Origin of the sequence: Vibrio sp. ECSMB14106, from assembly GCF_000972265.1 — a bacterium.
GTDB lineage: Bacteria > Pseudomonadota > Gammaproteobacteria > Enterobacterales > Vibrionaceae > Vibrio > Vibrio kanaloae.
This window is the reverse complement of the sequence record NZ_LAUM01000031.1, coordinates 1-57,671: the sequence shown is the minus strand read 5'-3', so window position 1 is coordinate 57,671 and position 57,671 is coordinate 1. Positions and strand designations below refer to the sequence as shown.

At 43.8% G+C, this 57,671-nt stretch carries 49 protein-coding genes, 2 tRNA genes and 2 pseudogenes (1 of these 53 running past the window's edge); 31 read left to right on the top strand and 22 right to left on the bottom strand.

What is annotated here, in order from left to right; genetic code table 11:
• The 10 genes from WR49_RS17800 to WR49_RS17755 all read left to right on the top strand — a co-directional run.
• Nucleotides 1-857, top strand: partial view of an iron-siderophore ABC transporter substrate-binding protein gene (locus tag WR49_RS17800; RefSeq protein ID WP_017058128.1) — the 3' portion only. Its footprint begins 82 nt before the window's first position; only the last 857 of its 939 coding nucleotides appear in the window; its start codon lies off the left edge, out of view; its stop codon occupies nucleotides 855-857.
• On the top strand, nucleotides 857-2,851 hold the full coding sequence (gene fhuB / locus WR49_RS17795) for a Fe(3+)-hydroxamate ABC transporter permease FhuB (RefSeq protein ID WP_046224904.1): 1,995 nt from the start codon (nucleotides 857-859) through the stop codon (nucleotides 2,849-2,851). Before WR49_RS17800 ends, fhuB begins: the two co-directional genes overlap by 1 nt.
• 223 nt (nucleotides 2,852-3,074) lie before the next feature.
• Nucleotides 3,075-3,887 (top strand): crotonase/enoyl-CoA hydratase family protein, encoded by an 813-nt coding sequence (locus WR49_RS17790; RefSeq protein ID WP_017058130.1) that lies wholly within the window; start codon nucleotides 3,075-3,077, stop codon nucleotides 3,885-3,887.
• A 258-nt stretch (nucleotides 3,888-4,145) separates the two neighbouring features.
• Nucleotides 4,146-5,258, top strand: a complete 1,113-nt coding sequence (locus WR49_RS17785; RefSeq protein ID WP_046224903.1) for an NADH:flavin oxidoreductase — start codon at nucleotides 4,146-4,148, stop codon at nucleotides 5,256-5,258.
• Nucleotides 5,259-5,521: 263 nt separating this feature from the next.
• Nucleotides 5,522-5,986, top strand: coding sequence for a hypothetical protein (locus tag WR49_RS17780; RefSeq protein ID WP_046224902.1), 465 nt, complete (start codon nucleotides 5,522-5,524; stop codon nucleotides 5,984-5,986).
• Between the two features lie 99 nt (nucleotides 5,987-6,085).
• On the top strand, nucleotides 6,086-7,528 hold the full coding sequence (locus WR49_RS17775; protein ID WP_046224901.1) for a TolC family protein: 1,443 nt from the start codon (nucleotides 6,086-6,088) through the stop codon (nucleotides 7,526-7,528).
• An 11-nt stretch (nucleotides 7,529-7,539) separates the two neighbouring features.
• A complete protein-coding gene (locus tag WR49_RS17770) occupies nucleotides 7,540-9,279 on the top strand; it encodes an efflux RND transporter periplasmic adaptor subunit (protein WP_046224900.1) in 1,740 nt (579 codons plus the stop codon).
• Complete coding sequence (locus WR49_RS17765; protein WP_046224899.1) at nucleotides 9,276-12,419, top strand: efflux RND transporter permease subunit; 3,144 nt, start codon at nucleotides 9,276-9,278, stop codon at nucleotides 12,417-12,419. The genes WR49_RS17770 and WR49_RS17765 overlap by 4 nt, the downstream gene beginning before the upstream one ends.
• A gap of 107 nt (nucleotides 12,420-12,526) precedes the next feature.
• On the top strand, nucleotides 12,527-13,081 hold the full coding sequence (gene copI, locus WR49_RS17760) for a copper-resistant cuproprotein CopI (RefSeq protein WP_017058136.1): 555 nt from the start codon (nucleotides 12,527-12,529) through the stop codon (nucleotides 13,079-13,081).
• Between the two features lie 91 nt (nucleotides 13,082-13,172).
• Nucleotides 13,173-13,658: a hypothetical protein gene (locus WR49_RS17755; RefSeq protein ID WP_004731489.1), complete on the top strand. Its 486-nt coding sequence runs from the start codon at nucleotides 13,173-13,175 to the stop codon at nucleotides 13,656-13,658.
• A gap of 161 nt (nucleotides 13,659-13,819) precedes the next feature.
• Here the strand turns inward: WR49_RS17755 and WR49_RS17750 are convergent.
• From WR49_RS17750 to WR49_RS17740, 3 genes and pseudogenes are all read right to left on the bottom strand, one after another.
• Nucleotides 13,820-14,078 (bottom strand): annotated as a pseudogene (locus WR49_RS17750) (hypothetical protein).
• Between the two features lie 324 nt (nucleotides 14,079-14,402).
• A tRNA-Gly gene (locus WR49_RS17745) sits at nucleotides 14,403-14,477 on the bottom strand.
• 38 nt (nucleotides 14,478-14,515) lie between these two features.
• Nucleotides 14,516-14,590, bottom strand: a tRNA-Gly gene (locus WR49_RS17740).
• Between the two features lie 517 nt (nucleotides 14,591-15,107).
• Between WR49_RS17740 and WR49_RS17735 the strand changes: the two genes are divergently transcribed.
• From WR49_RS17735 to WR49_RS17725, 3 genes are all read left to right on the top strand, one after another.
• Entirely contained in the window at nucleotides 15,108-16,271 is a 1,164-nt protein-coding gene (locus WR49_RS17735; RefSeq protein ID WP_046224898.1) for a threonine/serine exporter family protein, read from the top strand.
• Nucleotides 16,272-16,459: 188 nt separating this feature from the next.
• A complete protein-coding gene (locus WR49_RS17730; RefSeq protein WP_046224897.1) occupies nucleotides 16,460-16,798 on the top strand; it encodes a zinc ribbon domain-containing protein YjdM in 339 nt (112 codons plus the stop codon).
• A gap of 26 nt (nucleotides 16,799-16,824) precedes the next feature.
• The gene (locus tag WR49_RS17725) at nucleotides 16,825-17,256 is read left to right on the top strand and encodes a GNAT family N-acetyltransferase (RefSeq protein WP_046224896.1); all 432 of its coding nucleotides are present in this window, start codon (nucleotides 16,825-16,827) and stop codon (nucleotides 17,254-17,256) included.
• Nucleotides 17,257-17,352: 96 nt separating this feature from the next.
• Here WR49_RS17725 and WR49_RS17720 read toward each other — a convergent pair whose 3' ends face one another.
• The 5 genes from WR49_RS17720 to WR49_RS17700 form a co-directional block, all read right to left on the bottom strand.
• Nucleotides 17,353-18,276, bottom strand: coding sequence for an amino acid ABC transporter permease (locus tag WR49_RS17720; protein WP_046224895.1), 924 nt, complete (start codon nucleotides 18,274-18,276; stop codon nucleotides 17,353-17,355).
• A gap of 177 nt (nucleotides 18,277-18,453) precedes the next feature.
• Nucleotides 18,454-19,263 (bottom strand): transporter substrate-binding domain-containing protein, encoded by an 810-nt coding sequence (locus WR49_RS17715; RefSeq protein ID WP_046224894.1) that lies wholly within the window; start codon nucleotides 19,261-19,263, stop codon nucleotides 18,454-18,456.
• Between the two features lie 12 nt (nucleotides 19,264-19,275).
• A complete protein-coding gene (locus WR49_RS17710) occupies nucleotides 19,276-20,073 on the bottom strand; it encodes an amino acid ABC transporter permease (RefSeq protein WP_017058146.1) in 798 nt (265 codons plus the stop codon).
• On the bottom strand, nucleotides 20,073-20,789 hold the full coding sequence (locus WR49_RS17705; RefSeq protein WP_046224893.1) for an amino acid ABC transporter ATP-binding protein: 717 nt from the start codon (nucleotides 20,787-20,789) through the stop codon (nucleotides 20,073-20,075). Before WR49_RS17705 ends, WR49_RS17710 begins: the two co-directional genes overlap by 1 nt.
• A 281-nt stretch (nucleotides 20,790-21,070) precedes the next feature.
• On the bottom strand, nucleotides 21,071-22,219 hold the full coding sequence (locus WR49_RS17700) for an iron-containing alcohol dehydrogenase (protein ID WP_046224892.1): 1,149 nt from the start codon (nucleotides 22,217-22,219) through the stop codon (nucleotides 21,071-21,073).
• 192 nt (nucleotides 22,220-22,411) lie between these two features.
• Here WR49_RS17700 and WR49_RS17695 point away from each other — a divergent pair, with 192 nt between their 5' ends.
• From WR49_RS17695 to WR49_RS17670, 7 genes are all read left to right on the top strand, one after another.
• Nucleotides 22,412-23,296 (top strand): AraC family transcriptional regulator, encoded by an 885-nt coding sequence (locus WR49_RS17695; protein WP_046224891.1) that lies wholly within the window; start codon nucleotides 22,412-22,414, stop codon nucleotides 23,294-23,296.
• Between the two features lie 632 nt (nucleotides 23,297-23,928).
• Nucleotides 23,929-25,176 (top strand): RidA family protein, encoded by a 1,248-nt coding sequence (locus WR49_RS17690; RefSeq protein ID WP_046224890.1) that lies wholly within the window; start codon nucleotides 23,929-23,931, stop codon nucleotides 25,174-25,176.
• A gap of 213 nt (nucleotides 25,177-25,389) precedes the next feature.
• Complete coding sequence (locus tag WR49_RS17685) at nucleotides 25,390-25,746, top strand: hypothetical protein (RefSeq protein WP_046224889.1); 357 nt, start codon at nucleotides 25,390-25,392, stop codon at nucleotides 25,744-25,746.
• Nucleotides 25,747-25,840: 94 nt separating this feature from the next.
• The gene (locus tag WR49_RS21535) at nucleotides 25,841-25,990 is read left to right on the top strand and encodes a hypothetical protein (RefSeq protein WP_017058152.1); all 150 of its coding nucleotides are present in this window, start codon (nucleotides 25,841-25,843) and stop codon (nucleotides 25,988-25,990) included.
• A 147-nt stretch (nucleotides 25,991-26,137) separates the two neighbouring features.
• On the top strand, nucleotides 26,138-26,656 hold the full coding sequence (locus tag WR49_RS17680) for a GNAT family N-acetyltransferase (RefSeq protein ID WP_046224888.1): 519 nt from the start codon (nucleotides 26,138-26,140) through the stop codon (nucleotides 26,654-26,656).
• Between the two features lie 39 nt (nucleotides 26,657-26,695).
• Nucleotides 26,696-26,980, top strand: a complete 285-nt coding sequence (locus tag WR49_RS17675; RefSeq protein WP_046224887.1) for a YciI family protein — start codon at nucleotides 26,696-26,698, stop codon at nucleotides 26,978-26,980.
• A gap of 209 nt (nucleotides 26,981-27,189) precedes the next feature.
• Entirely contained in the window at nucleotides 27,190-27,867 is a 678-nt protein-coding gene (locus WR49_RS17670; protein ID WP_231574722.1) for an alpha/beta hydrolase, read from the top strand.
• Nucleotides 27,868-28,070: 203 nt separating this feature from the next.
• On the opposite strand, the gene WR49_RS17665 is transcribed toward WR49_RS17670, so the two are convergent.
• Entirely contained in the window at nucleotides 28,071-28,517 is a 447-nt protein-coding gene (locus tag WR49_RS17665) for a DUF417 family protein (protein ID WP_017058156.1), read from the bottom strand.
• A 246-nt stretch (nucleotides 28,518-28,763) separates the two neighbouring features.
• Between WR49_RS17665 and WR49_RS17660 the strand changes: the two are divergent.
• Nucleotides 28,764-29,124: pseudogene (locus tag WR49_RS17660) on the top strand (RidA family protein).
• A 145-nt stretch (nucleotides 29,125-29,269) separates the two neighbouring features.
• Here WR49_RS17660 and WR49_RS17655 read toward each other — a convergent pair.
• Nucleotides 29,270-30,856, bottom strand: a complete 1,587-nt coding sequence (locus WR49_RS17655; protein ID WP_046224886.1) for a BCCT family transporter — start codon at nucleotides 30,854-30,856, stop codon at nucleotides 29,270-29,272.
• 450 nt (nucleotides 30,857-31,306) lie between these two features.
• Here WR49_RS17655 and WR49_RS17650 point away from each other — a divergent pair, with 450 nt between their 5' ends.
• Nucleotides 31,307-34,474: a chitinase C-terminal domain-containing protein gene (locus WR49_RS17650; protein WP_046224885.1), complete on the top strand. Its 3,168-nt coding sequence runs from the start codon at nucleotides 31,307-31,309 to the stop codon at nucleotides 34,472-34,474.
• A 145-nt stretch (nucleotides 34,475-34,619) separates the two neighbouring features.
• Here WR49_RS17650 and WR49_RS17645 read toward each other — a convergent pair whose 3' ends face one another.
• Complete coding sequence (locus WR49_RS17645) at nucleotides 34,620-34,874, bottom strand: YgjV family protein (protein ID WP_029627241.1); 255 nt, start codon at nucleotides 34,872-34,874, stop codon at nucleotides 34,620-34,622.
• A gap of 268 nt (nucleotides 34,875-35,142) precedes the next feature.
• Between WR49_RS17645 and WR49_RS17640 the strand changes: the two genes are divergently transcribed.
• The 3 genes from WR49_RS17640 to WR49_RS17630 all read left to right on the top strand — a co-directional run bounded on the left by WR49_RS17640 (nucleotide 35,143) and on the right by WR49_RS17630 (nucleotide 37,597).
• Nucleotides 35,143-35,733 (top strand): DUF4136 domain-containing protein, encoded by a 591-nt coding sequence (locus WR49_RS17640; protein ID WP_046224884.1) that lies wholly within the window; start codon nucleotides 35,143-35,145, stop codon nucleotides 35,731-35,733.
• 165 nt (nucleotides 35,734-35,898) lie between these two features.
• A complete protein-coding gene (locus WR49_RS17635; RefSeq protein ID WP_017058161.1) occupies nucleotides 35,899-37,086 on the top strand; it encodes a D-alanyl-D-alanine carboxypeptidase family protein in 1,188 nt (395 codons plus the stop codon).
• A 214-nt stretch (nucleotides 37,087-37,300) separates the two neighbouring features.
• A complete protein-coding gene (locus WR49_RS17630; RefSeq protein ID WP_077681393.1) occupies nucleotides 37,301-37,597 on the top strand; it encodes a YkgJ family cysteine cluster protein in 297 nt (98 codons plus the stop codon).
• Nucleotides 37,598-37,873: 276 nt separating this feature from the next.
• Here WR49_RS17630 and WR49_RS17625 read toward each other — a convergent pair whose 3' ends face one another.
• From WR49_RS17625 to WR49_RS17600, 6 genes are all read right to left on the bottom strand, one after another.
• The gene (locus WR49_RS17625) at nucleotides 37,874-39,544 is read right to left on the bottom strand and encodes an RluA family pseudouridine synthase (RefSeq protein WP_046224883.1); all 1,671 of its coding nucleotides are present in this window, start codon (nucleotides 39,542-39,544) and stop codon (nucleotides 37,874-37,876) included.
• 150 nt (nucleotides 39,545-39,694) lie between these two features.
• Nucleotides 39,695-40,315: a glutathione S-transferase family protein gene (locus tag WR49_RS17620; protein WP_046224882.1), complete on the bottom strand. Its 621-nt coding sequence runs from the start codon at nucleotides 40,313-40,315 to the stop codon at nucleotides 39,695-39,697.
• A gap of 35 nt (nucleotides 40,316-40,350) precedes the next feature.
• Nucleotides 40,351-41,382 (bottom strand): NADP-dependent oxidoreductase, encoded by a 1,032-nt coding sequence (locus WR49_RS17615; RefSeq protein WP_046224881.1) that lies wholly within the window; start codon nucleotides 41,380-41,382, stop codon nucleotides 40,351-40,353.
• A 143-nt stretch (nucleotides 41,383-41,525) separates the two neighbouring features.
• On the bottom strand, nucleotides 41,526-42,116 hold the full coding sequence (locus WR49_RS17610; protein ID WP_046224880.1) for a TetR/AcrR family transcriptional regulator: 591 nt from the start codon (nucleotides 42,114-42,116) through the stop codon (nucleotides 41,526-41,528).
• Nucleotides 42,117-42,289: 173 nt separating this feature from the next.
• Nucleotides 42,290-42,763 carry an FKBP-type peptidyl-prolyl cis-trans isomerase gene (locus WR49_RS17605; protein WP_046224879.1) on the bottom strand — a complete coding sequence of 158 codons (474 nt, stop codon included), beginning with the start codon at nucleotides 42,761-42,763 and terminating at the stop codon, nucleotides 42,290-42,292.
• A 76-nt stretch (nucleotides 42,764-42,839) separates the two neighbouring features.
• Complete coding sequence (locus WR49_RS17600; protein ID WP_046224878.1) at nucleotides 42,840-43,466, bottom strand: thioredoxin domain-containing protein; 627 nt, start codon at nucleotides 43,464-43,466, stop codon at nucleotides 42,840-42,842.
• Between the two features lie 254 nt (nucleotides 43,467-43,720).
• On the opposite strand from WR49_RS17600, the gene WR49_RS17595 reads away from it, so the two are divergent.
• Nucleotides 43,721-44,356, top strand: coding sequence for an OmpA family protein (locus tag WR49_RS17595; protein ID WP_017058172.1), 636 nt, complete (start codon nucleotides 43,721-43,723; stop codon nucleotides 44,354-44,356).
• Between the two features lie 108 nt (nucleotides 44,357-44,464).
• Here the strand turns inward: WR49_RS17595 and WR49_RS17590 are convergent, their stop codons facing one another.
• A complete protein-coding gene (locus WR49_RS17590) occupies nucleotides 44,465-44,824 on the bottom strand; it encodes a glutaredoxin family protein (protein ID WP_017058173.1) in 360 nt (119 codons plus the stop codon).
• An 89-nt stretch (nucleotides 44,825-44,913) separates the two neighbouring features.
• Nucleotides 44,914-46,506: a nitric oxide reductase transcriptional regulator NorR gene (norR, locus tag WR49_RS17585; protein ID WP_046224877.1), complete on the bottom strand. Its 1,593-nt coding sequence runs from the start codon at nucleotides 46,504-46,506 to the stop codon at nucleotides 44,914-44,916.
• 367 nt (nucleotides 46,507-46,873) lie between these two features.
• On the opposite strand from norR, the gene hmpA reads away from it, so the two are divergent.
• Nucleotides 46,874-48,070 (top strand): NO-inducible flavohemoprotein, encoded by a 1,197-nt coding sequence (hmpA, locus tag WR49_RS17580; RefSeq protein ID WP_046224876.1) that lies wholly within the window; start codon nucleotides 46,874-46,876, stop codon nucleotides 48,068-48,070.
• Between the two features lie 134 nt (nucleotides 48,071-48,204).
• On the opposite strand, the gene WR49_RS17575 is transcribed toward hmpA, so the two are convergent.
• Together WR49_RS17575 and clcA are read right to left on the bottom strand one after the other, a co-directional pair.
• On the bottom strand, nucleotides 48,205-49,185 hold the full coding sequence (locus WR49_RS17575) for a TDT family transporter (RefSeq protein ID WP_017058176.1): 981 nt from the start codon (nucleotides 49,183-49,185) through the stop codon (nucleotides 48,205-48,207).
• A gap of 209 nt (nucleotides 49,186-49,394) precedes the next feature.
• Nucleotides 49,395-50,807 carry a H(+)/Cl(-) exchange transporter ClcA gene (clcA, locus tag WR49_RS17570; protein ID WP_046224875.1) on the bottom strand — a complete coding sequence of 471 codons (1,413 nt, stop codon included), beginning with the start codon at nucleotides 50,805-50,807 and terminating at the stop codon, nucleotides 49,395-49,397.
• A 712-nt stretch (nucleotides 50,808-51,519) separates the two neighbouring features.
• Between clcA and WR49_RS17565 the strand changes: the two genes are divergently transcribed.
• The 3 genes from WR49_RS17565 (at nucleotide 51,520) to WR49_RS17555 (ending at nucleotide 54,757) form a co-directional block, all read left to right on the top strand.
• Nucleotides 51,520-52,503 carry a CobW family GTP-binding protein gene (locus tag WR49_RS17565; protein WP_046224874.1) on the top strand — a complete coding sequence of 328 codons (984 nt, stop codon included), beginning with the start codon at nucleotides 51,520-51,522 and terminating at the stop codon, nucleotides 52,501-52,503.
• 181 nt (nucleotides 52,504-52,684) lie between these two features.
• Nucleotides 52,685-53,971: a DEAD/DEAH box helicase gene (locus WR49_RS17560; RefSeq protein WP_046224873.1), complete on the top strand. Its 1,287-nt coding sequence runs from the start codon at nucleotides 52,685-52,687 to the stop codon at nucleotides 53,969-53,971.
• Nucleotides 53,972-54,136: 165 nt separating this feature from the next.
• Nucleotides 54,137-54,757 (top strand): LysE family translocator, encoded by a 621-nt coding sequence (locus WR49_RS17555; RefSeq protein ID WP_017058180.1) that lies wholly within the window; start codon nucleotides 54,137-54,139, stop codon nucleotides 54,755-54,757.
• A gap of 194 nt (nucleotides 54,758-54,951) precedes the next feature.
• Here the strand turns inward: WR49_RS17555 and WR49_RS17550 are convergent, their stop codons facing one another.
• Nucleotides 54,952-56,988: a PhoX family protein gene (locus WR49_RS17550; protein WP_046224872.1), complete on the bottom strand. Its 2,037-nt coding sequence runs from the start codon at nucleotides 56,986-56,988 to the stop codon at nucleotides 54,952-54,954.
• Nucleotides 56,989-57,239: 251 nt separating this feature from the next.
• On the opposite strand from WR49_RS17550, the gene WR49_RS17545 reads away from it, so the two are divergent.
• Nucleotides 57,240-57,581 carry a YggL family protein gene (locus WR49_RS17545; protein ID WP_046224871.1) on the top strand — a complete coding sequence of 114 codons (342 nt, stop codon included), beginning with the start codon at nucleotides 57,240-57,242 and terminating at the stop codon, nucleotides 57,579-57,581.
• Nucleotides 57,582-57,671: the final 90 nt, after the last annotated feature.

Here is a 57,671-nt window from a genome sequence, read left to right as displayed (position 1 = left end):
TCATCGCAGGCTTTCAAGTTCAGGATAGCGAGGGAAATAAAACATTACCGGCTCAACCTACAAGAGTTGTTGCACTGAACTGGGATATCGCAGAGCAAGTTATCGAGCTGGGAGTTACGCCAGTCGCGGTGCCTGATATTGCAGGCTACAGCGATTGGGTTGTTCAACCTGCGATTCCTGAAGGTGTGACCGATGTAGGGACTCGAACTGAACCAAACTTTTCTGCGCTTAAGAAGCTCAACCCAGATGTGATTCTTATCGCTTCACCTCAAAAAGATCTTCAGGCGCGTCTTTCTGAAATCGCGCCAGTACTTTATTACCAAACATACAGTGAACACCACAGCAATGCCGCGGCTGCCATTGAAAACTTCAAGAAGATTGGTCACTTGCTTGGCAAACAAGAACAAGCGAATAGTAAACTCGCTGCGATGGAAGAACGTATTGCTGTTCTGAAGGCTGAATTAGATAAAGCGTATCCGGGCGACAAACCTAAAGTCACTTCTTTCCGTTTTGCGAGCACCACTTCGGTGTTCATTTATGGCGACAACTCGATTCCACAATACGCATTGGAGAAGCTCGGTTTTGAAAACGAGATGGAGCTTCCTGCCAGTCAGTGGGGTATCAACCAAAAGCGGATGACCGATCTTAAGAACGTGGAAAGTGGTGTTGCACTTTACTTTGAACCCTTTCCATATCAAGACAAGTTAAACCGTTCGCCAATATGGAAGAGCATGCCTTTTGTGCGAAATCATCAAGTGAGCGCGGTAGAAGCAAGTTGGAGCTATGGTGGCGCGATGTCGATCCTATATAACGCAGAAGTCATGGCGAAATCGCTATTGAAGCTAGCTGAGCAGTAATGAAAATCAGTGGTTTAATGGTCGGGGCAGCTTTGTTTTTCGCTGCCCTTGCTCATTTATGGTTAGGACAGTCGGAATTTGGCCCGATTGGTGAGCTTATCTTGTTACTCTCACAGGTGAGTGATCGCGCTACGCTGAACGCAATGGTTGATGACTCATTTGAGCTGATGGCCTTGTTGTATGTCAACTTGCCTCGGTTAGTTATGACTATCTTGGTAGGCGGCACACTCGGCACAATAGGAAGCCTTTTCCAACAGTTGACTCAGAATCGCATGATGTCTCCGTTAACGTTAGGTACATCGTCAGGGGCCTGGCTTGGCCTGGTCATATTGAATGTAGTCGCTCCTATGCTGGTGGCGCAATACTCAGTCTGGTTTGCGTTGATTGGCGCACTGCTAGCAATGGGGCTTATTGTTTCCATTGTTGGTATCAAAAACATGAGCGGCTTGCCCATTGTCTTGGCGGGTATGGCGGTTAACTTGTTGCTAGGGGCATTTGCAACGGCGATTATTCTGCTTAACGACCAGTACGCACAGAACTTGTTTGTGTGGGGGGCGGGTGATTTAGGGCAAAATGGCTGGGAACAAGTGTTGTGGTTAATACCTAAGTTAGTGCCGATTTTTGCCATATTTTTGTTGGCACCACGAGTTTTGACCCTGCTTTCAATCGGTACGGAAGGGGCTGCTGCGCGCGGCCTCAATATTGGTGCAACATTTTTTGTATTAATGGCAGTCGGCGTTTGGTTGGTGTCGGTATCGATTACCTCGGTAGGCGTGATCAGTTTTATCGGTTTGATCGCCCCTAATATCGCGAGGCACTTTGGCTTCTTAAAAGCGAAATCCGAACTGATCGCAAGTTGTCTATTAGGTGCTTTACTACTTTGTACTACAGACAGTTTAGCTATCTTTTTGACTCAATGGTCTGTGGATATGATTCCAACGGGTACCGCAACCGCGGTGATTGGCGCTCCAGCTTTGATCATTATTGCTCGCAAGCAGATGTCCGCTCAAGATCAGTTATTTTTCTCGATGCCTGAGGGGCCAAAGTCTATTTCACCGTTGGCTTACTCTCTATTGGGCACGATGATCTTTGGGTTACTGGCATTAAGCACGCTCTCACAGCCTTCTTCTGATATGGGCTACTTTGTTATTCCAGACGCGTTTGAGTGGTCTATTCGCTGGCCTAGAATGTTAACGGCGATATTCGCTGGTGGCGGTTTGGCTGTCGCAGGAGTGATCTTGCAAAGGTTAGTCTACAACCCACTAGCGAGCCCAGACATCCTTGGGGTATCCGCGGGCGCTGTTTTAGCTTTGATTTTCAGCAGTTTATTCATGGGCTATTCGATTCACTCGTTGAGCCCTTGGATTGCGTTTTTAGGCAGTGCAATGGCGCTGTGCCTATTACTATTTCTTGGTAAGAAACATCAGTTTGCGCCGTCTATCCTAATCCTGACGGGTATTTCGCTGACCGCAGTGTTAGAGGCTTTAGTACAATTCTCTTTAACACGAGTGGGAGAAGGGAAATACACCTTATTGGCTTGGTTGGCAGGTTCTACCTATCGTGTTGAACCTGAGTCGGCAACGATCATGGCTATCGTTATCACCGTTTGTATTGGTGCTGCTGTACTGTTGAGTCGTTGGGTGACGTTAATAGCCACAGGCCGTCAGTTTGCGAGCGCGCGAGGCCTAAATATCTCAATAGCGTATGCTTCTTTGTTGTGTATCGTCGCCATCTTATGTTCGGTAGTAACCACCACAATGGGGCCCGTTGCATTTGTCGGGTTACTGGCTCCGCATATCGCGGCCATGGTGGGGGCTCGTTTGGTTAGAAAACAGATTATCTTGTCGTTTTTAATTGGTGCTGCCTTAATGTTGTTTGCTGACTGGTTAGGGCAAGTAGTGGTATTCCCAGCTCAACTCGCTGCAGGGACGTTAGTTTCCATTATTGGTGGCAGTTATTTCATCTTCTTGTTATTGAAATCTCGAAGAACATAGCTTCTGATCAGGACCTAAAGCCATTGGTAATCAAAGCTATTGGCAATAAAGCTACGAGCGAAAAGCAGTGAATGGAGCGAGCCATCACTGCTTTTTTTTGTTGATGTCGTTTATGTAAGGGAGAGGCGTTAAGCAACGCAGGTCTCGCTTCTTAATGTGCAAGTTTGGCATATGTTAATAAAATGTATAACCTAAAGGTCTGACCACTCTGAAGGTAGCTATCATGCCAAACCTCGATCGTATTACTTGTTCCATTGATGAAAATAAAATTGCCACGGTTGTGCTGAATCGACCCGATAAGCTCAATGCTATTGACATGGCAATGTTCCAAGGTGTGAATAACATGGTGAATCAGCTGAAAAAGAACACCGAGATTCGCGCCGTGATAGTGAAAGGCAATGGGGCTGATTTTTGTTCAGGGCTTGATATTAAATCTCTGTTGACCAGTAAGTCTGGCGCAATGAAGCTTTTGTTCAAATGGTTTCCCACATTACCCAATGCAGCGCAGCGCTTTTCGCTGGGTTGGCGAGATATTCCGTGTCCTGTTATTTTTGCGATTCATGGTCGTTGCTGGGGAGGTGGACTTCAATTGGTCAGTGGTGGTGATTTTAGAATTGCTAGTCCTGATGCGAACTTCTCGATATTAGAAGCAAAGTGGGGTTTGATTCCAGACATGGGAGGCGCAATCGCCTTTAGAGAGCTGATGCGTAAAGATCACACCCTAGAGATGGCGATGACCGCCAAGGTGATCGACAGTAAAACCGCAAAGGAGTATGGGCTTGTCACAAAAATAGCCGAAGATCCTTATGCTGAAGCTTATGCATTGGCACTGGAATGCGCGAACCGATCGCCAGATGTTGTCGCTGCTAACAAGAAACTCTACAACAAGACTTGGTGGTCAAGCCCTGGCATGGCTGTATTTTATGAGACTTGGTATCAGATAAAGGTAGGGCTAGGTAAGAACAGAGCGATTGCCGCTCAGCGTGAAATGAACCGTGACAAACCACGTTCTTATGTAGCGAGGAAATTTAAATAGTAATTACTGGTATAGGAGTGATCGTTGGTTGTGCTTTCAAGGTTGGTATCTACAAGGAAAAAAACTTTTCTGAACGATAGATAATGGACCCGATCAAACTGAATAAAGCTGTTTATGGAAATGAACGTTTTTTATACTAAAGCGCCGCTCTCTTAATCTAGATTAAGTTTTCCTCGTCTTATTCTCTGTAGTATCCGCCTGAATCAGTGCCCATGCTTGATGGGTAACTCGCGTAATACGATTTTGAGAGGAAGATACTTGAGCACTTTGTTTACAGAAACCCACATTGGCAAGATGACACTAAAGAACCGCTTCATGAGAAGTGCAACGTGGGAAAATATGGCCAACGAAGACGGGCATATGACAGATAAACTGTACGCTATCTATGAAGAGTTGGCTCAAGGTGAAGTCGGCCTGATCGTGACGGGTTACGCGAACATCGTTGAAGAAGAAAAGCCGAATGCAGGCATGATGGGGATGTATAACGACTCGTTTATCGAGGAATACAAAAAGCTGACTCAACTCGTCCACGATAACGACTCTAAAATCGTGATGCAATTGGCTTATGGTGGCACCAAAACCACGCATGATCTTGACGAACGAGTGATCTACGCACCCAGTGAGGTTCCAGAAAAAGGAACTCAAACACTAGGCAAAGCGATGACCAAAGATGAGATCGACTACATTGTTGATGCCTTTGCTCAAGCGTCTTTGAGAGCACAGAAGTCAGGTTTTGATGGCGTTGAAATTCATGCCGCTCACACTTACCTGATTAATCAGTTCTTAAGCCCTTACTACAACCAACGTGAAGATGAGTACGGCGGTAGCTTAGAAAACCGCATGAGATTCTTGTTAGAGATCTATACCGCGACGCGCAAGCTAGTGGGTGATGATTTCACTATCTTGGTTAAGCTTACAGCTTCGGAGTTTTTTGAAGGTGGCGTGACCTTCGACGAAACACGTATTGTGTGTAAAAAGCTTGAACAAGTGGGCGTGGATGGCATTGTGGTGTCAGGTAATATTCATGGTAAAGCAGACACTATGATTGGCGAGTCGCACGATGGTTTTACCATTCAAGCTGAAGGCTACTTCCATGAGTATGGCCACGCGATCAGTCAAGACGTTAATATCCCAGTTATCACGGTTGGTGGCCTAACGGATTTTAATGCTATCGAAGCGATTGCAAACAACACAGGCATTGAATACTTCGCGCTTTCAAGGCCGCTGCTTTCTGAACCGCATTTAGTTAAGCGTTGGAAGGAAGGGGATAGAAGCCCTGTAGAATGTGAACGATGCTCTAAGTGTCGCACTAAGCGCGGTAACTTTTGCGTGGTCAACAAAGACAGAAAAGTACAGCTTTCTCGTATTTAACCTCTGGACTTAGATATAAGCGTGAGCCAAATCTATAACTGAGTCTAAAAGTTGGAGCCTGTGTAATACCTCAGGCTCATATTTGTATCAGCCTTCCGTAAACGATATTTTAAATCTTATTAGTCACACTTCTCGCTTATTGAGTGTTCCTTTTGTTGATCTATTCAGCAGTTACTACCAGTTTAATCAAATATTTGTACTTCATCGTTGACCTTACCCTAAGGGGAACGTTTATAGTTGCGTTGTAAATTCAAAGGTAAGCTATGACAAACACATTCCGAAAAACTTGGATTATTGTTTTCAGCATCATTGCGATGTTGATGTCTAGCTATGCCTCAAGCTCCTCAGCCTTGATGACTGAAGTAATGATGATGGAAATGGGGTCGAGCAAGTCGGCTTGTTACCACAGCGATACTTCGGCTAATGACTCCATGGCGGGATGTCATGTGATGAGTGAAAATCCACACGCTGAACACTCTAGTATGAGTGCTCATGACATGATGGCTCAATGCGATATGTCTTCAATGAGCGAAGACGGCAGTCAGATGATGGGTAACCATTGTTCGAGTGTCGATTGCTGTGCCTCAGTGTGTTCTGCAACTTCTTACCCGATTCAGGCTGTTCAAGCCGCCAATCCCTTTGTCTCTTCTTTAGCTCGTTTTCAATCTGTCATTATCGGGCAGAAAGTCGCACGCGCTCAATCTTTGCTACGCCCACCTTCCGCATAAATCTATATCTAAAAATACAGCTCTATCAGTTAGATAAATCTGATAAGTCATTCTTTTTTATGCGCTAATTAGCGCTAGATATGGACATTCATTGTGAATATGAAACCAACAACCTCTGTGTTTGTCATGAACACGAGCTTAGTGGTTGCTGCTACCTTGCCTATGGCCTTGTTTTCAAGTGCTACGCTCGCGGCTACCACGGCGTCAGCTTCAAATGCTCAACACATCTCAGCACATGACCAAGCAAGCTCGACGCAGCAACTCAATACACTGATTGAGATAGCGTTAAGCGAAGATGGAAATCGCAAACAGTACTTTGCTCAGTCTCAAGCGATGCGAGAAACAGGCATTGCCAGGTCGACCTTAATGGACCCGAAATTAAAAGTTGGATTTGGCGGTTTGCCTGTCGATAGCTTTCAATTCGATGAAGACCCGATGACCAATATATCGGTAGGGTTGATGCAGCAGTTTGAGCGTGGCGATACGCTTAACCTTCAACAGAAAAAGGCAGGCCAACAGGCAGATGCTTTAGCTTTGCAGGTGCAAGCAAGAGAATTGACGGTTGCGAATAGCATGACGCAGCTTTGGCTTGAGTTAGGTTATCAGCAAAAGGCTGAGTCGGTGATTCGTCAAAATCGTCGTTTGTTGGTTGAGCTTGAAAACTATGTACAAACCAATTACTCGATTGGTAAAAGCGAAGCGCAAGATCTGCTTAATGCTCAGCTCCAAGTGAGCAAGCTTGATGAGAAACTTCAGGCAAACCAGCAGGTTCAGCGTCGTCTAATCTCTCAGCTTTCTGAATGGTTGGGTTCTGATTGGCTAGGCTCTCAGGTTCTTGATTCTCAGGGCACACTGAATGCAACTAACCAAATCGATTGGTCATTGTTGGAAAGCAAATTAGCGACCAATATCGATTCAACCAAGTACTACCAGCTACTCACTGACCATCCTTTGGTTAAGATCTCCGATGTCAGTATTTCCTCCAATCAAACTCAGGTTGAGTTAGCCGAGCAAGCTTATACCCCGCAGTTTGGGGTAGAAGTGATGTATGCGCACCGCCAAGCCAATAACATGGCAGGTCAACCTGCTTCTGATCTGGTGAGTGCTTATCTGACAGTCGACATCCCGCTGTTTACGGGGAATCGACAAGATAAAAACTTATCGGCTGCTCAGTATCAAGTTGGTGCGGCCAAGTCTCAAAAAGACACCTTACTTTCTCAAATGAACGCGCAAGTGAACGCATTGCTGGTGGACCGATCAAATCTGATCCAGCGATTAGATCGTTATCAAACGTCCTTGCTTCCTCAAACCACATCACGAATCAGCGCGGTTGAAAGGGGCTACCAAAACAATACCGCTCAGTTCAACGATGTCATTTTAGCAACGACCGATGAGCTGGCGCTTAAGTTAGAGCAACAACGTTTGATCACCGACCTCAACATCGTTAACAGCAAGTTAGCTGCGTTAGTCAGTGGTTTTGAATACCAAGTAAACCAGCCACAACTCAACCCAAGCGCAACTAAACACACAGCCAATCAATAAGGGAATAGACAATGAATACAGTAAAAGTAGCGACTATCGCTTTATTGGTCGGTGGTGCATTGGGTTTTGGTGTGAATCACTTTCTAATTAACCCAGCACACGACATGTCAGCAGTGGCAACGAGTACAGACGCAGATGTAAGTAAACAGGCCAAGGACGAACCTCTGTATTGGGTGGCGCCAATGGACCCAAATTATCAGCGTGATAAGCCAGGTCAGTCGCCAATGGGGATGGATTTAATCCCTGTTTATGCTGATGATTCAAGTGCGGGAGAAGACAAGGCAGGAACCGTATTTATCGACCCATCGGTAGAAAATAACCTTGGCGTGAAAACCGCACAAGTAACAAGAGAAGCGCTATCACCGCGCATTGAAACTGTTGGCTACGTGGCATTCGATGAAAGTGCACTATGGCAAACCAACGTGCGTGTTTCTGGATGGGTGGAAAAACTCTACATCAACGCGGTGGGCGAAAAGGTAAATAAAGGCGACGTACTATTCACACTCTATTCTCCAGAGCTTGTTAAAGCACAAGAAGAGTTGATCAGTGCTTATAAGACGGGTCGTAAAGGTTTGATCAAGGGCTCGACTGAACGCTTAATTACCTTGGGTGTTGATAAGACGCAAATCCGCGCTATTACGCGCCAAGGTAAAGCCTCGCAAACCATTGAAATCAAAGCGCCGGCCGATGGTGTTATCGCGAGTTTGAACATCCGAGAAGGTGGTTACCTTTCACCTGCACAAGCGGTAATCAGTGCGGGCCCATTAGGCGAAGTATGGGTTGATGCTGAGGTGTTTGAGCGTCAAGCGCACTGGATCTCATCAGGCAGCAATGCGGTGATGACGCTAGATGCAATTCCTGGCAAAGAATGGTTGGGTAATGTCGATTACGTTTACCCAATCCTCGATCCAAAAACTCGAACCTTGCGCGTTCGTTTGAAGTTCTCCAACCCAAATGGCGAGCTTAAGCCAAATATGTTCGCCAATATTGCGCTGAAGCCCATCAGTGATGAAGCCGTTCTTACTATCCCAAGATCTTCAGTGATTCACTCCGGTGGTATGACTCGAGTGGTGATTTCAGAGGGTTCTGGTAAGTATCGTTCTGCTCGTATTGAGGTTGGCCGTGAAGCTGGCGAAAAAATAGAGGTGCTTCAAGGGCTAAAGCAAGGTGAGAACATTGTCACTTCTGCGCACTTCATGTTGGATTCTGAATCGAGCCAAACTGCTGATTTGTCACGCATCAATGGTGTTGAGGAAGAAGCTGAAACCGTATGGGCAAACGGTGAAATTTCCGATGTTATGCAAGGCAGTCGCATGGTGACGATTAACCATCAGCCTGTTCCAGATTGGGATTGGCCGGGCATGCTGATGAATTTCACCTTTGCGGAAGGCTTAGACATGAGTGACGTGCAACGTGGTAAGACAATTGACTTTGAGATGCGAAAGACAGAGTCAGGGCAGTACGAGGTTGTGGATTACAAGGTCAACAAACACAAAATCGCTGGCGAAGTTTGGGTGACGGGTGACATCACCATGTTGATGGCAGATTTTGGCATGATCACCGTAAAACATCAGCCTGTCCCTGAGTGGAATTGGAAAGCGGGTGAAATGAATTTCCAAGCCAGTGATGACCTTGATTTATCTGAGTTTGCCGAGGGTCAAACCATTCGGTTTCTAGTGGCGAAGCAAGGTTCTGATTATGTGCTCAAATCTCTCGAACCGACGAATAGCACGGGTGAGGGCGAACTATGATCAATGCAATTATTCGCTGGTCTATTAGCAACCGTTTCTTAGTGCTGGTTGCCACTGTCGCCATCGTATTTGGCGGCTTATACAGCGTTAAAAATACACCGGTTGATGCCATTCCAGATTTGTCAGATGTTCAGGTGATCATCAAAACCAGTTATCCGGGGCAAGCGCCACAAGTGGTCGAGGATCAGGTGACTTATCCATTGACCACCGCCATGTTAGCTGTACCAGGAGCTGAAACGGTTCGTGGTTACTCGTTCTTTGGTGATTCCTATGTCTATATCATCTTCAATGATGATACTGATATGTACTGGGCGCGTTCACGAGTGTTGGAGTACCTAAGCCAAGTTGCAACTAACTTGCCATCGAGTGCCAAGCCAACACTAGGGCCAGATGCAACCGGTGTGGGCTGGGTTTACAGCTACGTGTTGCAAGATAAAACCGGTCAGCACGATTTAGCAGAACTTCGCAGTTTGCAAGATTGGTTCTTGAAGTATGAATTGCAAACCGTAGAAGGCGTGTCTGAAGTGGCGACCGTTGGTGGCATGGTGAAGCAGTACCAAGTACAGATTGATCCTGCCAAGTTACGTGCTTACGACCTAACGCTTCAGCAAGTCAACAAGGCAATCCAAGATGGTAATCAAGAAACAGGAGCGTCTGTTGTTGAGATTGCGGAAGCCGAACATATGGTTCGTACCACCGGTTACCTGACAAGCATCGAAGACATTCAATCTCTGCCGCTAAAAGTGACCGACAAAGGGACTCCGTTGCTATTAGGTGACATTGCTGACATTAATCTTGGCCCGCAAATGCGTCGCGGTATCTCTGAACTCAATGGTGAGGGTGAAGCGGTTGGCGGCGTTATTGTGATGCGCTTTGGTGAAAATGCCAGTGAAGTGATCGACTCGGTGAAATCCAAACTCGCTGAACTGCAAGCAGGCTTACCTGATGGTGTCGAGATTGTCGCGACTTATGACCGTTCGACTTTGATTGATTCAGCCGTTGAAAACCTTTGGAAGAAACTGGCTGAAGAGTTCATCGTGGTCGCCGTCGTGTGTGCGCTGTTCTTGTTCCATATCCGCTCATCACTGGTTATCGCACTAAGTCTGCCTGTCGGTATTTTAGGCGCGTTCATCGTGATGCATTGGCAGGGTATCAACGCCAATATCATGTCTCTTGGCGGAATAGCGATTGCGATTGGCGCCATGGTGGATGGTGCCATCGTAATGATCGAGAACGTTCATAAACACATTGAACGGACTCCGCTCACTGACAAAAACCGTTGGCAAGTGATTGGTAAGGCAGCAGAAGAAGTTGGCGCACCGCTGTTCTTCTCTCTGATTATCATTACCTTGAGCTTTGTGCCTGTGTTCGCGCTAGAAGGGCAAGAAGGCAAGATGTTCTCGCCACTTGCGTTTACCAAGACGTATGCGATGGCCGCAGCCGCTGGTTTGGCTATCACGCTTGTGCCTGTGCTAATGGGTTACTTCATTCGCGGTAACGTGCTGCCTGAACACAAAAACCCAGTCAACCGCAGCCTAGTGGCGATGTACAAGCCGCTTCTGAACCTCAGCCTAAAATATCCAAAGGTGATGATTGTTATCGCACTTGGCTTAATGGCGTCTGCTTATTACCCAACCAGTAAGCTTGGCAGCGAGTTCATCCCTCCTTTGGACGAAGGGGATTTGATGTACATGCCAACCACGTATCCGGGCATCTCAATAGGTAAGGCTCGTGAGTTGTTGCAACAGACCAACAAGCTAATCAAAACCATTCCAGAAGTCGAAACCACGTGGGGCAAAATTGGCCGAGCAGAGACAGCAACCGATCCTGCACCGTTAACCATGATTGAAACCGTGATTCAGCTTAAACCGCGAGATGAGTGGCGTGACGGTGTCACCACTGAGTCTCTGCGTAAAGAGTTTGATGATCTGATTCAGTTCCCAGGTTTAACTAATGCGTGGGTTATGCCTATCAAAACCCGTATCGACATGTTAGCGACCGGTATTAAAACCCCAATCGGTATCAAAATCGCAGGCCCCGAGCTGAGCGTAATTGAAGATATTGGTTCGCAACTTGAACCCATCCTAAATAGCGTGAGTGGTACGGCTTCTGTCTACGCAGAGCGTGTTGCGGGCGGTCGCTATGTGACGATAGACATTAAACGTCGCTCGGCTGCGCGATATGGCTTGAGCATTAAAGAAGTGCAACAGGTTATCTCGACTGCGGTTGGTGGCATGAATGTGGGCGAAACCGTTGAGGGGCTAGAGCGTTATCCAATCAATGTCCGTTACCCACAAAGCTATCGTGATTCTGTCGTTAAGTTGCAGAACCTACCGTTAGTCACACCAAACGGAGCTCGTATCGCTCTATCGGACGTAGCAGATATTCGTTATGAAGATGGCCCTCCGATGATTAAAACGGAGAACGCGCGTCCTAATGGTTGGGTATTTGTCGATATCGAAGGGCGCGACCTTGGCTCTTATGTCGCGGAGGCGCAAAAAGTTGTTTCTGACCAAATCGTCTTACCTGCGGGTTATTCACTGGCGTGGTCTGGTCAATACGAATACATGGAGCGTGCGAAGGAGCGTTTGAGTGTCGTTGTGCCAATCACCATCGCCATCATCATGTTGTTGCTCTATCTAAGCTTCCGCCGTGTTGGTGAGGTGATGATGATCATGCTGACATTGCCACTCGCGATGGTTGGCGGCCTATGGCTGATGCATGTCCTCAATTACAACTTCTCGATTGCGGTGGGTGTGGGCTTTATCGCCCTTGCCGGGGTAGCTGTTGAGATAGGCGTCATTATGTTGGTCTACCTAAATCAAGCATGGCACTACAAGAAATTGGATGCGGAGCAGAACCAGCAAGCACTTCAGAGTGAAGACTTAACGGATGCGATTCGTGAGGGTGCAGGACTGCGTGTTCGCCCAGTGATGATGACAGTACTTACGGTGATCATTGGCCTCATCCCAATTATGTATGGCGAGGGAACGGGCTCTGAAGTGATGCAGCGAATTGCTGCGCCGATGATAGGCGGAATGGCGTCTGCACTATTGCTTACCCTACTGGTGTTGCCTGCAATCTTTAAGCTCTGGAAACAGCGTGAGATTACGCATAGCCAAAACGAACCAAACAAATAACGTATTGATTATTAGCCCTTACTGACCAAAAACAGAGTGAGTAAGGGCGTACCACATGAACATGTGAAACTAACAAATAAATAACTGAATTAATCTAAGGAACGATCATGAAAAAGACATTTATTGCGATTGCACTGACGTTAACTACTGCAACGGCTTTTGCTGAAATGGACCATTCGAATATGGATCACTCGATGATGAAGATTGGAGAGATGGATCATTCAAAAATGGATCACAGCATGATGAAGGATGGAAAGATGGACCATTCGATGATGAATATGGAAGGCATGTCTGAAGTGGGTATGCCTGCGACAGGCGCAAAGCCGGATAAAGTGGTTCATGTTCTGCTAAGTGACGATATGAAAATCACATTTAAGAACAAGGTTGATATTGAGCCGAACGACGTGGTGCAGTTCGTTGTGATGAACACCGGTAAGATTGATCATGAATTCTCGATTGGTTCTGCTTCAGAGCAATTAGAGCACCGTGAAATGATGAAAAATATGGGTAATCACGCTCATGACTCGGGTAGCACAGTTACGGTTAAACCGGGTAAAGCGAAGCAATTGTTGTGGCATTTCCATGGTGATAATAACGTAGAGTTCGCGTGCAATATTCCTGGTCACGCTGAAGCGGGTATGGTGAAGTCGTTAACGCTATAAGGTGATACACAAGCCATATCTAGTTCGGCTACCTTGTTTTAGTGCTATTTAGGTATTAGCTTTAAAAGACTATAGGAATAGGAGTTTAAGGATGAATAAGACAGTTCTAGTACTTGCAGTAACGGGGGCTTTAATAACGTGGTCGACCCACAGCATTGCTGCTAAACCTGAGTGGGCTGGTAAAGGTAAGCCCGATTTAGAAGAAGTGAAAACGCTCGCTGAGGCTAAAAAAGTTGAAGGCGAAATTGATGATCGTGAGAAGCAGCTTGATTCAATGATCGAAGAGAAAAATAAGAAAGCGAAAAAAAGTAAGAACAAAAAAGATAAGCAGAAACTAGATAAAGAACTCGACGATTTGGAAGACGAGAAAGAAGCCCTCGAAGAGAGTAAAGAGAAGCTCAAAGATAAGAAAGAAAAGCTTGAAGATGATATGGATAATGACGAAGAAAAGTCGGGATTAGAAAAGCAGAAAGACAAGAAAGCGGAACAAGAGCGTAAAGAAGAAGGAAAAGGGTCAGAGAAAGGCCAACAGCAGCGTGAAGAAAACAGCAAAAAGTGGTGGAACTTCTGGGAGTAATTCGAGGGCGTTACATCACCAACTCATTTCAACCTATCAGCACAGCTTTGTGTGGCAGCTAAGTCATTGGTTAAACATTGTGACCAGTTAAAGATAAGTCTCAACCTGTTCAGGAATACATGAACTAACTTGTATTGGCTGAGGCTTATCTGTAGTTAGAATCACTGTAGCAAGATAGAAGTTTCAAGCAGGTGGTGTGCTTCGCCGCTCAGGTGCGGCAGCTCTGCCATGACCTTTTTAAACTTGTCGTCGATTGATTCTGCTTCATTCAGCGATCGAAAAGCCAGTACAGCCTGTTCAGGCTCGCTGTTCACATAACCTTTCAATGTATCTAGCTGAATTTTATTGGCATTTTTCAACTTTTGCCAGCGCGACATTAATTGCTTCGATGTTAATTGTTAACTCATTGCTTTTAAACATTTTTATTATTTATGGGTTGTTGCTAATGCGCGCACATTAACACAACTGATTTTTCGGATATTGACCAAGATTATTAAATTGGAACAATTTTGAAAATCATTAAAAGTTGAGCTGCAATGTGTGATTTAGATAGCTGTCAGAAATACGAAGCGATTTAAGGAGTTAATAGCTTTGGTTGGTCTATTAACGTTGATTCGTTAATCTAAGCTTAAACAAAATAAGTTTAATCAATATAGATTTAATGACTATGGACCTAACGAATGGAGAAAGTTTTTGAATAGGGTATCGCTGGAAGAAAACACGTAATGAAGCTTAAGAAGAAGTTGGAGCGTGCAGCGGGAATCGAACCCGCATCATCAGCTTGGAAGGCTGAGGTAATAGCCATTATACGATGCACGCACACTGTCTTATGAGTAAGACTGAGGCATTAAGAGACTTGGAGCGTGCAGCGGGAATCGAACCCGCATCATCAGCTTGGAAGGCTGAGGTAATAGCCATTATACGATGCACGCACATCGTCTTAACGAGTTTGATAATGCCACATCTAACTGAAAACGAAACCTTTTTCTTTCATTTTTACTCTAAGTGCTCGCATAATCACCACTCCGATAGTTTTTTACTCGCCTTTTGTGCTTCTAGAAAGAGTAAAGTGTGATTAAACTCTTGTTCAGTCTAGGTCCAAAATAACAGATAACCTATACCTTTGGTAAAGGAGTCAGCCCATATTTATAAATTTAAATGGATACTCATTCCGTTGGAGACGTGAGCAAATCATGAAAAGTCGTAAGTTAAAATAAAGGGTTTTTCATCCAAATTGTGAGTTTCTGATAACAATTTAGATGCATAAATACAACTTGAGCATAAATCATATCATTCACTAAACTAATCCCCAAATAGTGGCGTTATAAGTAATCATGAGCGTTTGGAGAAAAAGTAACGAGTTTAGTTGAAAGTTTGCGCAAAATCCTCGTCATTCCGTCTGTCGTTTGTTACATTTGCCTCATATTTTGTCTCCCCCTTAATGCACCCATGCCTTCTCAGTACCGAATTAACAAAATTGTTGAAATTGGTGACACTCTTCACCGCAGTGGTTGTGCTCCTTATAAGCTTGAAAAGTACACACAATACTATGCAAGAAAGCATGGTGTTGATGTGATGATCCAAGCAACGCCAACCGCGATTAACTATCAGTTTCCAGATGATAACAACGCCGTTATTCTAAAACGCCAAAAATTGGCCTCAATTAATCTGAGTTTGTTGGCAAATACCATTATTCGTATTAATCAACCGAGTAGTGAACCGGTGCCAGAACCTGTAGGTTATTCTAAATGGGTGACAGCTCTTGCCAATATGGGCATTCCGCCCGCGTATTTGATGCTTGTGGGCAGCACGCTAGAAGCGGTTGCTTTCTCGGTGTTTTTGGGGTTGATGGTTTGGGTGTGTCAGCAAGTTCTACATTCACGTCGTGCCATCGCGGTTGAATTCATTTCGGCGTTATTGACCGGTATTTTCGTTGCTTTCTTGGCGAGTACAGGCCTGCCCATTCCTGTTTGGGCATTGTGTATTGCTTCAATAGTTTTGTTCGTACCCGGGTTATCAATAGCCAACGCATTAGAGTGTTTGGCGTTTAATGACTTGGTCTCCGGCACGAGCTTGCTCGGTCAAAGTGCGTTAACCCTCATTAAGCTGTTTGTTGGCATTGTTATGGGTCTCAATATTGGCGAAGCGATATGGGGGCAGGCCGTTTCTATTTCTTATATCAATGCAGTGCCGATATGGATGCACATTTCTGGATTGGTGCTGATTTCTGTCTCTATCGGTGTGATGTTTAATGCGCGCCTAACGGATATTCTATTAGGTTTACCCGTCGCTGTTCTCGGTATGTGGGGCCCGTTTTATCTAGGTTTTGATAGTGGTTGGGTTGTGGGTACTTGGGTAACCACAGTGTTGATTACCCTTTATGGTACTTGGATTGCGAAGAAAATGGATCTCACTGGTTCGATCTATATCGTGCAAGGGATCATTATCTTGGTCCCGGGTAGTCGCGTGTTGGTGAGTGCTAGCCAATCGGTGTTTGAGCAGTCTATTTTGCCGATCCCAAGTATCGGCTTATCGGCGCTGTTTATGTTCTCCGCGATTGTGGCTGGGCAAATCACAGCGTATTCAATCTACTCGCCAAAAGTAGAACATTGACCTTTTTAGATTACGACTGCCTTTTAAACAAATTCGTTTCATCAACAAACACAGCTTCATGGCTGTGTTTGTTTGTTTTCGGCGCAGCTCTTTTCCTATTCTAGATTCATCGGTTAGATTTGTGCTCGCTAAGCCTAGCAAGAGCCATTAAAATGAGCACAAATTCCATTTAAATGAAGTATTAACGTATGTCTTTACCTCCTTGTCCGCAATGCCAATCTGAATACGTCTACCCAGATCAAAACAACCTAATCTGCCCTGAGTGCGCTTATGAGTGGAACCCAGAAGAAGAGCGCTTAGAAAGAGAAGCAGCGCGCGTTAAGGATGTTAACGGTGCCGTTTTAGAAACTGGCGATAAAGTAACTTTTATTAAAGATTTAAAAGTAAAAGGTAGCTCTAGCGTATTAAAAATTGGTACTAAAGCTGTGATTAGACGTATCAACGAAGGCAAAGATCATCAGCTAGATTGCAAACTTGATGGTGGCGGTGAGATGCTGGTGACAGCGAAATACGTGAAAAAGCAGTAACCATTCATTTTATTGTTGGAGATATTTTGAAGTATTCAACAAGACCTACTCAGTCATCAGATTATGAATTTCTGTTCGAGCTTAAGAAAGCTGCTGAGTTTGAACCAATCAAAGCCGTATTTGGCTGGGATGAACAAATTCAACGAGATATACATGCTGAAGAGTGGGCAGAAGAACGGCCTGAAATTATTGAATATCAAAGCAAAGCGATTGGGAGTGTGTTGTTGCAAGACAAAGGCGAGCACTTTTATTTTTGTCGATTCTTCTTACTGCCGGAGTATCATGGAAAGGGCATTGGCAGCCAAGTATTGAAAGATTGCTTAACTAAGGCTGACAGCCTCAATAAACCCGTCGAACTTTGTTACCTGCAAGGTAATCGAGTTGGAGAGCTGTACTTAAGATTTGGTTTTGAAATCACCTCGCAAAACGACCAGTTTGTTTATATGTGGCATCAGTAACCTAAGGGTTGGTTATGTTTAAACTCGGTGGCACTGTGAATCATGATCTTGATAATCGAACAGACACTTGAACGCACGTCTAAATAAACCATGACACTAGTGGTTAAGGTAAATACTCGAGCGTTGTTCGATTACTTTAAAAATACGTGAAAGGGTGAAACATAACGCGAAGTAAACCGCGCCAACAATTAGCCAGATCTCGAAGATCAAACCGGAAGAGTTCGCCATTTCAGTACCAACAAACGTCATCTCTTGGATCGAAATCAGAGACACAATCGACGTGTCTTTAACCAAAGAGATTGCTTGGCCAGCCAAAGGTGGCGTAATCGCGGTTAATACCTGTGGGCCAACCACAAATCGATATTTAGACAGCGTAGATAAACCGAGAGAGTCAGCTGCTTCCCACTGACCTTTAGGAATGCTCTCTAAACCAGATCGAATCACTTCAGCGATATAAGCCGAAGAAAGCAAGCCAATACAGATAACACCAGAGGCTAAGTTTTCCCAAAGGTTTGCGGGTCCGAACAGGAACGCTTGAACAGCATTAATTTCACCATTGTGTTCACGTAAAACGTTTTCTAAGCCAAGCAGAGGGATCAGCTGGTTGGAGACAAAGAAGTAAAAGATAAATACAAATACCAATGGCGGAATATTTCGAACCAACTGGATGAAAATCAGTGCCGGTGTTTTGAATAAAGCGATCTTAGAGTGTCTTGCTACCCCTAACAGTGTGCCGAAAGAGAGCGCTAACACCATGCTCCATAAACTTAAGCGCAGTGTTGCGACCAAGCCTTGGAAGAAATAAGGGACACTGCCTTGAGAAGGTGGAATGAAAATCAGGGTAAACGCACCTTCCCAGCGCCACTGGTAGTTAATACCAACAGCAGAGCGATAATAAAGCCATCCTGCGAACGCACAAATGGTGGCAAGCAACACCCCATCTAATAGGTTAAGGCGTTGATACCAAGGCTTTATGTGAAGGTTGGGCTTGGGCGTTGATAATGCGCTAGTACTACTCACGTCATTCCTGTTTAAGCATTAATTATTATTGGTTTGTTGTTTGGAGCTAAAGCGAATCAAATAAAGCTACTTAAAAGGCTACTTAAGTTGTCGATGAGAAGGCAGTGCAAACAGCGCACTACCTTGATTAATCAACCAACAGCGAGCCGATATTTAAAAAGTGCGCTCGGCTTCAGGTTACTGACCTTGAGCAATCTGGTCCTGCCAATCCAGCGTAGAGAACCAGTACTCGTAACGTTCTTTCAACCAACCGTCTTCAGTACGAGCTTTGATCCACGCGTTGAAAAATTCTGCTTTGTCTGTTTCGCCTAGGCGCACAGCAAACGCTTCGTTACCTTTTGATAGGCGCTCTTCAAATGGAATGAATAGCGTGTCTGCGTTTTTGATTGTTTCGTGTTCTGGTTTCGGGCTAGATGCGATAACCGCGTGTGCATTGCCGTTTAACACTTCTTGGAACGCTTGAGCGTCGTCATCAAATTGTAGAACCTTAGCTTTCGGGAAGGTTTCACGAGCGACTTGAACCGTGAAAGCACCACGACGAGCAGCTATCTTCACACGACGAGAATCGAAATCAGAGAGCTGAGTAAAGCCTTCAGCCAGGTCTTTGTTTGCTGCTAGCTGAACGCCAGAGTGAGAGTAAGGTTCTGTGAACAGTACACTTTTAGATCGCGCTTCAGTGATTGACATGCCGCCGATGATTACATCAAATTTCTTCGATAATAGAGAAGGGATGATGCCGTCCCATGCCGTCGGTACAAATTCGACTTTCCAACCTGAATCTTCGGCAAGGCGTTTCGCCACGTCGATTTCAAAGCCAACGAGATCGCCTTGTTTGTTTCGCATCGCCCAAGGAACAAATGTCGACATACCAACGCGCAGTGAGCCACGTTCGTTGATTTTATCGAGGTTAGGCGTTTCAGAAGCAAGTGCAGGCAAACTGACGGCAAGCGCAAGTAGGGCTGTAATCGCGGTTTTAAATAGCTTCATGCTGATAAATCCTTATTGTGTTCGCCAGTTAGCCCCGAGCTTATGCTCAAGCCAAGCAGCAACGGCAGAAAGTGAAAGTGTAAGAGCAAGATAAATGATCGCCACAGAGAACCAAATCTCGAATGGCATCGCGGTTTCAGAAACAATGTTCCTGGCTTCAGTTGTCAGGTCGAAAATCGCCATGACACTCACAATTGAAGAGTTCTTAATAAGAGAGATGACTTCATTCGTCAAAGGCGGCAACGTGCGTTGTACCACCTGCGGAAGGATTACATCCCAATAAGTATAGGTCTTCGATAAGCCCAAAGATTGAGCGGCTTCAAATTGTCCTTTCGCAATGCCATTTAAACCTGCACGGAAGATCTCGGCAGTATAAGCACCTTGGAAAAGTGCCAAGGCTAAAACGGCAGTGCTAAAACGATCGAGCCCTAAAACGGGGCCAAACACAAAATAGAGCAAATAAATTTGTACTAATAACGGCGTGTTACGAATTAACTCAACATAGCTGGTGGCTAAGGTGCGTCCAACCACAGAATTTGAGTTTCTCAATAGCGCTGTCGTTAAACCAATGATCAGTGTCGCGACCAAAGAAATCAGAGATATATTGATAGTGACCAGTAGTCCTTCAACTAATTCTGCAGGCCACCATTCGCCATCTTCATAGAAAGCAATATAGTCCGGCACGCGCTCCCATTGCCAGCTGTATCCCATGGTTTGTGCGCCAGAATCGAGAATCCAAACAACAGCGGCCACAAGTACAACAATTTGTACTAGAGCGGAAAGGGCGGGTTTAATAATTCGAATCAACATCAATAAGTCAGGATCTGATTTAGGAACGCTTGAGTACGTTCATGTTGAGGGTTTTCAAAAAGCGCTTGAGGTGTATTGGATTCCACTATTTGCCCTTCATCCATAAAAATGACGCGGTCGGCAACTCGTTTCGCAAAGCCCATTTCGTGTGTCACGCACACCATGGTAATCCCCTCGCTTGCAAGCTCAACCATCACATCGAGCACCTCGTTGATCATTTCTGGGTCAAGGGCAGATGTTGGTTCATCAAACAACAATAATTGAGGTTTCATACAAAGAGAGCGAGCAATCGCAACTCGTTGTTGTTGGCCGCCAGAAAGCTGAGCTGGATATTTATTGGCTTGCTCTGCAATGTGCACACATTCAAGATAATGCATCGCTATTTTCTCTGCATCTTGTTTGTTTTTTTTGAGCGTACGGGTCGGAGACAAAGTCAGGTTTTCAAGCACCGTAAGATGGGGGAATAAGTGGAAGTGTTGAAATACCATACCGACTTGACCTGGAGTGCTGAATTTGCACGGAAGCGCTTGTTCTAGCACAGAAAGCTCGCCACTTTCGAAGGGCTCTAGCTGGTTGATACAGCGGATCAAGGTTGATTTGCCAGAACCAGACGGCCCGCAAATTACCACAATCTCTCCCTGTTCAATCTTTAAATCGATATCCTTTAGGGCATGGAAATCACCATACCACTTGTTAAGTGACTTAAACTTAACCATTTCCTTTAGAGACTTCAAATCGTCTTACATACCTTGTAATTGAGCAGTTTACCTTATCAATATAAAAATATGATTGCACATAAAAATAAGAGCTTATGAGAATTTAATAGCATCTTGTAGGGCAAATAAAAAGCAGCGCCAAAATGAACGCTGCTTTTGATATACGAAAGAACAAAGAATTAGGTTCAGTGTAATGCCATAAATATTGTTTAAGGCATCTCTCCCATTCAAATTACTTTTGTATTTCGATCTGTTTTGCTTTCTTTAAGTTCAAGCGACTCTTAGTGAATCGCAGACTCTAGGATTTCACGTGTTTTTGCTGGCGTGATGGCTTTGTTCTCGCCAAGCTCTAGGTAACCATGTGATTCAAGCTGAGCAACAACATTGTCGATTGCTGTCTCTTTGTTTGTTTCGTAACCGTCGAACATCGTTGCCACATCTAGGCTGTGGTAAAACACTTCGATTGCATCGATAGTACGCTCTGCTAAGTCAGTACCCGCTTCTAGGTTAAATACGTTGCGACCCATTTGCTCTAGCTTGCCACGCTTCGTTTCGATTTGGTTACGAAGTAGTGAAGGTTGAACAATCGCAAGTGAACGTGCGTGGTCTACTTGCCACAGTGCTGTGAATTCGTGACCAATCATGTGTGTTGCCCAATCTTGAGGAACGCCAGTACCAATCAGGCCGTTAAGCGCTTGGTTTGCGGTCCACATTAGGTTTGCACGCCATGCGTCGTTGTCGCGCTCGTCGTATTGCTTACCCAGTATAAGTAGGTTTTTCAGCAGTGTTTCTGCGTAACCGTCTTGAACCATCGCGTCTGTTGGCATTGTGATGTACTGCTCACATACGTGTACCCAAGCATCAACTAGACCGTTAATCAGTTGACGTTCAGGCAGAGACTTCATTACATCTGGGTCCATTACCGCAAACTTAGGCTGTACGGCTGGGTTCATGAATGCCAGCTTCTCTTGAGTCTTTTTACGAGTAATTACTGCACCCATATTAGATTCAGAACCCGTAGCCGGAAGCGTTAATACTGCGCCGATTGGTGTCGCTTCTGTTACTTGGTGTTTACCTGCTAGGATGTCCCAACCGTCACCGTCGTATTTAGCGGCTGCAGCAACGTATTTAGAACCGTCGATTACCGAACCACCGCCAACAGCGATAATGAATTCTACATTTTCTGCTTTAGCAAGAGCGACTGCTTTATCGAGTGTCTCTTTCGTTGGATTTGCCTCAACACCAGAAAACTCAATCCATGCGTGATCTTTCAGAGATGCTATGACTTGGTCGTAAACGCCATTGTTTTTGATTGAACCGCCACCGTAGATAACAAGTACTTTCTTTGAAGTATCAACCGCTTGGCTGATAGTGTTGATTTGACCTTGGCCGAAGTGAATTACGGTAGGGTTAACATAAGTAAATTGCATTGTAGGTTCCTTGTGTAAAGCTAGATTTTTATTCTGATGTATTGCTCAATTGTTATATTTGCATATTAGTACAGGAACTTAGGGTGGTGAAGGCCAATTTCTCTAAATTAATTGCCTATTTCTACAAGGTTGTTATTCTTTTTGGGATTTTGTGCAAATATACTCCGCACCTTGAATGGAATATCACCAGTTATGAATACACTCGCCCAGTTAATGCAGTCTTACGTTGAATACAAAGGTTGGAATGATCTCGAGGGGATCCGAAAAACTGAGATCGAGGATGTCTGGTTTTACCGAAGCAGCGGTGGTAACCAGCGCCAACCTTTTACCTATCAGTCTGGCATCATCATGCTTGGGCAGGGCAAAAAGAACATCTATATCGGCGAAAGGCCAGTAACTTATGCCGCGGGTGATTACCTCGTCGTTGGCGTGCCAATGCCACTAGAGTGCGAAGCCTTGCCTGTCGATGGTGAACCCTTACTTGGTTTGTCGATCAACATCGACTCTCAGCGCTTACATAGCTTAGTGAAAAAGCTAGAAGACCAAGGGTTTCTCGAAAGCTACTGCAACAAGCATAAACAGAAATCGAGTGGTTTAGAGTCAACCCCGATGGAAGAGCAGATGCTAGCTAGCTTTACTCGACTGATCAAAACGCTACATTGCGACATTGAAGCCAACATACTGGGTGATGCGCTCGTTAGCGAAATTGTTTATCGTGCATTAACAGGATCTGAAGGGCGTGTGTTATTCGACCTTGCTCATCACGACGGCCACTATGCACGTGTTGCCAAAGCGCTGTCTAAAGTACATGAAGAGTATGATCAAACCATTACCGTTCAATCGCTCGCTGATGAAGCGAACATGAGCGTGTCTGCTTTCCATAATGCTTTTCGAAACGTCACCTTTGAATCACCACTTCAATACCTGAAGAAGGTAAGGCTTAACAAAGCTAAAGAACTGATTCAGTCAGAAGGCCTGCGAATTAACGACGCTGCACGCCGAGTCGGCTACTCCAGCCCATCCCAATTTAGCCGTGAATTTAAACGCCATTTCAATACCACTCCAAGAGCGGTGTAGCTCTTCTTTCAAGCAAATCCATGTTCCAAAAACTATGGCGTCGATAGTTCTTCTGACGCCATATCTATTTCAGAAATCACCACTTCTTAGTACGACAACGACCTTTCTCTCGCAGTTACCCTAACCTCTTATTTGTTAAATTATATGAGGAGGTGTATCTAATAATGGGCGTTGTTAGTTTGTTGGTATTTTAGTATGAACATATTATTAACGTACTTGTATAAAATAGGCTATTCAAAATAATTAGTTAAATAGCTTAAAAGTTTATGCAGGATATATTAGGGTAATTTAAATAGTTCTGATAATAAGGCTTTTGTAGTGTGAACAACCTATCAAATATAATCTAAATTTTGGAAATTACTCATCGAATTATCTGAGATAGTATTCAGAATTATTGAATAGACTAAAAAATAAAGATAATTTGGCACTCGATAAATCCTTTTTTTACGGATAATTAGTCGCTCGATGACTAATTATTCTGTAATTCATTGGTTTATAGTAAAGCGATAGTCTGATGAATATCACGTTTAACTAAAACTAATTCGCTTAACATGCCGCTACTTTAATCATTATTTCCAATACGATTGTTAAATATAAATACGTATACCTATTCTATTAAAAGGATAATACCAATGAGTAGCGATATCATTAAAATATCAAGAAACACTGAAAATTCGCCAATTAATCCTGTATCTACACAAACGGTCGCTTTTTCTCATTATAATAACTTTTCTGCTCAACTTCCGGTTGATCCTAAAACGGGTGAAATAGTCATCGGTGACATTACAGATCAAGCTGCACAATGTTTAAATAATATTAAATCGATTGTTGAAAGCATCGACCATGTTATGGATGATGTCGTGAAAATTAATGTTTTCGTTAAGAATATATCTGATATCGATGCTATTGATGAAGTTTACAAAAGCTTCTTTAACAACAGCCTGCCTACACGTACCGTAGTGGGTGTAGCTGCACTGCCAAACAGTGATGCGTTAGTTCAAATGGATGCGCTTATTTCAAACGGCGAAGGCACTAAACCACAAAAACCTTGCGCGCTAGTAAAGGTATCAAGAAACACGGATAACGCGCCTCAAAGTTCTGTATCGACGCAGACCGCGGCATTTTCTCACTACAACAACCTTTCGGCTCAATTGCCTATCGATGTAAATACAGGAGAGTTGGTTTCAGGTGGTATCACAGAACAAACGACACAATGTTTAGCAAACATTAAAACGATTCTAGAGAGTATCGGTCATGTCATGAATGATGTGGTTAAAACCACTATCTACCTTAAAAGTGTTGAAGATGCAGAAAAGGTAAATGAAGTTTGCGCTAAGTTCTTCCCAAGTTATGTTCCAGCGCGAACAGTTGTTCATGCCGCTGAACTACCAATGGGCGCTTTAATTCAAATTGATACATCCGTTTCACATGGCGACGGTACACCTCCGCAATTACCAGAAGACACTCGCTTGTTGGTTATTGAAACTAATAATACTGTTGCTGCACCATTCATGCCTTATTCGCACACCGTTGCTTTCTCTCACTACAATCATATTTCAGGCCAATTACCTTTAGATCCGAAAACAAATGAAATGGTTGCTGGTGGTATAAAAGAGCAAGTGGAACAATGTTTAAAAAATATTAAGGCGATAATTGAAAGTGTTGACCACAGCATGGACGATACCGTGAAGATCAATATTCAACTTAAAGATATTTCAGATATTGATGCGGTGAACGAGGTTTACACAACGTTCTTTAATGCTGATTTACCGGCAAGAACGGTAGTAGGAGTTTCAGAAATACCAATGAATGCTTTAGTACAAATTGATGCTGTCGTTTCTAACTGTGAAGGGACGCCTCCACAAGACGTTGTTGCATAAATCAATTAAACCCTTCTCGATAATATCGATCAGATCTCGGTTTAGCTTCCAAATAGGGAGCAAACTCAACAGGCCGAGATCTGATCCGTTCACCTCATTACTCAAGTCCATCGAAGCGACACACCTAAGCTTACCCCGTAAACATGGTATTTATAAGGTTGAAGTGTTTTAATATGAAAAACAGACGCTTAACGTAAGAAAGAAAACCAGTTTATGCAATTTCGAGTTATTTTACTGCTGTGCCTTACCCTAATAGGCTGTTCGTCCAATCAAGAGTTGGTATCCGACCCAACAACCATCACGCTATTTTATGGCGATACATCCATATCCGCAGGTGTGTTAGAAGACAAAACATTCAATTCAGTGCTCGCCGATAGGGTTGAAAGCGTTACGTTTTCGGGCTCAATATCAAAGCAAGACTCAAGCTATTTTGTCGATATGTTAGTGATTCGAGAAACAAAAGAGCCACGTTCAACAAGGCAACTGAACACCTCGCTTCTAATGAAACTGGGAGAGTTAGTGGATGTTGGCGGTGTAAATAACGATGTATTCAGGGTCATCCTCGAGTAACAAAAATAAAGTGTTCAATTAATCTGAATTTTTGCTTTACCTCAACTTAGCTTCAAATCTTAAGCTTCTCTTACTGATTAAGAAGGAGCTTATTATGCAAAATAATTACGTAAAAGAACTCGCTGTTAAAACTTACCAAGAAGACCTTGAAAAAGAGTACGTTAAATCGCGATCTATGCCATTCCACGCCCCCAGTTTTATCAGTGGGGTACTGTTGTCAGTTGTGCTGGTTGGACTGTTTTAAATCTTTGATCCATTACCAATTCTCAATATCTCTATTTGATGCACTTTAATGCATACGGCACAATTGCTTAGGTTGAGTTGTGACGCCAATGTCGAGAGGAAGTATGGCAAGCCTTGGTGTTTTAGAACGGTGTTATGGGGATTAATCATGGATATATTTTTACACTTACTTCACCCAGATAATGTCAGTGCTTTATTGGAGTTCGAAGTCGAAAATAGAGAGTGGTTTGAGCAATTTGTTCCAGCGAGGGAAGACCGTTTCTATTCCAATGAGGGTGTGGCCGAGCAAATCACCAGCTTTCTAACTGAATACGAGAAGGGTGAGATGATTCCTATGTTGATCAAAGACGCCAATGGCACTGTCTGTGGAAGAATCAACATCCGCGATATCGACCAAAGCACTCAAAGTGGAGAGCTAGGCTATCGAGTTGGTCATTCCTTTGCTTCAAAAGGCGTTGCGTCTAACGCAGTAAAGCAGCTTCTAGACTATTTGGCGGAACAGACCAACCTTAAATATGTTGATGCCTATGCGTTAGTGGGTAATGTCGGCTCAAATAAAATCTTGTCCAAGGCCGGTTTTGACTTAGTTGAACGCGTTGAAAGTTACGCCGTGTTCAAAGGGAAGGATCAAGATGCTCATTATTATCGTAGGGCGTTATCTATGTAACTGAACACTCTTAATATTAACCTACAGTAAGGAAATATTATGTTTATTGTTTCTCTCGAATACCAAGTGTCTTTGGAGGAAGTAGATCTCTTCATTCCAGAACATGTTGAGTTTTTAAACAAGCAGTATGAACTCGGGCACTTTCAGCTGTCGGGCCGTAAGAACCCTAGAACGGGTGGTGTTATTTTGTTCACACTTAGCAACAGGGAGCAGTTAGACATGCTTTTGACCGAGGATCCTTTTTATCGAGAGAATATCGCTAAGTATGAAGTCATCGAGATGTTGCCGGCGAAGGCGTCTAAAGAGTTCGAGTTTTTGTTATAGGGTACATTTATTCTACGAAGTTGACTGGTATCTTAACTTATTGTCTTAATTGGACTTTAATCATATAAATCCCCGCCAGTGGTCGCTTGAGATGTAAACTTGCATGAGTAATATTACGCGTAAATTTGACAGGGCAGTTTTGAAGATTCGGGGCATAGTTTCTCTTGCCTTTATGGCTGCATTACTTATGTGTATGAGTTCGAGGTGATATGAAGTATTTAATGGGTGTTTGTTTCGGAGCCTTGTCTTTGACTGCGACAGCGCAGTCCATAGTCATTGTTGATTCGGCAAGAGATCGCTTTATTCCAATAGAAGTTGTTTTACCTCAAAATTCTAACAGTTGTACAACGATAGAGCAGTGTGACGTGGCTTTTATTAGTGCAGGTAATCGAGTTCCATTCACCAAATATAGTTTTGTTGGAGAAATGCTCAACGATAGGGGTTACATGACCATTTATGTCGATCACGAACTACCAAGCGATCCTCCTTTATCGAAGACTGGTGATTTGTATAAGACAAGAATTGAGAATTGGACGCGAGGGGCACAGACTCTCAACGTACTTCAACATAAGCTAGCGAGTCGTTACCCTACTTATGATTTTGACAAGTTAATATTGGTCGGGCATTCCAACGGCGGAGATATCTCCACATGGTTGAGTAACGAAAATAAAGGTTATATTTCTCAGTTAATTACGCTCGACCATAAACGAGTCATTCTGCCTAAAAATGAAAAGATTCGAGTTCTTTCCATTCGTGCAACTGAATACCCTACCAAAGAGGGTGTGCTACCTACTGAATCAGAGCAAAAGCAATATGGTAGTTGTATGGTTCTAATCTTGCGAAGCAAAGTACGAATGACATTATTATTGGCTTTTTGGATGGCTTAGCGTGCGCAGAGTTGAGAGTAAAAGTTGAGTAGAAGCATCGAATTCATTAGGGCGCGATATCTGTATTCGGATTAGACGACCGACCTAATCGATTATCGCCTTATACATTAGAAGCTGGCAGCGTCCTTCTAGCCAGCTTCGAGCCTCTTTATTTCAAGGTTTAAGGTTACTTCTTAGGTTTACAGCCACTTCTAGATTTACAGTTACTTTTGAGGTCTATTACGTTCGATTACGCTAATCGCGATAGCCAAAAACAGGATGTCTTTCACTAGGAAGAAGTTAGTGACTAAGATCCCATCCGATATTTTCCAAGCATTTGGCGTTGTAATTAGGAAGCTGAGTGTCACAACAAAGATAGCCGCTGCAGCAATGCCTGAATAAAAAGCAATTATCGGCTTCTTGAATCCAACGATCAGTCCAATCGCGACAATGATCTCCGCACCACCCACCATGTTAGACACAGCCTGTACTGAGAACAGATTGTAAAGCCAGTTCATGGCAGGGTGATTTGCTATTAGTGGCTCAATGAGCATCGATTCGGTTGGCGTAAACTTGTAAATACCAATCCAAGCAAGCACTAATGCTACGCCAACCACTCCAAGGTTATATCCCACATTAGTCTGTTTTAAATTATAGATTTGAACATGCATAAAAGTACTCCATTTAATAAAATTCCTGAATATGACCGCACGAGTACACATTTAATTTCGTTGTGAGAATAATACTTAATTTTTTTAGCGAGCGTAGGTTCGAGAATTCATGAATCGGGTCGAAAAGTGGTTAGTTGCAAAGGCGAGGTGTAAGGCGGGAAGAGGTACGCTCTAATTTTTTTCAATATTAGAAATTTGAATTAGATTACGCTGACGTAAATACTAATTATAAGAAGAGAATCACCTGTGAAAATCCATAGAATTAACCCGACTAAACGTTGGAATGATGTAACTGTCCTTAATGGCATCGCAAGTTTTGCTGAAGTTCCAGAGACGGATGCATCTGAAGGAATTAGAGTCAGGTTCAGAAAATTTTTGATCAGGCTGAAGAAATGATGAGTTTGGTCGATAGCGATAAATCTCGCGTATTGTCGGTTGCTATTTACCTGACAGATTTCGCTAACTTCGATGCACTGAACGAAGTGTGGGACTCATGGTTCCCTGAAAGTAGCGCACCAAGTCGTGAATGTGTAAAAGCTGAACTGGTAAACCCGAACTAATGGTTGAGATGTCGTTTATGGTTGTTGTGGGTGAGAAATTTCAATAAGCCGAAACATTGGTAGAAATAAGCATTAATCGATATAAGCGCTAATTAACTTAAATAGCGACCAGATAAAACAAAACCACTCAGGTGAATCACTTGAGTGGCTTTTTCATTCTATACGCTACCCGAAACTAAATCGGGCTAGGTATTAAGCGATGCCTTGATCTCTAGCCATCTGTTTAGCGATCTTCGGTGCGTGCCATAAGCACGGCAACAAGATGAATGAAACAGGAACGGCCGTGATCACAATGAATGACTGTAGAGCCGAGATACCACCTGCACCCATTGAGATAAGCGCAATAGCGACAGCACCCATGATGATACCCCAGAAGGTACGTACCGCTGCGTTCGGTTCCGTTGTGCCTGTCATTACCACACTGATGGTGTAAGTCATTGAGTCACCTGTTGTTACGATAAACGTGGTCGTCAGGACCAAAAACAGAATCGAAATCAAAGTAGGGAACGGCAGTTGTCCTGTGATTGCGAGTAGAACCGCAGGAAGGTTGAAGCCTTCGAACGCGCTAGAAATTACACCTGGATTCTCTAGTTCAAAAGCTAAACCACTACCACCAACGATGCTGAACCAGAAACACGTAACAAGCGGTGCAACGATGCTTATAGAAACGATCATTTGGCGGATAGTACGGCCACGTGAAATACGAGCGATGAAGATCGCCATCATAGGGCCATAACCCAAGAACCAACCCCAGAAGAAAACTGTCCAGCCACCGAGCCAAGCAGTATCTTGACGGTAAAGTGCCATTGGGATGAAGTTATCAACCGTCGCACCAAGGCCCTGAAGGTAGCCATCAATGATGAAGCTAGTAGGGCCAACCACAAGAATGTAGCCGATCAGGCAAACCGATAGAATGATGTTGTATCGGCTAACCAGTTGGATGCCTTTGTTCACGCCGCTTAATGCAGAAAGCGTGTACATTGAGATTGCGAACAGGACAACCACGCTTTGAGTGGCAAAGCTGTCTGAAATACCAAACAGTTCGCTCAGTGCGTAGCTGATCTGTAGGCCAAGGAAGCCGATTGGACCGATAGTACCGGCAGCGACTGCCACGATGCTACATGCATCCACAACATTGCCAACCCAGCTGTTGATAGCTTTGTCGCCAAGTACAGGGTACAGAAGAGTACGAGGTTTTAGCGGCAAGCCTTTTTCGTAGTGTAGGGACATAAGTACAATAGAAGACAGGCCACCTAATATAGCCCATGCAAGAAAACCCCAGTGCATAAACGATTGCGATAACGCGTTTAATGCCATCGCTTGAGGATCAGCGTTGCCATATAGTGGTGGGGCGGATACGAAGTGCGCAATAGGTTCTGCAGCGGCCCAGAATACGCCACCGCCAGCGAGCAGCGTACATAGGACGATAGACATCCATTTGAAGGTTGTCATTTCAGGTAGGGCAAGCGTTCCTAAACGAACATGACCTGTACGCCCTAGTGCAAGCACTAAGCCGATAATGAAATTGAGAAGTAGAAGGACTTGCCAGAAAGCACCGAACCACTCTGTAGAGTAGCTAAAGCCGGTGTTAACAAGTTCGGACAACACGGAGGTGTTGGTAAAGGCGAGGATGACAAAGAGGGTTAAAAAACTGCCACTAAGCCAAAAGACTGGGTTTCCGAGTTCCAGTTTCTCACCCAAAGATTGAGCTTTATTGAAATCGATAGAAGTAGATTCTGCGTTGATGTTTTCGTTGGCGACTTGCGTCAAGTTGGACATTATTTCTTCGCTATATTTGGCTATTTAAAGCCTATGTATTTCTCCCACACTTACATAATAAATGTGAGGCTCGTCAAAAAAGCCGCCGATAATAACATATGTGTTATCAAAAAGTGGGCGAATTTTAAAAAGAACACAAAATCGTGTGCAAACTTCTACTTTTTGGTTAGTTTTGATGCGGTTTTTTCCTTGAGTTTGAATCACACTTTTGATTTTTGAGGCATGATTTTTTAGCTTTCCGAAATAAATTAATATTAGTTATTGGTGCAAAATAAGTGTCGACTCATTGCATGCTTGTAGCAAATTAATGCGAGTCATTTTATAAATTGAGAATGTTTTAGGTGTTTAATTGTACGTTTTGCCTACAGTTGTTTTTTGAAGAGATTTAAGTGATTGAGAAGTATCGCTTGGATTAAACATTTTGAAACAAAGACTTAAGGGATAGCTCACATGCACCTAAACCAAGGAAGAGTGGCCAAGAAGGTTTTTACACTCAGTACTCTCACCGTGTCCTGCTTAATGGCGTTCAACAGCTATGCGGCTGTTGATTGTTCAACCTTAGAAACGTGGGACTCTGCCACTGTATATACCGGTGGTGCTCAGGTTTCACATGACGGCAGCGCTTATACAGCAAATTACTGGAATCAGAATAACAACCCAAGCCAGTTTGAAGGCGACTATGCACAATGGAAGAAAGTCGATGTGTGTAACGGAGACGGAGGTGGCGGTACACCAAATGAAGCACCAACGGCTTCGTTAACAGCGCCAATGGCATCAGATGTGATTGTTGAAGGCGACAACGTCGTATTAAGCGCAACAGCACTAGACACTGATGGCAATGTTGCTTCCGTAGAATTCTTTGTTGATGGGTCTTCGGTCGCAGTGGTGACAGCGGCACCATTTGAAGCGGCTTGGGTTGCAACGTCTGGTAACCATCAGGTTTCAGTTGTCGCAATGGACAATGAAGGTGCAACAAGTGTTGCAAGCGCGGTTTCAGTTTCTGTTGATTCAGCGCAACCGGGTAACGAAGCACCGACAGTTTCGGTTGCGCTTTCAGCAGCTTCGGTCGATGTTGGTGGTGTGGTAACACTTACCGCAACAGCCGCAGACAGTGATGGCACGGTTGATAAGGTTGATTTCTACGTAGCAGGTGCCCTTGTGGGTACAGCAGCAACAAGTCCATACACGCTAGATTACACAACAACTCAAGCTGGCTCTTTAGCGGTTTACGCGAAAGCAACAGACGACCAAGGCGCGACTGCAGATTCTGCGTTGGCTTCTTTGACTGTGAATGGTGCTCCAACAGTGAGCACATGTCGCCCTGATGGCTTATATCAAACTCAAGGTGTCGATGTTCCTTACTGTACGATTTACGATGATGAAGGTCGTGAGAAAATGGGCGCGGATCACCCACGCCGTGTGATTGGTTACTTCACAAGTTGGCGTGCAGGGGATGACCCACAAGCCGCTTACTTAGTAAATGATATCCCTTGGGAACAACTCACACACATTAACTACGCTTTTGTGAGCATCGGCTCAGATGGCAAAGTAAACGTCGGTGATGTGAATGATCCTGAAAACGCTGCGGTTGGCAAAGAGTGGCCGGGTGTGGAAGTTGATCCTGCATTAGGCTTCAAAGGTCACTTTGGTGCATTAGCGACAGCGAAGAAAAAACACGGCGTGAAAACGCTAATTTCAATCGGTGGTTGGGCAGAAACCGGTGGTCACTTCGCGACTGACGGAAGCCGAGTGGCTGATGGTGGTTTCTATACCATGACCACCAATGCCGATGGTTCAATTAACCATCAAGGCATCGAAAAATTCGCAACTTCAGCGGTTGAAATGCTTCGTAAATACCAGTTCGATGGTCTAGATATCGATTACGAATACCCAACCTCAATGGCGGGCGCAGGTAATCCATACGATAAAGACTTTATGGAACCACGTCGTCAATACCTATGGGCTTCGTACCAAGTGTTGATGAAAGTGTTGCGTGAGAAGCTTGATGCGGCGTCTGCGCAAGATGGCAATCACTACATGTTAACTATCGCGGCTCCTTCTTCTGGTTACCTGCTGCGCGGTATGGAAACATTCGACGTAACCAAATATCTCGATTACGTAAACATCATGTCTTATGACCTTCACGGTGCGTGGAACGATCACGTAGGTCATAACGCTGCATTGTTTGATACAGGTAAAGATTCAGAGTTAGCACAGTGGAACGTTTACGACACTGCGGCTTATGGCGGTATCGGTTATCTGAACACGGATTGGGCTTACCATTACTTCCGCGGTTCAATGCCAGCCGGTCGTATTAATATTGGTGTACCTTATTACACTCGTGGTTGGCAAGGTGTGACCGGTGGTGAGAATGGCCTTTGGGGCCGAGCTGCACTTCCTAACCAATCTGAATGTGCTGCCGGTACGGGTGAAGGCGAGAAGAACAACTGTGGCCATGGCGCAATTGGTATCGATAACATGTGGCATGATACCGACCCGAAAGGCAACGAAATGGGCGCGGGTTCTAACCCAATGTGGCACGCTAAGAACCTAGAGAAAGGTATTTGGGGTTCTTACGCTGAGGCTTACAAGCTTGATCCTGTCAACGATCCATCTGATGTTTTAACAGGCACTTACACGCGTAACTACGACAGCGTGGCCGTTGCACCTTGGTTGTGGAATGCAGAGAAGGGCGTATTCCTTTCTACAGAAGATAAGCAGTCTATCGATGTGAAAGCGGACTACGTTATCGATAAAGAAATCGGTGGTATCATGTTCTGGGAACTCGCAGGGGATTATAACTGTTATGTACTCGATGCGAGCGGCAACCGAACTTCAATCGATACCACTGAGCAAGCATGTAACAGCGGTAACGGTGAGTTCCACATGGGTAACACCATGACGAAAGCTATCTACGATAAGTTTAAGTCTGCAACCCCATATGGAAACAAAGTAGCGACGGGTGCTATCCCAACAGAAGCGCTAGATATCGCAGTTTCAGTTGGTGGTTTCAAAGTCGGTGACCAAAACTACCCAATCAACCCTAAGATCACGTTCACGAACAATACGGGGCAAGCACTTCCGGGGGGAACCGAATTCCAATTCGATATCCCAGTATCAGCACCTGATAACGCGAAAGACCAATCGGGCGGTGGTTTGTCAGTGATTGCATCTGGTCATACTCGTGCGGATAACATTGGCGGATTAGACGGACCCATGCACCGCGTAGCGTTTACGTTACCCGCGTGGAAAGACCTTCCTGCTGGTGGTGTGTATGAGCTAGATATGGTGTATTACTTGCCAATTTCAGGTCCTGCGAACTATGCAGTGAGCGTGAATGGTGTCGACTATGCCTTTAGCTTTGAGCAACCAGATTTACCACTAGGTAATATCAGTTCTGGTGGCGGTAACCCTGGCGATGGTGGTACAAACCCTGGTACGTGTGATACTGCAGGTTTAGCGGTTTACCCAGACTTACCTCAGAAAGATTGGGCGGGTAACCCAAGCCATGCAAACACGGGTGACCAAGTCGTTTATAACAACGTAGTATACCAAGCGAACTGGTGGACAAGTGCCGAACCGGGTAGTGATGGTAGTTGGACGAAAGTATGTTCTTAACCATGCCTAATACGTCAACAATGTAGTGCGCGAATATTCGAGTGGAATAGTAATTAGGTAAATTCACAACGATGCGTACTAAAAAGCCCAAATAGTTTGCTCTATTTGGGCTTTTTCAGAATTATTTGAAGTGCTAGTCGCTAATTTAAGCTTTTGCTTCTTTCATCGCTTCCGTTTTTTTTTCCTTTTGCATTTTTGCAAGGAAGTAGATATTTACGCAAGCGATAAAGCCATTAGTTGCAACAACCGGCCATGCGTCAATCATAACACCGTATGCTGTGAAGAGAGCACAGCCAATAAAGTTAAGAACACGCAGACGAACGATATCTTTCATTGTTAATGAAATTGCGACCATAATAGACGCCGCGTAACCTAAAATCTCAACCATATTGAATTCCATTGTTTGACCCTCTTAAATTTGCCGATACTTTGTCGGTACCAATTCTTCTCTTCATGAGATGATTGAGGAAGCTCCGTGCCTCGAATGGTCTGGCTATGTTTAACTGGATAAACTATACCAACTCTATTTTTGTGATAAAACCCCCAAAACAAGCAGAAGTGAAGGTTAGCGATTACGCAAACGTTTAATGACCCTTTTGTTAATATAATTACTATTTATGTTGGAGGTTAAGTTAATAATTATTCTTATATAGATCAGGAAGCCACTAATGAATAAACAATCCATATATACAATAGAAGACATAAAGAAAGCCGCACTAGTGGTTTTGATAGCGGCTGGACTGGCAGCTTGTACAACACAAGAAGTACCCACAACCCACAACTATGGTGTGGTGACCAGCGGTGACTTTGATTTTATGAAACATGATGTCGTCACATACTCATGGCATCCTGAATCAGAGCAGATGTATCTTTCTCAAAAGTACGATAAGACAGTAGTCACTGACTTGGTGCGTGACGCAATTAAAGATCAACTCTCTATGAAAGGTTATCAGCTTAAGCAAAATGGTGCCGTTAGTGATGTCGTCGTCGGTTTTGGGTTGGCTGAAGAATCAGAGCTAAATGATGAATCGATCTTTGATGCGATTAAGTTATCTACAGGCGTGCCATTTTATAATGATGAAGGAAAGTTAGCCGAGAAAGGGTCGTTGTATATTGCTTTTTTCGTACCTAACTCTGAAATCGTGCAATGGCAAGCATTAGCTCAGTCTGGCATCCAGGATGATGTTGAGCCCAGCGAAAGTAAACAGCGCATAACGGGCTTTATAGAGATGCTATTTAGACGCATGCCTACGCGCTAGATGGATTCATTGGGTCAATATTACTTGTTGAATAAATGGACAGATCGCAGATTATGCTTTTTTATTTGTAACTAAAGGTACATTTGCGTAAAGCAACGTAAAGTTCGCGCTTCTTTTACTAGCATTTGTCTATACTGGACAAAACGTTAACTTAGGTTTGATCCAATGAAACTGTTCTCCAAATACTCTCTCTCTCTATTAAGTATATTCATTGTAAGTAACGCAGCAGTGGTAAGTAATGAAGCTGTAGCAGCACCTTCTATAGTACCAAGCCCACCTAGTCTAGGATCCAAAGGGTATGTACTAATCGATTTTAATTCTGGTGATGTGCTAGTAGAAAAAAACGCACACACTAAATTAAACCCAGCAAGTTTGACTAAGCTGATGACCAGTTATGTGGCTGGGCAAGAAATGAAACGAGGTAACATTTCTGCTGACGACCAGGTGCGAATCAGCGAAAACGCGTGGGCAAAGAACTTTCCTGACTCGTCAAAAATGTTCATCGAAGTAAACACAGACGTAGCAATGATGGATCTCTACCGTGGATTGATTGTGCAATCAGGCAACGATGCGAGTGTTGCGATTGCAGAGCACGTGGCGGGATCACAAGGTGCTTTTGTGGACCTTATGAACTCTTGGGCAGCGTCTCTAAAATTAGAAAATACACATTTTTCGAACGCACATGGCTTAGACGCTGACGATCTATATTCAACCCCTTATGATATTGCGTTATTAGGCCGTGCAATTATTCGTGATTTACCGGATGTGTATGACTTATACAGTGAGCGTTCGTTCAGTTACAACGGTATTACACAACATAACCGAAATGGTTTACTTCGCGATAGAAGTTTGACAGTTGATGGTATGAAAACAGGCTATACATCTGGCGCGGGTTACAGCTTAGCCAGTTCTGCAACACAAGGTGAGATGAGACTGATCGCGGTTGTCATGGGGGCGTCTAGCGTTAAGAGCCGTGAGTCAGATAGTAAGCAACTGTTGAGCTATGGTTTCCGATTCTTCGATACACTCCACCCTCACCAAAGTGGTGAACAAGTTGCTGAAGAAAAGGTGTGGTTTGGAGCCCAAGACAAATTGAAGCTCGGTGTTGCAAAAGATACCTTTATTACGCTTTCGAAGTCTGACAGTAAAAAACTGACTGCGTCTATCGAACTTGATTCTGAGATAAAGGCACCGATTGCGGAAGGTCAAACCTTAGGTGTGGTTCATTACATGGTAGATGGTGAAGATGTTCAAACTCAGCCATTGATCGCGCTTGAAGCCGTTGAGCAGGGCAGCTTTTTAAAACGTTTGATGGACTATGTTAAATTGTTCTTCGCGAGCTTGTTTAAATAGTATACGCAGGTGGAATGCCGTAAGCCTTGGTACGTGAGTTGTTACGTTTGTAATGGTAATCAGTGGCGATAAAAACAGCAATACAATAGGCGTTGTGATTCATCACAACGCCTATTGTTATTTTTACACACCTAAAATATGTCGTCTGCTTTCTTTATTAGCCGTAGCGGACGGTTTCTATTACTATACGCAAAATTTAGCAGTGTAGTCACTTATGACCATAGAGATAAAGAACGTAACCGAACCTGAAGTAACTTGTGCCAATTGTCAGGCATGCTGTTGTCGGCTAGAAGTTATGATCATCACAGATACCGGCGTTCCTGAAGAGCATATTGCTTATGACGAATGGGGCGGTGAAACCATGCTGAGATTAGACGACGGCTGGTGTTCGGCTGTTGATAGAGAAACACTAATGTGTACTATCTACGAAAACCGACCTTGGATCTGTCGTGAGTTTGAAATGGGCTCTTTTGAGTGTGTCGAGCAGCGAATAGATGTGATGGGTGAATAGTGTCAGTTGGCCTTAAAAACGAACTCTCAATCGCTTAATATGAATAGCCTGCTCATTGAGAACAATGTAATGAATGCAGTGGCTTTGGTTCATTCACTATCGTTCGATAGATAGTGCCTCGAAATAGCCATAGGCTTTTTAAACCACATAAAGCGTTGAAACAAGATGATACTTTGAGACAACAGAGTACCTTGGAACATTAATTAGGTATTCGGTTTGATGAATACCTAACCATTCCCTCTTTGAGGCTTTCGCACTCCTCACTTTACATTTTGTTTAGAACTCTGAAGGCACCTCAAATTCGATCCACTCTCCCGTTGCTGGGTGAATTAATTTGAGGTACCCAGCATGCAGGTGTAGTCGTTCGCGTTTGTAACCATAAAGATCATCACCGCGGATTGGAACACCAAGACCTAATGGATGAGCACAGTGCACACGTAACTGATGTGTGCGGCCCGTCTTAGGGTATAAGTGAACCTTGGTTTTACCATTTTTTGTGCTGACAACTTCCCAATGGGTTTCTGCATTGCGTCCATGTTCATGGCAAACCAGCTGTCTTGGCCTGTCCGTGATGTCGCCGCGCAAGGGGAGGCTGATATCGCCAGAATTACCCTCTATTTCATCATCTAACAGAGCGGTGTAACGCTTCTCAACCGTTCTATCGATAAATTGTTTTTGGATGTGTTTGTTTGATGCTGCTGTAAGCGCTAAGATCAATAGCCCTGAAGTCGACATGTCCAGTCTATGGATGATCAAAGGGCCTGTCGCATTTGGGTAACGCGCCTTAATGCGTGTATAAACCGAGTCTTCGATAAACTTGCCGGGAACCGAGAGAAACTCTTCTGGTTTGTTAACCACCACGATCTCGTTATCTTCATAAACAATATCGAAAGACTTGCCGATTGCAGGGTTAACGATCAGTGGGTTATCTTCTAATTCAATGCCGTTTAGCTGGTGGTCGAGAATCTCGAAGCTTTTGCTTTGGCAAACAGGGTATAGGTTTCCGTGTTGTCGGATGACATCTGCTGGAGGCAATCCCCACCAAAATTCAGACAACGCTAATGGCTTAAAACCGTATTCAAAGGCAAAGTTAAGCAGCTTAGGTAGGCAGCAGTCACCAGAACCTTCAAGTGCATCTTTGCCTTCCAACAGATCAAGTAAGCTCTTAGATTCAGTTGCTTGGTTGATAAAGCGGTAGTGGTTCAAACGTTGAGCTTCTAATTCAGCAGAAATAGCTTGGTAATCTTGCTTACGATTTTTCAATTCACTCTCGATCGCATCTACCTGTAATTGGCGCTCTGTGATCTTTTGTTTCCACTCAATACGAAGGGCTTTAAGGTCGCGTTTCTCTTGGCTGCTTTGGTTACCTAATTGCTTGAGTAGGCTTGCTGCCGACTCTAGATTCCCGAATGTCTTTTCTTGATTGGCTTGCTCTCTTAGTACGGTGCGCTGCGCTTTGTTCTCGGCCATTGCTAACTGAAAGGCTCCAATAGCTTGAGTTGACTCTGCTTTCAGCGTTTCAAGGTCAGATTCTAATGCGTCTAGGTTGTGTGATTTTTGTAGCTTCTCAATGTCATCCGCTAGTCGTGATTGGCGAGCGAGGTTTACACTATTTTGAGATTGAAATTGTTCTGAGTCGAATGCTGGTGGAACAAAGTCGATACTTTTTAACTGAGAGGCCAGTATCGGATCTAGCTGTAAGCCTGAAAACGCAGAAAGATAGCCTATCTCTTGCGTTATTGGATTCTGAACAAGAAGAACGGCATAGAGTTTACCTTGCGAGGTTTCATTTACACCATTGTCAATGAGTGACTGCTGAAGCTGTTGCATGGCTAATTTACATGTAGGGTGCGGGGTATAGTAATACGGGAACGTAAAACGATTCGGCAGCGCTAAATCTACATTTGCTAGTTGCAGAGGTGTGTATTGAGCAAGGTTTGTTGGCATTAAGATCAAACTCTGTGGCTGTTCAGTTAGAGTTCGATATTGTTGTCGAAATGAAGACAAATGAGAAGCCAAAGCAGAAGATAAATCGGCTTTGGCATCAATTATTGTTTCGTGTTTACCTTAGGAAGCACGCGTTTGAGTGAAACTCGATCAGTTCGAGTGCTCTAGCTCTATTTGCTCCGCTTTTTGGTAAGCAGGGTGGCTAGCTAACAGCTCGCCGTATTTAGCAATGTTAGGATAAAGCGCCGTTGCACCAAAGTTTCCTACGATTTCTACGATGAACGACATCATAAAATCAGCTCCCGTTAGTGTTTCCGCAACTAGGTAAGTTTTGCCTTCCAATGCACTATTCACATAGGTTAAGACTTTTTGGCTTTCATCATCTGCGTAACCGCTTAGGAAGTTGGTTTCAGCACCATCTCTCATGACAAAGATTTTAAGTAGCATCGGTAAAATACCAGAGCTTTCAGCGAAGTGTAGCCACTGTGAATATTCAACGTACTCAGCTGTGCCACGTTCCGGTGCAAACTTACCTTGGCCAAACTTGTCGATGAGGTACTCGGTAATCGCGCCAGATTCGCTGATCACAACGCCATCGTCTTCAATAACCGGAGATTTACCCAATGGGTGAACTGACTTTAATTCTGGCGGTGCTAGAAACGTTACACTGTCTCTTTGGTATGGCGTAATTTGGTAGTCAACACCAAGCTCTTCCAATAGCCAGATGATACGTTTTGAGCGTGATTTATTTAAGTGATGTAAAGTAATCATGATTGTACCTATTTAACTTATTCCGTTTATTGAATTTATTTCGCTTCGTTAGTTTTAATTACAAGCTTACCGAAGTTTTGACCTTCTAATAGGCCAATAAATGCTTGCGGCGCTTCTTCTAGTCCTTCAATTAGATGCTCGCGGTAATGTATCTTTCCTTGAGACAACCATTCCGCCATTTGCACTGCGAACTCGTTGTAACGGTGCGCGTAGTCATCAAAGATTATGAAGCCTTGCATCTTAATACGCTTGACTAGTAGGGTACCAACAAGACTGGACATGCGATCTGGACCTTCAGGAAGCGATGTCGCGTTGTATTGAGAAACTAGGCCACAAACAGGAATACGAGCACCGGTGTTAAGCAATGGCATTACTGCGTCGAAAACCTTGCCGCCAACGTTTTCAAAATAGACGTCGATGCCGTTGTCACATGCTTTAGCCAACTTCTCTGCGAAGTCGTCGGCTTTATGATCGATACATTCATCAAAGCCAAGTACCTCTTTAGCATACTGGCACTTCTCTTGACCGCCAGAAATACCGATAACACGACAGCCTTTTAGCTTACCGATTTGTCCAACGGTTGCACCTACTGGGCCTGTTGCTGCTGCTACAACCAGAGTATCGCCTTTCTTCGGTTGGCCAATATCTAATAAACCCATGTAAGCCGTAAAGCCAGGCATGCCCATGATGCCAAGTGCGTAAGAAGGTTGCGTTGGTTCTTTACCTAGTTTGATTAGGCCTTCACCGTTAGAAACACCAAGATCTTGCCAACCTGTATAAGCCAATACCCATTCGCCGACTTCAAAATCGCTGTTGTTTGATTCTTCAACCTGACATACGGTTGCGCCGACCATCACTTCGTCAATTGCAACTGGGTCAGCGTACGATTTAGCGTCGCTCATTCGACCACGCATGTATGGGTCTAGAGAAAGGTACACTGAGCGAAGTAACATTTCGCCATCTTTAATTGTTGGTGCGGCTACTGTCTCTAAACGGAAGTCGTCTTGAGTCGGTGCGCCAACTGGGCGAGAAGCCAATACGATGCGGCGATTGTCTTGTTGAGTCATTGGATGTCCTTAATTTATATTGTGCTTATTTAGAATTAGACCAGTCGTCTATGGTTGTCATCTAAAAATCCCGCCATCATCAAATTGATAAGAGGGCGGGTGATTTATTTTAAGTTAAAGCGAATAAAACGCGCTGCGCGTTACTAGCTTTCACCTTTTAAAATTCGTTCGGTAAGGCTCAAAGCTGACTGTAAGCTATGGGAGCTTTGGCTTAATTTACTTAACAAGCTAGCACCTAACCACATAGAATATAAGTTTTGAGCCGCTTCTTGGCTGTTTTCAAGCTTTATAGAGCCATCTGCAATACCACCAATAATGCATTGCTTGATTGTATTTGTTACTTTTTCAGCACCTTTTAGTAGCGCTTGGCGCATAGGATCAGAAAGATCAGAGACTTCTGCGCTTAGTTTAACCACTAAGCACTTATGAGCATTACATGTACCGTTTTCGGTCTTAGTCCATAGTGAAAAGTAACTCATGATTCGCTGAAAATGACTATCTTCACTGTGTACTAAGATTGATTCAATCTTGGTGATGTAGTCTTCAAAATAGTGTTGAATTAACGCCTCACCAAATTGTTCTTTAGATTTAAAGTAGTGGTAAAACGAACCTTTAGGCACGTCCGCTTCTTTAAGCAATTGCGATAGACCTACGTTATTAAAGCCGTTGTTTACCATTAGTTGATAACCAACATTCAAAATATGTAAGCGGGTGTCATTCGTTTTTTCTTTCATGAACAGTACTATAATTTAAATTAGACCAGTCGTCTAGTTCGTATGTCTAGATCATTTAATCCGTTATCCAACTAGAAGAGTTAGTCTTTGAAGATCCTGAAGTTGTCGTGCTTTCTAGTAGATAAAAAGCCCCAACATGGTTTGTATATTGGGGCTTAAGTCAACGAATTCTGTTATTTGATAGAGATTAATTCAACATCAAAAATCAAAGTTGATGACGGTGGGATAGGGCCTGAACCGCCTTTACCGTAAGCCAATGGACTTGGGATAAATAGACGAACTTTTTGGTCTTCAACCATGTAAGTCAATCCTTCTTGCCAACCTTTAATGACTTGCTTGAGAGCAAATGAAATCGGCTCGCCGCGCTCAACCGAGCTATCAAAAACAGTGCCGTCAATCAAAGTACCGTGGTAGTGAACCGTTACTTTACTGTTCTTAGTTGGGTGTTCAGTTCCTGTACCTTCTTCCAGCACAAGGTATTGAAGGCCGCTTTCAGTCGTAATCACGCCTTCTTTAGTACCGTTTTCAAGTAGGAATTGTTGTCCTTGTTCGAAGTTCTCCTCGCCAGACTTATGATTCATCCAGGTACGGTAAATCATGAAACCGGCCAAAACAAAGACGATGACCGGGATGATAAATTTAGACATAGTAAAACCTATTTATATTGAGTGCTGAATTTCGTAATTAATGCAGAATGTGTTAATCAGTTGGCTAAAGCCGTGATTATGGTTGAGTCAAAAGGTAGTTGATCGTTTTCGCGATGCTGGCAACGTCTTGGTGGCCGGCCGTGAGTACTTGGTATTTACCGTTGATGATAAATGTCGGTACTGAGTTGATCTGACCTTTTACAGAGATCTCTTCGGCTTTCTTAACGTAGTCAAAAAGCGCAACTTGCTGTTCTTTGTTTAACTGGTATGGGCTAACCAAACCGCGAGAAGTAAAAGCTGTTTCTAGAGCTTGTTGGCGCTGCTCCGGTGTTGCATCGGCACCCATTTGAACCGCACCGAATAGGTCGTCCATGAAGGAGTGATCAGGTGTCGCATCAAGCTGCATTACTGCGGTGTAAAAGATCATGGCGCTAATTTGAGCACTTTCATTAAATGTGACATGCACTTTTCCAATTTTTTGGTCTGTCAGGGACTCAATCTCAGGAATAGCACTTTCCATTTTACGACAATGACCACAGTTAAGAGAGAAAATCTCAGTGACCGGAGATAGGTTCAATTCTGTTAGAGCAGTAGGAAGCGCTTCGTATTGAACACCTTTCTGTGGCTCGTCTGTTTCACTACAACCCGCGATAATAAGTACGGCTGCGAGTGCTGTAATGAATTTAGCAAATGGTTTAAACATAATGTTTACTCTAGTGTTAAGAAGTCGTGAGATTCTAACTATTTAGTACGAATTGGAAAACAATTATAAGGTAAATAAATGCAAACAATTCAAACAAGCGAGTGATGGCAGGCCGGTTGATGGTTAACTGTGATTAAAAGCACTTTTTTGATGTGCGTTTTTTTGTCTAAAGTTTTTCCCTCGGTGCCGATATAGACATTAGTGAATGGTTATCTGCATAAGTGGTTGGTGAAGTAATGAGATATTTAGCGATAATGTTAAGCATAGCTTTGGCTGGTTGTGAAACGACGTTACCAACAAGTATGTTAGGTGGTGGAATGCTAGAGACTGCACCGCAAACGGATTACGATCTTATCCATCCTGAATGGGGTGAGGTTCAAGCGACTCATGTAGCAAGTAATCGTGGATACTCGATTCAGAGCAGCACTCATCAACAAAGAACCATCACTACCAACTACGGACGTGGCGTGTCGACCAATGATCCGTTGGAAGTCTTTTTAAGACAAAATCGAATCGATTTCGAAGTTTTACCTGGCAACCATGTGATGGTAAAGCTTGAACAACATGTGAACTTTAAAACAGGTTCTGCATACCCCGAACCTGCGTATAACCAATGGTTAGATACGTTGGGGAGTTACTTATCTCAACGCCAAGATATCGATGTTGTGATTGAAGGTCATACCGACAACACAGGTACTGATCAAATCAATGATCCTCTTTCAGAGAAGCGTGCAAAAGAAGTGAAAGCTCGATTAGAGAGTAACTACGTTTCTAGTCGTTCTATTTATACTCGTGGCTTTGGTGAGTATGTCCCGGCTTGTACCAACGCTTCATCACAAGGTAAGGCGTGTAACCGCCGTGTAGAGCTGATGCTGATTGTGGCGAAATAGTCATTTGAGCTTTTGCTCCTAATTTAAACGACTAGCACCAAATAATAGACATAAAAAATCCCTCACATTCGAGGGATTTTTTGTATCTGGCTTTTGTCGCTTAATTGCTTATGCAAACTGCTTTTCTAAGTAAGTCACGATATCTGAAGATTCGTACATCCACTCAGTTTTGCCATCTTTTTCGATACGTAGACAAGGCACTTTCACACGACCGCCACCAGCTTCAAGCTCTGCACGATGTTGTTCATTGTTTTTTGCATCACGAAGTTCGAATTGAACCGATTGACGTTTCATGGCACGGCGCACTTTTACACAAAACGGGCATGCTTCGAATTGGTATAACGTGTGCGTTTTTGCTTGTTCATTCACTTTGCTTTGCTCTTCCTGAGAACGTTTCACACCACGTGGGCTGAAGATAAAATTCAATAGTAAGATGACACGACCTAAAAACCAACGGATAAACTTCATAACTCTCTCTACATATTTAAAATTAGCGTTACAATTTGCAGCATTATATACACAAGTATTGCCAGATGCTCGCAACAAACCGCTAATATCTATTTTGTCCGTTCGATCGTGTGAGACTTAGCCACATTTAGCCCTAAACGTTTAGAGAGTCGAGTTAAGTTTGCTCGGTCTGTTTTCAGCACTCGCCCTGCCTGCGCCCAGTTAAAGTTGGCGTTTTCTAACACCTCAGTAATGATGCTGCGTTGAAAGTCATCTGTTGCTCCTCGCAACCCTTCCGAGAGATCGATCGTTGGTGTCGATAGCGGTGTCGTCTTCGCTTGTGTGGTTGCGATCGGTTGATCTTGGTCGAGTGGGCCACAATCTTCTTTGGTAATTGTCACCAGGTTTTTATTGGTGCTACGCGCTAACGCTTTCAATGCTGAGCGGCTGATCACGTGCTCAAGTTCACGCACGTTACCTGGCCAACCATAACGATTGAGAAATACTAGAACATCAGAGCGGAATTTCACTTGGTTGATGCCAAGTTTACGGCGTACTTGTTCTAGGAAGAAACCCGCAAGCAAGCTGATATCGTCACCACGATCTTTTAGTGCGGGCACAGCAATAGGGTAAACACTCAACCGGTGATATAAATCGGCTCTAAATCGGCCATCTTCGACTTCTTGTTTTAAGTCTCGGTTGGTCGCGGCTAATACACGAACATCAATGGTTTGAATGTTATCTTGGCCAACAGGTTGAATTTCGTTATTTTGCAGCGCACGCAGTAGCTTACTTTGCGCAGCTAAAGGCAATTCACCAATCTCATCAAGGAACAGTGTGCCACCATCGGCCAAAGCAAACTTACCTAAGCGGTTTTTATCTGCGCCAGTGAACGCGCCACGAACGTGACCAAACAGTTCACTTTCTACTAAGTTTTCAGGAATAGCAGCACAGTTTACGTAGACGAGTGGGTTACGCTTACGTTGAGATTGATGGTGCAAAGTACGAGCCACGAGCTCTTTACCAACCCCCGTGTCACCGTGAATTAGGATATTGAACTCTGAAGGCGCAACAATCGCAATGTCATTCTTAAGCGCCATCATAGTATCGCTTTTACCGATCAGTTCTCCGCCATCTCGTTCCCACGCCTCTACATTTAACTCTTCCAATAACTGCTTTGACTGTTTTGCTTGATGTTCAAGTTGCGAGAAAGTCAGCGCCATCTGCATCGTTGAGGCTGCAATAGCTGCCAGCACCTCAAGGTTGCGCGCTGGAATATTCGCAAAGACATCAGGTTTCAAGCTATCTAGGGTCAAAATGCCCAATAGCTTGTCGCCAAATAGCAAAGGCAAGCCCATACAAGCATGCATTGGTAAATCGCCATCATGGTCAATAAGCAAACCATCGAAAGGATCGGGTAGGGAGCTGTCAGCATCGAAACGAACAGGAGAGCGAGACGCGCAGATCTCTTCAAACCGCGGGTGCTCTGAAATGATAAAGCGACGACCGAATGTATCTCGGCTGAGCCCTTGCATTGCGATGGGTACTAGCGTGTCGCCTTGAAGGCTTAAAAGCGCGACACAATCACACGTTATGGTTTTGCGAATGGCATCGATGAGGCGATTGAAACGATCTTGATCATTCACACCACTTGCGAGGCCAATGGTCATTTCCATGAGGGTAGATGCGGAGATATCTTGCATAAAAAACTCTAACTGTATGTTTATCTACATAGTAGAGTCTTATTGACTTAAAAAAAAGGTCTTTTTGACGTTTTTATAAGATGGATTTTGAAAATAAAACCAGTAATGACGGGGATTGATAAAATTGGCACTGATTGTGCAAAAGAGGCATCGAAGCCCAATTATAGCGCTGATTAAACAGACTATTATTGATCTCAATCAATCAGGTGGCATTAATCAGGTTTCGCGATTTTTTGAAATGAAAACGAGTCAAAATAACTCAGTTTCTAAAAATAACTAAGGTTTCAGAAAATCGATAAGTCATTCTTAATTTTTTAGTAGTCAAAATGACATATAGGTCATAAGGCTCAGTGTTCGGAGTAAATTCATGCTTAACAATGCACATATCGAAATCATCAAATCTACGATTCCTCTACTTGAGAGCGCAGGCCCTGCTTTAACTCAACACTTCTATCAACGTATGTTCACGCATAACCCGGAATTGAAAGATATCTTCAATATGACTCACCAAAGAACAGGTCGCCAAGGTGTGGCACTGTTTGAAGCTATTGCGGCTTATGCAAAAAATATTGAAAACCTTGCAGCGTTAACCACAGCGGTTGAACGTATCGCACAAAAGCATACCAGTTTTAACATTCAACCAGAGCACTACCAAATTGTTGGTTTACACCTGATTGAAACACTACGTGAATTAGCTGCTGACGCGTTTACGCCAGAAGTGGAAGAAGCATGGACAGCCGCTTACCTATTCTTAGCGCAAGTATTCATCGATCGTGAAGCTGAACTTTACCTACAGCGTAAGCAAGCGGTAGGTGGTTGGGAAGCAGCACGTGCGTTTGTGATTGCAGACAAAATTGAAGAGTCAGCGCTAGTAACTAGCTTTATCCTTCAGCCACAAGACGGCGGTGAAGTTCTGGATTACACACCAGGTCAATACATCGGTATCGAAGTGAAACCGGAAGGCTCTCAATACAGCGAGATTCGTCAATACTCACTTTCTGATAAGCCAAACGGCAAGCAATACCGTATTTCTGTTAAACGTGAAGGACAAGGTCAAGAGACACAGGGCGTTGTATCTAACCACCTACACGATACGGTTGCTGTTGGTGATGAGATTAGCCTATACGCACCAGCAGGTGACTTCATGTATCAAGAGCGCAGCAAGCCAGTAACGCTTATCTCTGCAGGTGTTGGTGTCACGCCGATGCAGTCTATGCTTGAGTTCCTAAACACGGAAGATAAAAACGAGCCAGTACTGTACCTTCACGCTTGTGAGAACGTAGGCCAACACTCTTTCACGACTCGTGTTAAAGATATTATTACCGACAAAGGTTGGGAAGTGAAAACGTGGTACATGAACAAAGATGAATCTGCATGTGACAACACATATCACGGTCAAATGGATCTAGCGTCTATCTCGGATACTAAAGGGTTTGATGAGAGTGATTTTTACATCTGTGGTCCGGTTGGCTTCATGAAGAACATTGTGGAACAACTAGACGCACTTAACGTTGACCGCTCACGCGTACACTACGAAGTATTTGGCCCTCACGCTAACTTCTAATCGTAAGGTCTGTTCTATTAAAAACTTTGCCCATTAAAAAGCCTCACAGTGTGAGGCTTTTTTTCGTTTGGTTCATTCTGCCTAAACCGGAAATGGGGGGACGTTTTATCAAATAGGCGCTTCAGGCGAACGATTTAAGAACGTTTGATCTTTTGAGACGTATAATCAGAATCAAAACACTCTGGCCAATACATTTTTATGTAACCGCCAGCCACCCAAATAACCAATATTGTAGCTATGGTAAGTTCAAAGAAGCCAAACTTGTGTAGCCAATACCATTGTGGATATTCAGTGCCGAAAAATGTGGTTAAGCGATGCATAGCAATAGCACTTATTACCGATGGAAAGGTCACCGCAGCAATTGAAGGTTGGAATTTCAAGCGCATTAAGCGAATGTAGCACAAGTAAATCAGCAGTGTCATGGTGATGGCGATACCAGCCAAAGCGCCTGTTAGTATCGGGTCTGGACTATCGAAATTGACTAAATAAGCGGCTAAAGATAAGTTCACAGGTGCTGCCATAATGGCGAGTGTTGGCCTTGCTCTACGAGGAAGATTTCCTTCGAAAACCAAGCGATACAGTACTACGGGAAGCATGAAGAAATAGATAGTAATACATGTCGTTGCGAGTGTTTCAGAAAACACCGTATGGCCAAATTGTGTTCCCGCCAGTGAACTGCTAATTAAACCTACAGGATAAAGAAACCAACTCGGGACAATATTCGACATTTTGAAATTGATGATCTGAAAGCTAAAGAACAACACCATCATGGTAAAATGCAGTAATAGTGCACAGAACCAAATTGGATAGGCAATAACTGGCGATATTTCAGCTAAATAGTCACACAGAATTAGAAGCGCCATGCTCATCGGTGCCATTAAGCTTCCACTTAACGGGTGGCGGATATCATTTAAAAAGGTATTAAAGCTTGTTAGATAACGGAGTAGAACGGGCAGTAGTAACAAACCGCCAAATGAAGCAAGGTAGGGGCGAATGATTTCACCAATACCTGGAACATATAAAGCCCAAGCTTGTCCTAGTCCAATTATTCCAAGTGCTAAAGACGCCTGAGATGGCGGCACATTTTTTACTTGGGTTAACCTTTTCCAGTTCAACGATTTGCTCCAGCTCAATTGATTTTAGAACGTATAATCTAACGACAACGTTCAATTGTGCCGTCACAGGATGTCATTGGGCACTCAGAGAAGTTTGAGAGGATAATAGCAAGTATAACGTTTGCTTTTTTTACTTTGATGCGAAATCGGGACATTAAGCACGACTAATCTGTGCTTTAGGATTGGTCGTCTCATTCGATTTGTCGTTCTTATCGCGATAGAGTTTCTTCTTGTGGAGGAAGGTCTTGTTGTCGTAGCTTTTCGTTTTTCAACGTGCGATTCAATAACTGAGTATAAATTGGCTGACCACCTAGCATCTGAGCAATGATAACCGCTCCTAAACAGGTGATGATCAGAGGGAGAATGAGGTAGTAGTTATTGGTCATTTCAATCACCAATAATATACCTGTAATTGGCGCACGCACCGTTGCCGCGAATAAGGCGCCCATGCCGGCAATCGCAAACATACCTGGTTCAATATTCAACTCAGGAAAGAATGCCAAAGCGATAAGTCCAAACGCGTAACCAAAGAGAGTCCCAAGCGCTAGCATAGGTGCAAAAATACCCCCTGGCGCACCAGATCCGAAACAAAGTAGTGTGGTGAGAACACGCCCTAAGAAAATGAGTAGTAGTACGTTGGTACTATAATTACCATTAGTAATGTTCGGAATGATGCCAATACCACCGCCAGTTAATTCAGGTATATACAGCAGTAATAAACCAAAGCAACCACCAAGCAGGGTCCCGGTGATTAGGTAGCGTTTACGGTCGTTCTTATGAATCTTTACAAACAGGTCTTGGGAAAGCGTAATCAGTCTATTGAAAGTGACACCAAACAAACCGAACAGTACTCCTAATAACAAGAATAACCAAAGCGCATCTAATTCTGGCGGTTGATACTGAGGCATTGTGATAACAGCGGACTGACCATTGATTGAACGAAAAACAATATTGGCAGAGATTGCAGAGATAATGACCGCTTTGATTGAAATGAGTGAATAGCGAAATTGTGGTCTCATTTCTTCGACGACAAACATAATTCCGGCCAATGGAGCATTGAATGCGGCGGCTAAACCGCCTGCGGCACCTGAAGCGAGCAATGAATGTCGAGTATCGTCATCTTTGACTCGAAAAATGTCTGTGATCATTCGACCGATGCTACCGCCCATTTGAACGGTAGGTCCTTCACGACCTAACACCATCCCCGAGCCTAATGCACCCATACCACCAAAGAATTTTACTGGCAGCACTCGCCACCAGCGAACAGGCCGCATGCCATCCATTGCGCCTTCGATCTCAGGGATACCTGAACCTGCAGCTTCGGGAGCGAAGCGGTGCACGAGGAAATAACCGATAAAGGCAAATGCAGCACTGATAAGGAATGCTGCAAGCCAAAGTGGTAAATGGTGAACAATTTCATCTTTCAGCCAATCAGTTCGAGTCTCTGATATGAAATGAACGGCAACTTCGAAGTAAGTACCAACAACGCCGGCAAGCACACCAACGGTACAAGAAAGAAAGAGAACCGAAGCGGGTGTCTTATCCCTAGAGAGAAATTGGCTAATAGCATCCCTTGGCATTTTAGCTAATAAGGACTGCTTTATTTTCTCTCTTCTGGTCATAGAGGTAAGGTTCCTGAGTTGATAAGGTGAGTATGCACAAATTATACGCTTCCTCTGAATATCCTATAGCAACAAAGATGAAAAGTTGAATTTCATTTATGGTATATGTTCGTTTCATAAATGAAACATATGAGCAATAGTGGAATCACCGTCACAATTTTGCGCAATTATCTGGTGGTAGCTTGAATCTCCTCAAAAATGAACCATAGTTAAATCGTAAAGCAACATAACGAACCGCAAGGAGAAATGAGGTTTTACACACAATTTGGACGGACTCAAAGACAACGTTTAGTTCCTCGTTAAATGTTCAGGTCGATGTTTAAGACTTCCTGATTCGCGAACTCACGATTGAGTAACGAGGGTGAGGCGTACTGATAAAGTACGCCTTTAGTTCGTTTGGTGCCTCAACTTTCCCGCTTTATATCCCTACAAATTATCTTTTTGATTATATTAAAGACACCTCCCCATTAACTATTCTCAGTGTAATACCAATCGTAGTAAATAATTGGTCATCCTAGCTGGTTAAAACGCTCGATAACTGCGTTATAATTTTTTATTGTAGAATAACTACTTATCAAAAAATTACGCCTTGTTCTCAAGCCTTTTTCCTGCGCTATTTCTGATCACTTACTTACTGTGATTGGTATAAACAATCGATTGGGGTCAACTTTTTAGTGATTGAGTATATACTCCCTTAAAAAGGAGAACTGATATGACCAAAAAAGTTCCTACAAACATCATTACGGGTTTCTTGGGTGTTGGTAAAACGACAGCCATCTTGAACCTGCTAAAAAATAAACCTGAGAATGAAAACTGGGCTGTTCTGGTTAATGAGTTCGGCGAAATCGGTATTGACGGCGCATTGATGACAGATCAAGGTGCTTTGATTAAAGAAGTGCCGGGTGGCTGCATGTGTTGTACTGCGGGCGTACCTATGTCGGTTGGCATTAATGCATTGTTACGTCAAAAACCAGACCGTTTGCTGATTGAACCAACTGGGCTTGGTCATCCAAAGCAAGTGATAGCGACGCTGACTTCAGAGCAGTACATGCCATACGTTGATCTTAAAGCTACGCTAGGTTTGGTTGATCCGCGTAACTTATCCAACGAAAAATACACCTCTAATCAGAACTTTAATGACCAGCTAGACAGTGCCGATGTAATTCTTGGTACTAAAGTCGATCTTGTTCATTCTGAAGACATCGATGTATTTAACGATTGGGTAACGGATCAAACGCCAGCCAAAGTATTTCATAAGCTGATTCACGATGGTGAAGTGCCATTGGAAGTGTTGGACATTGAAAGAGTGTATGGCAGTGCTTCATCCCATATTGAAGCGCATCATCACGATCACGCTGAACAAGAGCCTCAATTCCAACTTCCTCCCGGTGAAGCGTTCATCCGTAAAGAGAATAAAGGTCAAGGCTACTTTAGTTGCGGTTGGCTGTTTGGTGCCGAGTATAAGTTTGATTTCGATGCGCTCTTCTCAATGTTGTCGGATCTAACGGCTGAGCGTGTAAAAGCCGTGGTGAATACTGACCAAGGTTGCTACGCATTCAATGTGGCGAATCAAGTTGTGTCAGTCAATGAAATCACGCTCGATGGTTTTGAATCTCGACTGGAAGTGATTGACTCGCAGCTTATGCCTTGGGGCGATCTGGAACAGATTTTACTCAAGCTGTGTGGCATCAAATAGAACAATTATCCTGTTTGAAACGATGATTCTGGTGTTTGCTTCGCGGATGGTGAGGTGAACACCGGATTAAATGAGAAAGTTTGCGTTATGTCACGATAAATGTGAGATAAATCACTCTAATTACTTTATAGTGCTCGGCTGAAATAAGAATGTAGGCTGTCTGCTTAAGGAACCCGTAACAATGTCATTTTCTTCTCAAGGTTTTGCTCCTGAATTAGTCAAAGCGTTGACTGAGTGTGGTTATGAAAAACTCACTCCAATTCAACAAAAAGCAATTCCAATGGCTCGTAAAGGCCATGATATTTTTGCTACTGCTCAAACTGGTACGGGTAAAACAGCGGCATTCTCATTGCCTGTTATTCAGCACCTACTGAACAGCGGTAAAAAAGCATCTCGAGGAACGGCTCGCGGCCTTATTCTAGCTCCAACTCGTGAGCTTGCTGCGCAGATCGCTCAAAACATCAAAGACTACGTTAAATACACTGAACTAAGTGTTTCAGCGGTTTACGGTGGTAACAAGATGTCTTCACAAGTTCGCCAGCTAGAACTGGGTGTGGATATTTTGGTTGCAACACCTGGCCGTTTAGAAGAGCACTTAGAAGCGGGTAACGTGTCTATTGCTAACCTAGAATTCCTAGTATTTGATGAAGCTGACCGTATCCTTGATATGGGCTTCATCAATGCCGTTCGTAAAATTATGTTGGATGTAGAAACATCGCCGCAAATCATGATGTTCTCTGCAACGACTTCTACTCAGTTGAACCAACTGTCGGTTGATATTCTACGCAAACCTAAACGTATTAGTGTTGAGCGCGAAAACTCAACGGCTGCGACTGTCGGTCACGTAGTGTACCCAGTTGACCAAGAGCGTAAAACAGAGCTACTTTCTGAGCTGATTGGCCGCAAAAACTGGCGCCAAGTGCTTGTGTTCGTGAATTACAAAGAAACTGCGAACGATGTAGTTAAAGAGCTTAAGCTTGACGGTATTAAAGCGGTACTGTGTCACGGTGATAAAGCGCAAAGCGCTCGTCGTCGTGCGTTGGATGACTTTAAAGAAGGCAGAGCACGTGTGATGGTGGCAACTGACGTTGCGGCTCGTGGTCTGGATATTGAAGACTTACCACACGTGATTAACTACGACATGCCTTTTCTAGCGGAAGATTACGTTCACCGTATTGGCCGCACAGGTCGTGCTGGTAAGCAAGGTCACGCTGTGTCTTTCGTTAACCGCGAAGAAGAGCTGACGGTTGTTCAAGTTGAGACACTGATTCAACAGCGTATTCGCCGTGTTGAGCAACCGGGTTACGAACCGAAGAAGCGTGATGCTTACATTGAAAAGCTGAACACTAAGTCGGCTTACAAAAACCGCCAAGGTCGTAAGAACAACGCGAACGAAGACCAGCAAGATCAAGCAAGCGCTGAACGTCGTTTGACTATGATGAAGCGAATTAAAAATCGTCGTAAGTAATTACGGTCGGTGAATTGAAAAGAGTCACTGTTATGTGGCTCTTTTTGTTTGTATTGTTCGCAATATTGTTTATTGTCATTACTGCTTCGTTTCAACATCGCTTCGTTTTAAGCCCGCTTAAGAAACAACAGCCATACAATAAAAATAAGTCGATAAGGTAATAATATGGATAGCGCACTACTTTGGGCTTTTATTCCCACGTTTTTCTTTGTGTCAATCACGCCCGGTATGTGTATGACTCTGGCGTTGACACTAGGAATGAGTGTTGGATACAAGCGCACATTATGGATGATGATCGGCGAACTGGCCGGTGTAGCTGTTGTGTCAGTTGCTGCTGTATTGGGCATTGCGTCAATCATGCTCAATTACCCGTGGCTGTTTACTGGGTTTAAATTTATCGGCGCAGGTTACTTGTTCTACTTGGGTGTACAAATGTGGCGTTCAAGAGGTAAGTTGGCGATCAGTACTGATAATCTAGAGACTCAAGTAAACAATGATTGGGACTTGGTAGTTCAAGGCTTTGTTACTGCGATTGCTAACCCGAAAGGTTGGGCGTTTATGATTTCGTTATTGCCTCCTTTCATTAACAGCAAAATCGATTTAGCGCCGCAGTTGTTCATTTTAGTTTCTATTATTCTGGTGTCTGAATTCGTTTGCATGACCTTGTACGCGACAGGCGGGAAGAGCCTTAAGCATATGCTAGGCAAGGCAGACAACGTAAAGTTGATGAACCGCATTGCTGGTACGCTGATGATGGGCGTTGGTGTGTGGTTGTTCGTTAGTTAGCTTTAGTTAGCGATAACGAACAAAGGCCATTCGCCATTCTTCCTTATGACGATAGCTTGTGAGTTAACAGAACAAGCTAATCAATAGAATATCAAAAGAGCGATAGGGCTTTGGCCTTATCGCTCTTTTTGTTATTACTTGCCTATAACTTGACTCTTTAGCTTATATTGTTAGACAAGAGTTTTTAACTGATCTTAAACCGCTATTTCACCGCCATCTTCACGACGAATCACAACCGTTGCTGCACGAGGACGCACCGACATACCTGACGGAGTCTCCTCTGCTGCATTATTGCTGTATGGCCAGTTTCCCGGATGCTGAATATTTACAAACAATGACTTATAGTCTGGGCTGATGGTAAAACCTGTTACTTCACAACCGTTTGGACCAACAAAAAAGCGTTTTAACTCTGCTTGGTTGTCCTTTGTAATTACTGCTTGATTTCCATTTTCATCCGTCAATTTAGAGGGTACGACTGCCAGCATTTGATCATTGGTGTAGCCTGTCACTTCGTCAGCACCGTTATCGGTTTGAATCCACAAAATGCCACGAGCGTCAAACGCTAGGCCGTCTGGGCTAGCAAATTGGTTCAGGTCCGTTAATCCAGAACGGTTAATGTCTGTATCGCCATTGGCTGGTGAACCAAATAAGAAAATATCCCAAGTGAAGTCTGTTGCTGCTTCACCTTCATCCCAACGAATCACATGACCAAATTTGTTGTTTAAACGTGGGTTTGCTGCGTTCGTATCATTGGTGCGTTTGGTGTTGTTGGTTAGTGTTAGATATACAGAGCCTGTGTATGGATCGACGGTACACCACTCTGGGCGATCCATTGGTGTTGCACCAACGAGGTCCGCAGCACCCGCAGTGTTTATGATGATCTCAGCCAAAGAGTTGAAATGGTCTGCCAAAGTCCCGCCAGCTAACGTAATGCTATTTAGATTCAATGGTAACCAAGTACCTGAGCTGTCTTCATTGAAACGTGCCACATAAAGCGTGCCTTCATCCATGTATTTATCACCGGTTGCTAAACGGTTTGATGGATTCGCATCTGCTGGATCCCAGCCTGCTGCCGATTCAAATTTGTATAGGTACTCAAAACGAGAATCGTGTCCTGAGTAAAAGACAACGGGTTGACCTTTTTCTAGTTTACCAAAAGTGCAACCTTCGTGACGGAAACGACCTAGTGCAGTACGCTTCTTCGCTCGAGAGTTCTGTGTATATGGGTCGATTTCAACAATGTAACCGTGGCCGTTCGCTTCGTTACGGTAATCGTCCATTGCGCTTGCGCCTGTCGGCTCTACATTAAAGCGGGTAAATTCATCTAAACGTTCTTCTGTGTTACCAGCGAGAGTGTCCCACAAGTAACGTGTACTTTTGTCATCGACGCCAATACGATCTTGCTCTTCAGTACGAACACCTGCATTAACGAAGTAACCTGGCCAGTTTTCTTCACACGTTAAGTAAGTGCCCCATGGTGTGAAACCATTACCACAGTTGTTCAATGTACCGCGTGCTTGGCTGCCATCAGGGGAGAAGCGAGTCACGGTGTGAGCGGTATGTGCGACAGGGCCAGACAAGTCCATAGTCGTCGCACCTGTGTAGCGACGGTTGAGTGGATCAGTATCAACCAGTTTCCACATGTTGTCTTCGAGTTGAATTCGAACAACTGATACGCCATGTGCATTAATTTCTTTACGTACCTCATCTACAACAGTACGTACACCACTTTCTACGGTTGGGCCACTTGGGTGCAGCGCCATCGAGTCTATGTATTCATGGTTGATACACAATAAGCCGTTTGTAGTTCTGTCATTTAAAGGAAAGAAGTGCATACCATCGTGGTGCATACCTAGAGCATTTAACTGTTCTTCACTTGTGTTGCTGCCGTCATCTTTCCATGCACTACCTTGTGCATTTAGAGGTGTCCCCCATGGTACTAATACTTGCGCTATGTAACCTTGTGGAACCGAGACTGCATCGGTTAGTGATCCTGGAATGGAATCGAAGTTCAGCATTGCACTTGATACACCTGAACCATTACCTGCTGGAATACTTGAGCTAGAAGAGTTACACCCGGAAAGTCCAAACACACCAAATGCGGTCATTGCACTAATACCTAAGCCGCCTTTCAATATGTTCCTTCTCGATAGATTGGCGTCTAAAACTTCTTCGAAAGGTTTATTTGTGCTCTTGTTGAAACGAGTGCTATCAAATGTTTCCTTGCTCATCTGTACTGATTCCTATTGATTGTATTTATTCGTTGTCCATGAATGATCTAGCCACTTACTAACGAGTAAATCGCTTTGATCAATGTGTGACTAATCGTGAAGCAGTTAGGTGACAGATTTTTATAGTTTTGATTAAGGTTTTGTTTATGTAGAACAATTTTTACTCGGAAGGCCTTCGTGTAATACAAAACTCTTGGGGATTGATTAGGAACTGTGTATAAGTGCCTTATTAAAAGTAAAGAGAGACAGTTATGAAATTAGATAAAATCGAAAATAAAAATCGTCGCTTACGCAAAAAGCTATATTTGGGTGAATTCGCTATTCTAGGTTTTGAAGTAAGCTGCACTACATCGATGACTGATTTTGACCAATATGATGTGTTCATTGATGAGTTTGTCGACTTTATCGACAGCCTTAACCTGTGCTTTGGAGGCGGTGGTTTAGAGTTATTTGAAGGTTTCTTGTGTTCGGTTGAACGCTACCGTTCAGTAACAGAAATAGAGCAGTTACAAGTTGCACAATGGCTTGAAGCACGTGCAGAGGTAAACAAAGTTGAAGTCAGTGAACTTGTTGACGCAAACTACGCGTTCTAAATTTAGGTTGTGCTGTTGGCTTACCTTGAAGGCTTAATCAGGCAGGGCAAGATCATGAAAACCCCTTATGGAATAAGGGGTGACGTGAAG

What these genes read in the sequence shown, in the direction of transcription:
- fhuB (WP_046224904.1), top strand. Translation starts at nt 857, where the DNA reads ATGAAAATCAGTGGTTTAATGGTCGGGGCAGCTTTGTTTTTCGCTGCC.
- WR49_RS17790 (WP_017058130.1), top strand. Translation starts at nt 3,075, where the DNA reads ATGCCAAACCTCGATCGTATTACTTGTTCCATTGATGAAAATAAAATT.
- WR49_RS17780 (WP_046224902.1), top strand. Translation starts at nt 5,522, where the DNA reads ATGACAAACACATTCCGAAAAACTTGGATTATTGTTTTCAGCATCATT.
- WR49_RS17775 (WP_046224901.1), top strand. Translation starts at nt 6,086, where the DNA reads ATGAAACCAACAACCTCTGTGTTTGTCATGAACACGAGCTTAGTGGTT.
- WR49_RS17770 (WP_046224900.1), top strand. Translation starts at nt 7,540, where the DNA reads ATGAATACAGTAAAAGTAGCGACTATCGCTTTATTGGTCGGTGGTGCA.
- WR49_RS17765 (WP_046224899.1), top strand. Translation starts at nt 9,276, where the DNA reads ATGATCAATGCAATTATTCGCTGGTCTATTAGCAACCGTTTCTTAGTG.
- copI (WP_017058136.1), top strand. Translation starts at nt 12,527, where the DNA reads ATGAAAAAGACATTTATTGCGATTGCACTGACGTTAACTACTGCAACG.
- WR49_RS17755 (WP_004731489.1), top strand. Translation starts at nt 13,173, where the DNA reads ATGAATAAGACAGTTCTAGTACTTGCAGTAACGGGGGCTTTAATAACG.
- WR49_RS17735 (WP_046224898.1), top strand. Translation starts at nt 15,108, where the DNA reads ATGCCTTCTCAGTACCGAATTAACAAAATTGTTGAAATTGGTGACACT.
- WR49_RS17730 (WP_046224897.1), top strand. Translation starts at nt 16,460, where the DNA reads ATGTCTTTACCTCCTTGTCCGCAATGCCAATCTGAATACGTCTACCCA.
- WR49_RS17715 (WP_046224894.1), bottom strand. Translation starts at nt 19,263, where the DNA reads ATGAAGCTATTTAAAACCGCGATTACAGCCCTACTTGCGCTTGCCGTC.
- WR49_RS17710 (WP_017058146.1), bottom strand. Translation starts at nt 20,073, where the DNA reads ATGTTGATTCGAATTATTAAACCCGCCCTTTCCGCTCTAGTACAAATT.
- WR49_RS17705 (WP_046224893.1), bottom strand. Translation starts at nt 20,789, where the DNA reads ATGGTTAAGTTTAAGTCACTTAACAAGTGGTATGGTGATTTCCATGCC.
- WR49_RS17700 (WP_046224892.1), bottom strand. Translation starts at nt 22,219, where the DNA reads ATGCAATTTACTTATGTTAACCCTACCGTAATTCACTTCGGCCAAGGT.
- WR49_RS17695 (WP_046224891.1), top strand. Translation starts at nt 22,412, where the DNA reads ATGAATACACTCGCCCAGTTAATGCAGTCTTACGTTGAATACAAAGGT.
- WR49_RS17690 (WP_046224890.1), top strand. Translation starts at nt 23,929, where the DNA reads ATGAGTAGCGATATCATTAAAATATCAAGAAACACTGAAAATTCGCCA.
- WR49_RS17685 (WP_046224889.1), top strand. Translation starts at nt 25,390, where the DNA reads ATGCAATTTCGAGTTATTTTACTGCTGTGCCTTACCCTAATAGGCTGT.
- WR49_RS21535 (WP_017058152.1), top strand. Translation starts at nt 25,841, where the DNA reads ATGCAAAATAATTACGTAAAAGAACTCGCTGTTAAAACTTACCAAGAA.
- WR49_RS17680 (WP_046224888.1), top strand. Translation starts at nt 26,138, where the DNA reads ATGGATATATTTTTACACTTACTTCACCCAGATAATGTCAGTGCTTTA.
- WR49_RS17675 (WP_046224887.1), top strand. Translation starts at nt 26,696, where the DNA reads ATGTTTATTGTTTCTCTCGAATACCAAGTGTCTTTGGAGGAAGTAGAT.
- WR49_RS17670 (WP_231574722.1), top strand. Translation starts at nt 27,190, where the DNA reads ATGAAGTATTTAATGGGTGTTTGTTTCGGAGCCTTGTCTTTGACTGCG.
- WR49_RS17665 (WP_017058156.1), bottom strand. Translation starts at nt 28,517, where the DNA reads ATGCATGTTCAAATCTATAATTTAAAACAGACTAATGTGGGATATAAC.
- WR49_RS17655 (WP_046224886.1), bottom strand. Translation starts at nt 30,856, where the DNA reads ATGTCCAACTTGACGCAAGTCGCCAACGAAAACATCAACGCAGAATCT.
- WR49_RS17650 (WP_046224885.1), top strand. Translation starts at nt 31,307, where the DNA reads ATGCACCTAAACCAAGGAAGAGTGGCCAAGAAGGTTTTTACACTCAGT.
- WR49_RS17645 (WP_029627241.1), bottom strand. Translation starts at nt 34,874, where the DNA reads ATGGAATTCAATATGGTTGAGATTTTAGGTTACGCGGCGTCTATTATG.
- WR49_RS17640 (WP_046224884.1), top strand. Translation starts at nt 35,143, where the DNA reads ATGAATAAACAATCCATATATACAATAGAAGACATAAAGAAAGCCGCA.
- WR49_RS17635 (WP_017058161.1), top strand. Translation starts at nt 35,899, where the DNA reads ATGAAACTGTTCTCCAAATACTCTCTCTCTCTATTAAGTATATTCATT.
- WR49_RS17630 (WP_077681393.1), top strand. Translation starts at nt 37,301, where the DNA reads ATGACCATAGAGATAAAGAACGTAACCGAACCTGAAGTAACTTGTGCC.
- WR49_RS17625 (WP_046224883.1), bottom strand. Translation starts at nt 39,544, where the DNA reads ATGCCAACAAACCTTGCTCAATACACACCTCTGCAACTAGCAAATGTA.
- WR49_RS17620 (WP_046224882.1), bottom strand. Translation starts at nt 40,315, where the DNA reads ATGATTACTTTACATCACTTAAATAAATCACGCTCAAAACGTATCATC.
- WR49_RS17615 (WP_046224881.1), bottom strand. Translation starts at nt 41,382, where the DNA reads ATGACTCAACAAGACAATCGCCGCATCGTATTGGCTTCTCGCCCAGTT.
- WR49_RS17610 (WP_046224880.1), bottom strand. Translation starts at nt 42,116, where the DNA reads ATGAAAGAAAAAACGAATGACACCCGCTTACATATTTTGAATGTTGGT.
- WR49_RS17605 (WP_046224879.1), bottom strand. Translation starts at nt 42,763, where the DNA reads ATGTCTAAATTTATCATCCCGGTCATCGTCTTTGTTTTGGCCGGTTTC.
- WR49_RS17600 (WP_046224878.1), bottom strand. Translation starts at nt 43,466, where the DNA reads ATGTTTAAACCATTTGCTAAATTCATTACAGCACTCGCAGCCGTACTT.
- WR49_RS17595 (WP_017058172.1), top strand. Translation starts at nt 43,721, where the DNA reads ATGTTAAGCATAGCTTTGGCTGGTTGTGAAACGACGTTACCAACAAGT.
- WR49_RS17590 (WP_017058173.1), bottom strand. Translation starts at nt 44,824, where the DNA reads ATGAAGTTTATCCGTTGGTTTTTAGGTCGTGTCATCTTACTATTGAAT.
- norR (WP_046224877.1), bottom strand. Translation starts at nt 46,506, where the DNA reads ATGCAAGATATCTCCGCATCTACCCTCATGGAAATGACCATTGGCCTC.
- hmpA (WP_046224876.1), top strand. Translation starts at nt 46,874, where the DNA reads ATGCTTAACAATGCACATATCGAAATCATCAAATCTACGATTCCTCTA.
- clcA (WP_046224875.1), bottom strand. Translation starts at nt 50,807, where the DNA reads ATGACCAGAAGAGAGAAAATAAAGCAGTCCTTATTAGCTAAAATGCCA.
- WR49_RS17565 (WP_046224874.1), top strand. Translation starts at nt 51,520, where the DNA reads ATGACCAAAAAAGTTCCTACAAACATCATTACGGGTTTCTTGGGTGTT.
- WR49_RS17560 (WP_046224873.1), top strand. Translation starts at nt 52,685, where the DNA reads ATGTCATTTTCTTCTCAAGGTTTTGCTCCTGAATTAGTCAAAGCGTTG.
- WR49_RS17555 (WP_017058180.1), top strand. Translation starts at nt 54,137, where the DNA reads ATGGATAGCGCACTACTTTGGGCTTTTATTCCCACGTTTTTCTTTGTG.
- WR49_RS17550 (WP_046224872.1), bottom strand. Translation starts at nt 56,988, where the DNA reads ATGAGCAAGGAAACATTTGATAGCACTCGTTTCAACAAGAGCACAAAT.
- WR49_RS17545 (WP_046224871.1), top strand. Translation starts at nt 57,240, where the DNA reads ATGAAATTAGATAAAATCGAAAATAAAAATCGTCGCTTACGCAAAAAG.